This window comes from Corynebacterium sp. ACRPS (assembly GCF_022346005.1).
Lineage (GTDB): Bacteria > Actinomycetota > Actinomycetes > Mycobacteriales > Mycobacteriaceae > Corynebacterium.
The window spans coordinates 1-46,491 of the sequence record NZ_JAKRMY010000016.1 but is presented as its reverse complement, the minus strand read 5'-3'; the positions used below and the strand labels follow the sequence as shown (position 1 = coordinate 46,491).

The window sequence follows — 46,491 nt, the reverse complement described above, 5'->3', positions numbered from 1 at the left end:
AAGCGCTTGCACTCGTGGTGCGGCTATCGCTCGCCGAACGCCTTCGAAGCCGCCGGATCAGCTACACTTACTATCGCATCTTGATTAAATCCCCGTGTCCACTTTCCGGGGTTCGGGCCCAGCAATCGGGACGAGCGCGGACAACTCGTTGGCGGAGTCGTTCAACGCCACGCTGAAACGGGAAGTCCTCCAGGACGAGTCCGTTTTCCCAAGTCAGCTCGTATGTCGTCGGGACGTGTTCCGGTGGTGCACGCACTACAACACCAAGCGCTTGCACTCGTGGTGCGGCTATCGCTCGCCGAACGCCTTCGAAGCCGCCGGATCAGCTACACTTACTATCGCATCTTGATTAAATCCCCGTGTCCACTTTCCGGGGTTCGGGCCCTGTCGATGCAGGCCGCGTGCCAGGCAGTAGCTCCAAAGTTGGGGGTTTCATGGCACACAGCTCGTCAATGGACCCAACAGGCTCGCCGTGCAGGAAACACCCCAGAACCAGTGCCTGAAGACTTGGCCGCCGAAAACGCCAGGCTACGCCGCGAAAATCAAGAGCTTCGAGATACCAACGAGTTACTGAAGGCCGCGTCAGCTTTTTTCGCGTCGGAACTCGACCCCAAACGTCGGAAATGATCCGGTTCATCGATAAATACCGGGATTGTTTCTCTGTCGAGTTCATTTGCAAGACGTTGAAAAATAACCGGGCTGGTGGGTTCATCACCTCGCGTGGTTATCGCCAGTCCAAAGCCCGAGGGCTTAAGTGCTCGTCGCCTTCGTGATGCTGTTCTAGTTGAACGCATTAGTGCTGTTAATCGGGATAATTACGGTGTCTACGGCGTGCGGAAAATGTGGCATGCGCTTCACCGTGACGGAATAGATATCGGCCGTGAGCAAACCGCCCGGCTGATGCGCTTGGCCGGTGTTTCTGGCAAAGGCACAGGCGGATCACCTATCACAACCCGTACACCTCAACATGCCGGATCTGCGCCCGGATTTGGTCGAGCGTGAGTTCAAAGCCCAAGGCCTTAAACAAGCTGTGGGTGGCCGGCATTACCTACGTGCGCACGAAGAAAGGCTTTGTGTATGCCGCATTTGTCACTGACGTTTACTCCCGACGGATAGTGGATGGGCATTATCGGACTCGATGCGCACCGAGGCATTACCGCTGCAAGCACTCAACCAAGCGATTGTGAAGTGTCCCAGGATCTGTTCCGTTTAAGTAGAAGAGAACACCTTGGAAACCTCACCGCGCCAACATTAAATGTTGTCTAGTTCGCGAACCCCACAACTCAACAAATTCGGATATGCGGGCAAAACCCCGCTTCCTCCGTGGATATCTATCCGGAAGGAAGCGGGGTTGCAATGTGCCCCTGGTGAGACTCGAACTCACACTGGACGGGTTTTGAATCCGTTGCCTCTGCCAATTGGGCTACAGGGGCAATCAAAAGCGAGCGCCTTTGACTGTTGGAAATACTAGCGCAGGGGTTGGCGCAATTCCTAATTGGGGTCCCTTTCCGGTGAAAAGGCCTGCTCAAGACGGTGGGGTTGGGCGGGGTATCGCCGTGTCCATTGTGTTGCCTAATATGGGGCAGGTGACTTCCAATAAGACCCGCCTTTTGCTCATTGACGGCCATTCGATGGCATTTCGTGCCTTTTATGCCCTGCCGGTGGAAAACTTTTCTACCTCCGGCGGCCAGCACACCAACGCCGTGTATGGCTTTTTATCCATGCTGTCCAATATCGTCTCTGAGGAAAGGCCGGATGCTATCGCGGTGGCCTTTGACGTCGGCCGGAAGACTTTCCGTACGGAGATGTTCCCGGAATATAAGGCGCAGCGAGAGGCCGCGCCGGAAGAATTTAAGGGCCAAGTAGACATCATTCGCGATACCTTGGAGACCTTGGGCATTACGACGCTCTCGCGTGAAAATTACGAGGCCGACGATATTTTGGCCACCCTGGCAACCCAAGCGCAGGGCTACGAGACGCTGATTGTCACCGGTGACCGCGATTACCTGCAGTTGGTTACGGATTCGACCACGGTGCTCTATCCCATGAAGGGCGTATCCACGCTGCACCGGTTTACGCCGGAAGCCGTCGAGGATAAATACGGGCTGACCCCCGCACAGTATCCCGACTTTGCTGCCTTGCGCGGCGATCCTTCCGATAACCTTCCCGGCATTCCCAAGGTGGGAGAAAAGACCGCCACCAAGTGGATAGTCAAGTATGGAGACTTGGCTTCGCTGGTAGAGCACGCCGAGGAAATCAATGGCGTGGTGGGAAATAACTTCCGCGAACGCATCGAGCAGGTGCAGATGAACCGGAAGCTCACCCAGATGATTACAGATATGGACTTAGACGTCGGCCCAGACGATCTGGCATTCAGAGAAGCCAAGGTTGCCGATGTTGCCGCGAAGTTCGATGAGCTGGAGTTCGGCACCAACCTGCGCGATCGTGTCTTAGCGGCCATTCCCAACGATGGCGCAGAGGCTGCTGAGCAATCCGCGGATGCCCCAGATGTCGAGCTCACCATCGATGACGCCTCGCTGAGCGAATGGTTACCTGGTCGCGAGCACGTAGCCGTGTATGTGCAGGGCGCGGGCACCCCGGGTCAGGGTGATGCCTCTGCCATCGCTTTGGTGGACCGTGAGCACCACGGCCTGCAGGTGGAACTCGGGGACCTATCCGCCGATGAGGAAAAGGCCTTGGTCCAATGGCTAGAATCGCCGGCCCCCAAGTATTTCCACGCCGCGAAGGCCGCGTTCCACATGTTGGCAGGGCGCGGCATCGAGCTTAACGGGCTTGCACACGATACGGCCTTGGCGGCGTATATCCTGCGCCCAGGCCAGCGCACCTACGAGCTTTCCGATGTCTACCAGCGCCACCTTCAAAAGTCCCTCGGCGCCGCCTCGGATCAGATGTCGCTGCTGGATAACTCCTCTCTGGTAGATCAGGCAGCAGCGATCATGGAGCTGGCGGAAAAACTTACTACGGAACTGCAGGACATCGACTCTTTCGAGTTGTACACCGACCTGGAACTGCCGCTGGTGACCATCCTGGCGCGCATGGAGGCTACGGGTATCGCGGTCGATGTAGACATTTTGGAAACCCAAAAGGATGCCTTTGTGGAGCAGGTCGCGGAACAAGAACGCTCCGCGCGCGAGCTTGCTGGCGATGACAAGCTCAACTTGAATTCGCCCAAGCAGCTGCAGAACGTACTTTTTGAGACCTTCGATATGCCCAAGACGAAAAAGACGAAGACGGGCTACTCCACGGCCGCGAAGGAAATCGAGCAGCTGGCCATCAAGCACCCGCACCCGTTCTTGGATCACCTTTTGGCCCACCGCGAGTACCAAAAGATGAAGACCACGCTCGAGGGCCTCATCAAGACCGTTCAGCCGGATGGCCGCATCCACACCACTTTTAACCAGACGGTGACTTCGACGGGGCGTTTGTCCTCGACGGAGCCCAACCTGCAAAACATCCCGGTGCGCACGGAGGCCGGTCGCCAAATTCGCTCGGCGTTTATCGTGGGAGAGGGCTTTGAGCAGCTAATGACCGCGGACTACTCGCAGATTGAAATGCGCGTTATGGCGCACCTCTCTGCCGATCCCGGGTTGATTGAGGCCTACAAGGCCGGCGAGGACTTGCACAATTTCGTTGGTTCTAGGGTCTTCGATGTGCCCGTTGACCAGGTGACCCCTGAGCTGCGCCGCCGGGTAAAGGCCATGTCTTATGGCTTGGTCTACGGTCTGTCCGCATTTGGACTTTCGCAGCAGCTGGGAATCCCGGCGGGCGAAGCCAAGTCCATTATGGAAAGCTACTTCGAGCGCTTTGGCGGCGTGAAGAAATACCTGGATGATGTCGTGGAGCAAGCCCGCAAGGATGGTTATACGGCCACGCTCTTTGGTCGCCGCCGCTACCTGCCAGAGCTCAACTCCGATAACCGGCTGGCCCGCGAAAACGCGGAACGCGCTGCGCTCAATGCCCCAATCCAGGGAACGGCCGCAGATATCATTAAGGTCGCGATGATTCGCGTGGACCGCGCGTTGCGCGATATGAAATCCCGTGTATTGCTCCAGGTGCACGATGAATTGGTGGTGGAGGTCGCCCCCGGTGAGGCCGATCAAGTCCGCGAGATTCTTGAGCGCGAGATGGATTCTGCCATCGAGCTGAATGTGCCACTCGAGGTCTCTGCTGGTGCCGGCACGGATTGGGACGCCGCGGCCCACTAGTTCGATGATGATGCTTAACCGGCGTGAGCGCGCCCGCATGCGCTTGGCCGCCCAGGGGCTTACGGCCCTGCGCTGGCACACCGCCGCAGAGGCAGTGCGCGCCTTTGGCGTCATGCAGGGCCAGGACCTGCATTCGGTGCGCCGGTCCTTGGCACTGCGTGCACCGAATGAATCGGATAACTCCGAGATCGTGCGCGGCTATGCGATGCGCAATACGTTGTTCGCCGCCTCCGTCAAGGATATGGGCTGGATAACTGAACTGTGCGCAAAGCCTCGCAAGGGAGATGCCGCGGTACGGGAAGCCGTGCTGCAGCTTATCGATGCCCCATTAACGCGCGCAGAATTGAAATCACGCGCCGCCCAAGCCTTGCCCGAGTTGCCTTTCTGGCACGTAGTACGTATTAGCATGGAAAGCGGGCATGCGTGTTATGCGGGCGAAGAACAGCTCATTACTCCGGTCGAGCTAGACGGCATGGAGGCCCTTTTTAATGGCGACTCGGTGGCCGCCACGACGGAATTGATGACGCGCTATTTTCGCACCCATGGGCCGGCGACTGTGCAGGACTTTGCGTGGTGGTGCAAGCTGCCCCAAAGACTTATTCGTCCCGCAGCCGAGAAGTTGCCTGATGACCTTATCCGGATAGGAAGGGAAGGCGAGGAGCTGGTCTCTGCAGAGGTCCTAGAGCTACCAGAGGTGAAAAAGAAGAAATCGGTGCTGCTTTTAGGCGCCTTTGATGAGTATATCCTGGGCTACCAAGATCGGCTTTTTGCCATGTCAGCGGATATGCACCATGCTCTCGTTCCCGGGAACCAGGGCATTTTCCGCCGCGCCATCGTTATCGACGGCCAAGTGCGCGGCATGTGGAATAAACAGGGGATTGAGGACTGGGGGATTCCCGCTTACGCAGCAGGCCGCGTGGAACGCCAGTGGAAGGAGTGCTGAGAAGTGCGTGAGGCAGAAGAGGATTTTAAAGTAATTTCATGGAGTTTCTCGGAAAACGTATTACGTGGAAGTCTCACCCCTACACCTTGCGCTTTTTTGAGACTACGTGGGCAGCCATGGTCGCATACCTGGCGGGACAGATTGCTGAGAGCGGCTTAAAAGAAGCGGTAAGCAGCGATACATCCGACTTCATATTCTATGCGGTTATAACTTTTGGGTTTTTCCTTTCTGCTGGCAACGCCGCCAGGGAAGGCGAGAACCCGTGGCGCTACCGAATACAGGCGGCCGGTGTAATGATCGCGGTAACTGTCATTGCCGTGGCCTTCCCATATTCGTGGGTATTTGCGCTCATTACTATTGCTGCCGTGGTGTACTACCTCTCGCCGCGCATCGCGGTGGAATCTTGCTGAGGCCGCTTTTCCACTAGGCAGCCGGCCAAGAGGTCAAAGGGCGTTTGGCCGATGGCTAAAACCGAAAGGCCTAAAATTGCAAGGATAATGCCGTCGATGCCCCAGCCGGTAAGCGTCAGGGGCGTGAGCAGCAGCCACGAATTGCGCAGGCAGGCGGTGACAAACGGCGAGCGGGCCGGGATAATTTCTAACTGCATCGACCATTTGCCCAGCGAGGTAGACTTCTTCGTCTCCCACCCACACGCGGTAGATATAAAAGGCCACGGCGAGAGCGACCGCCTCGTAGATTTCTTCGGGGCGGCCGGATAAGGGGGTACTGGCAAGAGCATTAATCAGCCACCGCACCACGGTGACGATGGCGGCGACGAGAAAGGCGTCGATCCACCATGCCACAGCACGGCGCAGGGCAATTCCCAGTCTTTCGGCAATCATGTTGTCCACGTTAGCTGTAGGCGTGGCAGATGAAAATCATGCTGCCTGGGAAAATCTCCCCGCGTTGCGGGGACCACTGACCCCAGGTGGTTTCTAAGCCTTCGGGCCATTCCGGTTCTATGATGTCCTCGATGAGAAACGGGCCGCGACCTTGAAGCGCGCGGAACCAATCGCTGATGGTGCGGTGAAATTCGGCGTAGGTGAGCGTCCCGGTGGAATCGTGTTCCAGGTAGGCGCGGTCGAAGTAGCTGATCTCTGCGGTAAGGCTGGTGGGATCGTCGGGGAAGATCCAGCGCATTGGGTGGGTCACGGAGAAGACGAAGCGCCCGCCTGGGTGTACAACGCGGGCAACTTCCGCGAGCGCGGCATCAAGATCGGCGAGGAAGGGGAATGCACCGAAGGCGGAAAACGCCACGTCAAAGGAATCGGTGGCGTAGGGAAGTGCCAGTGCATCGGCTTGGGTGAGTGCCAGACCAGGTTCTGCGTGGGCGAGCATGCCGCGGGAAATATCGCAGCCGGTGACAAATCGGGCGCGGGTGCTGAGCCATTGGGTGCAGGCGGCAGACCCGCAGCCGATTTCGAGGACGGCGGCGGAGGAGACATCGCCAAGCAGCTGCGCATCGGCCTCGTGCAGCATTTCTGGGCACCAATAAAAAGAGGAAAGGTACTCGGGGTGCTCGGCATGGTAAGAGACCGCATCATCATCCCAGTGGGATTGATTGGCGTGAGAGGGTGAAGTCACTGGGGTGGGTTACCTTTCTGATTGGCGTGCAATATTTGCCGTATAAGCTGGACAGATGTAGGCTTTTACAAGCATGTCTATGCCACGGGTTGTTGCAGGCTATTGTAGGAAAGCTTGGGGCAATCACGCGGCGGGATCGAATGTGGCCTCTATCTCCTGTATTTGTGCAGCGCAGATGGGCTTTTAATTCGAGAGACACGCAGTTGTCCACGAACGATTTCCTACATTTATTCGGAGCATTTTTACAATATGCCATCTTCTACTACCCCTCAGGTTGCGATCAACGATATCGGAACCGCAGAGGACTTCCTCGCAGCTGTAGACGCCACCATCAAGTACTTCAACGATGGTGACATTGTCGGGGGTACCGTCGTCAAGGTTGACCACGACGAGGTACTGCTGGACATCGGATACAAGACCGAAGGCGTTATCCCTTCCCGCGAGCTGTCCATCAAGCACGACGTCAACCCCGACGAAGTTGTCGAGGTCGGCGATGAGGTTGACGCGCTTGTCCTGACCAAGGAGGACAAGGAAGGCCGCCTGATCCTGTCCAAGAAGCGCGCACAGTACGAACGTGCTTGGGGCGCCATCGAGGAGCTGCAGGCCAAGGAAGAGCCGGTTACCGGTACCGTCATCGAGGTTGTCAAGGGCGGCCTCATCCTGGACATCGGCCTGCGCGGCTTCCTGCCTGCTTCCCTCGTTGAGATGCGTCGCGTCCGCGACCTAGAACCCTACATTGGCCAGGAGCTGGAAGCTAAGATCATCGAGCTGGACAAGCAGCGCAATAACGTTGTCCTGTCCCGTCGCGCATACCTGGAGCAGACCCAGTCCGAGGTCCGTTCCGAGTTCCTGCACCAGCTGCAGAAGGGTCAGGTCCGCAAGGGCGTTGTCTCTTCCATCGTCAACTTCGGCGCCTTCGTCGATCTTGGCGGCGTCGACGGCCTGGTTCACGTTTCCGAGCTGTCCTGGAAGCACATCGACCACCCATCCGAGGTTGTCACCGTTGGTGACGAGGTAACCGTTGAGGTTCTGGACGTTGATCTGGACCGCGAGCGCGTTTCCCTGTCCCTGAAGGCAACCCAGGAAGACCCATGGCGCGTCTTCGCCCGCACCCACGCTGTGGGCCAGATTGTGCCGGGCAAGGTCACCAAGCTGGTTCCGTTCGGTGCGTTCGTTCGCGTCGAGGAAGGCATCGAGGGCCTGGTTCACATCTCCGAGCTGGCTCAGCGCCACGTCGAGGTTCCGGACCAGGTTGTCACCGTTGGCCAGGAAGTTATGGTCAAGGTCATCGACATCGACCTCGAGCGTCGTCGTATCTCCTTGTCCGTCAAGCAGGCTGACGAGGACTACTCCGAAGAGTTCGATCCGTCCAAGTACGGCATGGCTGACTCCTACGACGAGCAGGGCAACTACGTGTTCCCAGAAGGCTTCGACCCGGACACCAACGAGTGGAAGGAAGGCTTCGACGAGCAGCGTCAGGCTTGGGAAGCACGCTACGCAGAGTCCGAGCGCCGCTTCAACCTGCACACCGCTCAGATCGAACGCAACCGCGCTGCCGCCGCAGAGGCCGCGGAGTCCGCTGAAGCATCCTCCAACTACTCGTCTGACTCCTCCGATGCAGCTCCGGCATCGGAGACTCAGGCAGAGTCCGGTGGATCCTTGGCTTCTGACGAGCAGCTCGCTGCACTGCGCGACAAGCTCGCCGGCAACTAAGACGCCTTTGGAACTTGGGGTGATATAACCCCTAACTCCACGCAGCTGCACTAGCCGCGTCCTTCTCCTTTTGGGAGACAGGACGCGGCTTTGTGAGTTTTATGACAGTATATGCAAACGATTGCCCGTTATTTTTCGTTTGCGGGTTCTTGACCTGCGGAGAAGTGACTGGGCCTCCAGAAAAGACAACTACCCCCACTAAAGGCCACTGAATTGGGCTTTTGTTTGTGTTGTCTCTCACTTATAATCCGAGTGTGACGTAATAGCCAGTTGAGTACTGACTATTGTTTTGTCTTTATGCAAGGAGTTGAAGTGGCATCTGTTAAGGACACTTCCACACACATCATCGATAGCTTGGGCGGCGCCGATAACATCACGTCGCTGACGCACTGCGCGACGCGCCTGCGTTTTCAACTCGCTGATGTGGGGAAAGTAGATCAGGAAAAGCTAGAAAGCGATACGGCCGTTCTCGGTTCCGTCACGCAGGGTACGCATGGCTACCAAGTGGTCATGGGTGGCGGCGTGGCCAACTACTACGGCGAAATCATCAAGGACCCTGGGGTAAACCCGCCGGATGAGGAGGGCTCCTCATCCAAGAAGAACTACGATGGTGTGCGCGGTAAGTACGATTGGATCGACTACTGCTTCGAGTTTCTCTCTGATACCTTCCGCCCGATTCTGTGGGCGCTGCTTGGTGCCTCCCTCATCATCACGCTGCTGGTGCTGGCGGATACCATTGGCATCCAAGACTTCCGCGCGCCGTTGGAAGAACAGCCTGAGGGCTACCGCTTGGCCCACGCGATGTTCCAATCGGTCTTCTACTTCCTGCCGGTGATGGTGGGTGCCACCGCCGCGCAGAAGCTAGGTGCGAATATGTGGGTCTCGGCCGCAATTCCTGCCGCACTGCTGACACCGGAATTCATGTCCCTGGGTGAACAGGGCGATACCGTGAACGTCTTCGGCCTGCCGCTGGTGATTAACTCTTACGGCTCCCAGGTATTCCCCCCGATTTTGGCCGCTATCGGCCTGTTCTGGGTGGAAAAGGGTCTGAAGAAGGTCATCCCGAGCGCCGTACACATGGTCTTCGTGCCATTCTTCTCGCTGCTCATCATGATTCCGGCCACGGCCTTTTTGCTCGGCCCATTCGGCATCGGCGTGGGCAACGGCATCTCCTGGGTACTGTTCCAGATCAATGACTTCTCGCCGTTCATCTTGGCCATTGTCATTCCGCTGCTGTACCCATTCCTGGTGCCCATGGGCCTGCACTGGCCGCTCAACGTGATCATGATTCAAAACATCACGACCTACGGCTACGACTTTATCCAGGGCCCGATGGGTGCGTGGAACTTTGCCTGCTTCGGTGTCACCGGCGCCGTGATGGTCATCTCCATGAGGGAGAAGAACAACTCCATGCGCCAGGTTTCCGTCGGTGCATTCGCAGCCGGCATGCTCGGCGGTATTTCGGAGCCGTCCCTCTACGGTATCTTGCTCCGCTTCCGCCGCACCTACTACCGCCTGCTGCCGGGTTGTGCCATTGGTGGTGCAGTGATGGGGCTATTCGATGTCCGCGCTAACGCCTTCGTCTTCACCTCCATCTTGACCACCCCAGCCATGACCCCGCAGGTGGGCTACATCATCGGCATCGCCGTGGCATTCTTCACCTCCTTCTCCCTCACGCTGCTGTTTGGCTACCGCACCGCAGAGGAAAAGCAGGCCGACCTCGAGCGCATCGCCCGCGAAAATAACGAGACTGTGGAAGAGGTCGCTAGCCGCTCCGAGTCCCGCATCATCGGAGGATCCGATGATGAGTCGGACGGTTCTGACAATGCACAGGCTGCAGGGGTTGCGTCCGCCACCGGGATCGCCACCAAGGAAGCAGAACAGGCAACCATCAAGCTGGACTCTCCTCTGGAGGGTGAGGCCGTGGACCTGTCCGAGGTACCCGATCCCATCTTCGCCGGCGCGAAGCTTGGGCCAGGCGCTGCAGTGAAGCCAACCGGCAATACCGTCTACGCGCCTGCCGATGGCACCGTGCTCACCGTCCAAAAGTCCGGCCACGCGATCGGTCTGAACCTGGATAACGGCGTACAGCTGCTCATCCACGTTGGCCTGGATACCGTGGAACTCGGCGGCGAGGGCTTTGATGTCCACGTGGAAAAGAAACAGCGCGTTTCCGCTGGCGATAAGCTCATCAGCTTTGACGCAGACTTCATCAAGTCCAAGGACTACAACCTGATTACCCCGGTCGTTGTTACCAACGCCAAGAAATTTGGTTCCGTGAGCGGCACTACCGGCGCTGTCACCCCAAGCGATGAACTCTTGCAGATTCATCCAAAGCCGGAAGAAGAACTCGAGTCCTAATAGACACGCGTAAATTCCGTACCAAGGAGCCCAGGCAGTCGTGCCGGGCTCCTTTTCGCGTACCCTGGTACCTTATGAAGCTAATCGGATTAACCGGGGGAATTGGCAGCGGGAAATCTACGGTAGCGAAGCTGTGCGCCCGGCGCGGCTGGCGGGTGGTGGACGCAGATCGCATAGCGAGGGACATCGTCAAGCCTGGCCAACCGGCATTGGCCGAGCTAGCGGAGAAATTCGGCGAGGACATCCTGCAGGAAGACGGCAGCCTCGACCGCAAGGAACTCGCTCGCCGGGCCTTCGTGGACAAGGAGCATACCGAGCTCCTCAATTCGATTACGCACCCGCGCATCCAAGAAGAGACCCAGCGGCAATTTGCCGCCGCGCGCGAAGAGGGCGTTGATTTTACGGTCTATGACATGCCGCTGCTGGTGGATAATGGGCTCGACGGGGATATGGATTTTGTCATCGTCGTGGACGTGGACCCAGAAGAGCGGGTGCGGCGCCTCGTGGATTTCCGCGGACTCGATGAGGAAGACGCGCGCAAAAGGATTAACGCCCAGATTTCTGATGAGAAGCGGCTCGCGGCAGCAAGCCATGTCATAGACAATAACGGCACGCAGGAACAACTGGCCGAGCACGCAGCGGCGGTCTGCGATGAGATCGAGGCGGCGTCTTCTTAACCTTAACCTTTTTGGTAGGTAGCGTTAACGCATTTTCCTATTAATGTTTACTTTTGGCTCCTACACTACTTGAGCGTGGGAACTTGGGGCACTGGACCATTCGATAATCACGCGGCGCGAGACGTACTCGATAGCCTGCGGGATGGTTCTTTTGATCTCCGGCACTTTCAGCGATCGTGCGGCACGGGGGTGCTCGATTCCGATGAAGCCGAAGCGGTCATAGCATTAGGTGCACTGACGAAGCTGCCTGCCGATGGCCTGCCAGACGGCGTAGCCCCACGGGATCTTACGTCCCTGTACACCCCGCAATCTAAGGCATGGCTGCGCCGGCGCATCAACCAAGCGATGCGCTCTGAGTCCTCGTCGGTCTACGCGCTCTGGGAACCAACGGGGGAGCTGAACCAGTGGCTGCACACCGCCCAGGCCGCGCTGCCGTGAAATGGCTAGCAGGAGCGTCCAAGCAGTAGAATAGCGGGCATGGCTTTTGCTGCTGAACATCCCCTTATTCCAAACTCTGAACACCGCGTCGTCGGCGAGGTAGAACGCACCCCCGGCAAGTTTCAGGTCGTTTCTGATTATGAACCCGCAGGTGACCAGCCTGCGGCCATCAAGGAACTTGATGAGCGCCTCAACCGTGACGAGCGCGACGTTGTGCTCATGGGCGCAACCGGTACGGGTAAGTCCGCGACGGCCGCGTGGTTGATTGAAAAGCAGCAGCGACCCACGCTCGTCATGGCGCCCAATAAGACCTTGGCCGCGCAGCTGGCCAATGAGCTGCGCCAATTATTGCCCAATAACGCGGTGGAATATTTCGTCTCCTATTACGACTACTACCAGCCAGAAGCCTATATCGCGCAGACCGATACCTATATTGAAAAAGACTCCTCCATCAATGAGGACGTCGAGCGCCTGCGCCACTCGGCCACCTCTGGATTGCTCTCGCGGCGCGATGTCGTGGTGGTCTCCTCGGTCTCGTGCATCTACGGCCTGGGTACCCCGCAATCCTATTTGGATCGCTCGGTCATTATCGCCGTCGACGAGGAGCTCGATAGGGACCGTTTCCTCCGGCTTTTGGTGGATATCCAATATGAGCGCAACGATGTGGGCTTTACCCGCGGTACCTTCCGCGTCAAGGGCGATACGGTCGATATCATTCCGGCGTACGAGGAGCGCGCGGTGCGCATTGAGTTTTTCGGCGATGATATCGACTCGCTGTACTATATCCACCCGGTAACCGGTGACGTTATCGAACAGGTCGATGAAGTGCGCATTTTCCCCGCCACGCACTACGTGGCCGGCCCAGAGCGGATGGAAAAGGCCGTGGCCGATATCAAGGAAGAGTTGGCTGAGCGCCTCGAGGATCTAGAAAACCGCGGCAAGCTCCTAGAAGCACAGCGGCTGCGCATGCGCACGGAATATGACCTAGAGATGATCGAGCAGGTGGGGTTCTGTTCCGGCATTGAGAACTACTCCCGCCACGTGGATGGCCGCCCGGCGGGGTCCGCGCCAGCCACGCTCTTGGACTATTTCCCAGAGGATTTTCTTACCATCATCGATGAGTCCCACGTGACCGTGCCACAGATAGGCGGCATGTACGAAGGCGATATGTCGCGCAAGCGAAACCTGGTGGAATTTGGCTTCCGCCTGCCATCCGCGGTGGACAACCGGCCACTGACCTTCGATGAGTTTGAAGAGCGCGTTGGTCAAACCGTCTATATGTCCGCCACCCCTGGCGATTTCGAAATGACCTCCTCCGGCGGCGAGTTTGTCGAGCAGGTCATTCGCCCGACCGGCCTGGTCGATCCTAAGGTGACGGTGAAGCCCACAAAGGGCCAGATTGATGACCTTATTGATGAGATCCGCGGCCGCATCGCCTCTCAGGAGCGCGTATTGGTCACCACCTTGACCAAGCGCATGGCAGAAGACCTGACGGATTACCTCTTGGAGCAGGGGATTAAGGTCCGCTACCTGCACTCGGATATCGATACGCTGCAGCGCGTGGAGCTGCTGCGCCAATTGCGCCAGGGCGAATTCGACGTGCTCGTGGGCATCAACCTCTTGCGCGAGGGCTTGGACTTGCCCGAGGTCTCGCTCGTGGCCATCCTCGATGCGGATAAGGAAGGCTTCTTGCGCTCGACGACGTCGCTCATCCAGACCATTGGCCGCGCCGCGCGTAACGTATCGGGCGAGGTCATCATGTACGCGGATAAAATCACCGACTCGATGCAAGAAGCCATCGATGAAACGGAGCGCCGCCGCGAGAAGCAGATTGCCTATAACAAGGAACACGGTGTGGATCCGCAGCCGCTGCGCAAGAAGATCGCGGATATCTTGGACCAGGTCTATGAGAACAATGGGGAGGAGACCGCCGAGTCGGATCCTTCAGCGGTGGTGGAAAAGCGCGACGTGTCCAGCATGGCCACCGATGAGGTTGAGGCGCTCATCAATGACCTGCAGGCACAGATGGGCGCTGCCGCGCGCGAACTGAAATTCGAGTTGGCCGGCCGGCTGCGCGATGAGATTGCGGATTTGAAGAAAGAACTGCGCGGGCTGAAGGAAGCCGGAATCTAGCGGCGTGCGCGCCGTCCTGGTAACGCTCTCCCCCTAAAAGTGCGCACTACTGCAACGATCGGCTTATTGGTCCGGCGTCCTGACTATACTGGGGGCGACTAAAAGCCGGTTCAATGTGCCGACCTAGTACTTCACCAGCAAGGAGAATCATGCTTTCGTATCACACCATCGCCGTCGGTACCGATGGCTCTGAAACTTCCCTGCGCGCCGTGCGCTCGGCGGCATCCATGGCGCGGGCATACGATGCCAAGCTCATTATCGTCTCCGCAGCCTATAACCATTCTGGGTCCATGCTCGGCGCCCCCAGCGGTGAGGGCTCCAGGCTACCGGTGGTCAGCGAAGAAATGGCCGATACCTACCTCACGAACGCGCAGCGGATTGCTGAGTCCGAAGGGGCGGAAAACATTGAGGTGGTCACCACCCCCGGTGACCCCGTCAACGCCTTAATCGAGGTCACGGAGAAATACGACGTTGAGCTCCTAGTCGTGGGCAATCGCGGCGTTAATTCCATGCGCGGGCGCGTTTTTGGCTCGGTGCCAACGGAACTTACCCATAAATCCAAGGTGGATGTCGTGGTGGTTAACACGAGTGAAAAACGTTAATCACTTTTCATTGTTAGACTTGCAGTAACGCCAAGTTGGCACACTAGAATAGTTAGGGTACACACCCACAAAGAAAGGTCATCATGAGCGACTACAGCACGATTGTTGTCGGTACTGACGGTTCCAAGTCCTCCCTCCTCGCCGTGGAGCGAGCAGCCAAGATTGCCGCTGCATTCGATGCCACGCTGATCATCGGTTGTGCTTACTACGAGAATCAAGAGCAGGCTTCGAAGACCTTGCGTCAGGATTCCGTCACTATTCTTGGTGATGAGAAAGCCGAAGCCAACCTGCAGGCAGGCAAGGAAGAAGCGGAAAAGCACGGTGTTTCCAAGGTAGAAACCGCCGTCCGCCCTGGCACGCCGGTGCAAGCCCTGATGTCCATTGTCAATGACAATGATGCAGACCTGCTCATCGTTGGTAACCGCGGCATTAATTCCCTGACCGGCCGTCTGCTCGGCTCGGTGCCAGCGGATGTGGCGCGTCAGTCCGATTGTGACGTCATGATTGTTCACACCGTCAATTAATCTAGGCTTTCGCCTGACCGGCTTTCGCCTTACCCACCGCGGCGAGTCCACCTCTGGATTCGCGCGGTGGGTTTTGTGATCCCAGCGGGCTAAAGCACGCCGGCAGTATCTCCTACAAGGGTCAGCGTTTGCGTGGCCCGGGTGATGCAGACGTACAGATTCTGCAGCCCCTGCGGGGAGGCATCGACAATCTCGCGCGGGTGAAGCACGATAACGTGGTCGAATTCGAGGCCCTTAACTGCTTCGGCGTTCGTGGAATCAATGACCGCGGTCAGGCGGCCATCGTCCTCGGTGGTAATGCCGGGGGTGAAGTCGGCATCGGCAAGCCGGCGCACCGGCTCGCCATCGCGGATGGCAATGGCCGGGGTGGCATCCGGATCGATGGAGGCCAACAGGCCATTGGCAAGCTCGGTAATGGGCTCGGGCGTGCGGTAATTGACGGTAAGGAGGTGGTGGCGGAAGCGCTGGGCGATGAACGGTTCCAGGGCCTCGCCCCAGTCATCCACGCCGGCAGGGGAGCCCGTCTGCGAGGTATCGCCAACCAACGTCATCCACCGGGACGGGCAGCGGCGGAAGAGCATCCGCCATTCCATCGGGGTAAGCTCCTGCGCCTCGTCCACGATGATATGGCCAAAGGCCCACGTGTGATCCTCCCGGGCGCGCTGCGCGGTGGTGCGCGTATCCCGCACCTCCTGGCGCTGCGCCAGGGTTTCTGCGTCGATCACGTCGTGCGCCGAAAGAATTTCCGCCTCAAACATGTCATCGTCGTTATCGGTCGATTCGGAGGAGGACAGGATATCCAGCGCACCTTCTGCATCCGCGATTTGCTCGCGCCACTCGGCGTCCTTGGCCGCCTTCTTTTCCTCCGGATTGGGCAGCCCGATGAGGACGGCCAACTCATCCAAAAGGGCAGCATCGGAATCAGTCCAGGCGTAGCCATCAGCGCGGTACAAGGCGGCCTGGGTTTCCTCGTCGTAGCCGCGGGCAGCCGAGGCAATGCGTTCGCGGGAAGACAATAACGCGGCGAGTACCTCAGAGGGATCAAGCTCGGGCCAAAAATCATCGATGCAGCCCACCACGGACTCATCAATGGCAAGATCGTCGTGGAATTGGTCCACATCCGCGCGGCTTAAGAGGTTTTCCCCGCCCAGGGGATCCGTGCCCACCTTGGTGGCCATCTCCTGGGCCAGGTCCTCTACGAAGTGCTCGATGAACGCCTCGCGCGCCTGGTTATGCGGCTTGCGTGAGCGGCGGGCGCGGGTGCGCGCCCTCTTCACCATGGACGGCGTGATGGTCAGGGTCAGGCCATCCACGGTGATGTCCCGAGGCTCATTCGGCACCTGCTGATAATCCTTGACGGCGGCGCTCAGGATTTCCGCCATGGCCGCACTGCCCTTAATCTCGCGGCCCACAAGCCCCTCGGTATGGGTGGGAGTAATGCCGGGAAATAACCCACCGATGGTGGAGAGCACGACACCGGTTTCACCGAGTTCTGGCAGCACGCGGGAAATATAGTCCAAGAAATTGGTATTGGGCCCAACGATGAGTACACCGGTGGAAGATAGCAGTTCGCGGTGGGTATAGAGCAGGTAGGCAACGCGGTGCAGCGCGACGGCAGTCTTACCGGTGCCGGGGCCGCCTTCTACGACCATGACGCCGCGGGTATTATCCCGAATGATCTCGTCCTGCTCGCGCTGGATTGTTTCCACGATGGACGTCATGTGTCCCGTGCGGGCGCGTTGCATGGCAAAGTACAGGGCGGACTCGCTCGCCACGCCCGCCTCTTCCTCTCGCACGCCTGGGCCATCTAAGGCCTCATCATTGACATCAGTGACCGTGCGGCCGGACATGCGGATCTGGCGGCGCGTGTGTACGCCTTCAGGTTGTGCGGTGGTGGCGAGGTAAAAGGGGCGGGCCATGGGCGCGCGCCAATCCAGAAGGAGGGTGCGATAGTTTTCTTCGCGCGCATCCAAACCCATGCGGCCGATATAGCGGCGGTCCAGTCCTTCTTCAGTCGGGTTATCGCCGGGAGCATCGATATCGATACGGCCAAAGACGAGCCCCATCTGCGCGACGTTGAGGCGGTCCAATTTGGCCTGCAAGCCGTGGTATTCCGTTTCGCGGCGCACTAAGGCATCGGCATCGGGGGTCGCCGGATCGACCTCGGCCTGGACCTCATTCAGGCGCGCGTTTGCCGCGGCTACCTCGTCATCTAGGCGGTCAAAAAGGCCATCGACATAGTTCTGCTCGGCTTCGATGGCTGAAATTCCAGCGTTATCCGCGCGGCTGGATGAAGATGCGTCAGCGGGAGAATGAGTGGCTGGAGAATTCTTCGGTGCAGAGTTCACAAGACTCCTCAGAATGAAACACGAAAATATGGGGTGGGCGCGCATCCGCGTGCCGTGTAGGGGAGGTTCGAGTTTAGACCTTGCCGTGACAAAGAACAACGGCCCAGCGTAGGGGCTGGGCCGTGTGCGAGGGTTAAGGCGAATTACTTAGCGCGCTTTTCAATCTTCTTGATAGCGGCTTCGATCTTCTTATTAGCCTTTTTTTGCAGCTTATCTGCGTGCTTAGAAGCCTTCTTAGCAGCGCGCTTGGAGTCTGCCTTGTCGAGCTTCGATGCGGCGTCATCGGCACGCTTTTGTGCCTTGTTCGCGGCCTTGACGGCACCCTTGCGGGCGGTCTTAGCGTTGGACTCAGCGGACTTCAGCCAGTCCTGCTTGTTGTCGCCGACGTAGGACTTGGCGCTATCCACGGAGTCCTCGATGAAGGACTTCGCGTTGTCCAAGAAGCCGCGACCGGAATCCTGCCAGTCATCCTTGTTGTCATCGACGTAGTCCTTGGCGTCATCGACATAGGACTTGGCGGTATCCAGGAGGCCGCGACCGGTGGACTGCCAGTCATCCTTGTTGTCATCCACATAGGCCTGAGCCTTCTGGGAGGTCTCATTGAACCAGTCGCCGGCCTTGTTGGACAGCTCGTTGGCGCGAGCGGAAAGCTCCTCGCGCTTTTCCTGGGACTCAGACTTGGTAGGCAGCGCCTGCTGAATCTTCTTATTGGTGCGCTCACCGGCCTTTTGTGCGCGCCAGCGCAGGGAAGGCTTGCCCTCGGTGTCCTGGGTGGTGATAAAGAGCGCGCCGAGCAGGGCGGTGTTGGTAATGAAGCCGTTGCGACGGTCTTCCTTGTCCTTCTTGTTATCTGCGGCCCAGAAGTTATTTTTGCCCACTAAGTTAGGCAGGGTAGCGGCAGCCAGCACGGCTGCGGAGGTGCGGGGTGCCTTGCCCAGAGCCAAGGTGGTACCTGCACCGATCTTTGCGCCGCCGAGGGCGCGGGTAGCTAGTTCCGGATCATTGGGAATCAGGTTCTTGTAACCGGAGGGGACGAACTTGCGCAGGGTCTTGAGGAAGCCTTCGGTTTCCTTGGTGTGCTCCGAGGCATTGCGCAGGTCGTCTACACCTTCCCATACAAATACCGATGCCAGCATGGGGCGGGCAAACTTGCGAATCATAGTCCTTTAAGCTCCTTAGCTCGTTGTTCTAGACCAATCGTGTGATTGACCATTATACGCTGAAATAGCCGCCTAGATCACCAACGGCGCTCCCACCAATCACCCAACTTGGGGCGTTCTTCCCCCAAGGTGGTGGGCTTGCCATGCCCTGGGCGGATGATGGCGTTATCCGGGAACTCCTCGAAAACACGCTTGGTGACGTCCTTATATAGCCGCACGAAGTCGCCTTCAGAGGTCGTTCGACCCAATCCACCGGGGAATACGGAATCTCCCACAAACAGGTTGGTGACCCCGTCAACGGTGGCCACGAGTGCCACGCCGCCGGGGGTATGGCCGCGCAGGATGATGATGGGCAATTTCATGCCGGCAAACTCGATGGAATCGCCCTCGCGCAGCTCAACGTCTACGTCTTCCGGAATGGCCGGCGAATCAATGAAGGAGGCGTAGTGCTTTGCGTTGGTGGCCTCCAAAACCTCGTCGAGAGCCCGCACGTGATCCCAATGGCGGTGCGTGGTGAGAACGGCGGTGATGTCAACCCCTGCCTCGCGCGCCATGTTGAGGATGGCGGGGGCGTTATCGGCGGCATCGACAAGCAAGCCTTGATCGCCGGCGGTAAGCAGGTAGCAGTTATTGTCCATTTCCGAAACGGAGATTTGGTGAAGATGTAGCTCGTTAGTCATACGTCCCAGCCTACGGGTACATTCAAGGGGAGATTAAAATCTATGATGTGGAGGCTGGAGCGCAGTGGCAGAACGATTGATTGTGCGAGGCGCACGGGAACACAATCTCAAGGGCGTGGATATCGATATTCCGCGCGATAAAATGGTGGTTTTTACTGGGCTTTCGGGCTCTGGTAAGTCCTCGCTGGCCTTCGATACCATCTTCGCGGAGGGCCAACGCCGCTACGTGGAATCGTTGAGCTCTTATGCCCGGATGTTTTTGGGCCAGATGGATAAACCCAATGTGGAATACATCGGTGGCCTGTCGCCGGCGGTGTCCATCGATCAGAAGTCTACGAACCACAACCCGCGCTCTACCGTGGGCACGATTACGGAAATTTACGATTACCTCCGCTTGCTCTTCTCGCGCGCCGGCACCCCGCACTGCCCCAAGTGCGATGCCGTCATCGAGCGCCAGACGCCGCAGCAGATCGTTGATGCCGTCCTGGAGCAGGAAGAAAAGCTGAAGTTCCAGGTGCTTGCCCCGGTGGCCCGCAAGCGCAAGGGTGAGTTTGTCGACCTCTTCCAGGACCTTTCGGCGCAGGGCTACTCCCGCGTGCGCGTGGATGGTGAGACCCACCAATTAAGCGATCCGCCGAAGCTAAAGAAGCAGGTCAAACACACCATCGAGGTGGTGGTGGACCGGCTGCAGGTCAAGGCATCGCAGAAGCAGCGCCTCACCGATTCCGTGGAAACGGCTTTGCGGCTTGCCGATGGCCTCGTCACCATCGAGTTTGTTGATAAAGAGGAACTCACGCATACCTATTCCGAGAAGGCGGCCTGCCCCAACGGCCATACCCTCACCATCGAGGAGTACGAGCCACGCGCGTTTTCCTTTAACGCGCCCTTTGGCTCCTGCCCGGTCTGCGATGGCTTGGGCACGAAGCTCGAAGTGGATGTAGACCTGCTCATCCCGGATCCGGATGCCCCGGCTGTCGATGCCGTGCAGCCGTGGCATTCCAGCCCGAATTCCCGGTACTTCGTCAAACTCGTGGAAGGTTTGGGCAAGGCCCTGGGCTTTGACCCGCAGACCCCTGTCAGCGAGCTGACCAAGGAGCAGCGCGATGCGTTGATTTATGGCACCGAAACCGAGGTGCGGGTGCGCTATAAGAACCGCTATGGCCGCCAGCGCAATTGGACCGCGCCCTTTGAGGGTGCCGTCGGATTCCTGCACCGCAAATTGGATACCACGGATTCGCAGTCCCAAAAGGATCGGCTGCTGCAATACACCCGCCGGGTGCCGTGTAGCACGTGTAAGGGAACGCGCCTGAAGCCGGAAATCCTCGCCGTGCGCCTGGCGTCGACCACGCATGGCGAACAGTCCATCGCGGGGCTTAGCGCCCTGTCCATCGAGGATGCCTCGGAGTTTTTGGATTCGCTGGTCTTGGGTCACCGCGAGGAAATCATCGCTGGGGCGGTGTTGAAGGAGACCCAAGCCCGCCTGCGCTTCTTATTGGACGTGGGCCTTAACTACCTCACCCTGGACCGCGGCGCCTCGACCCTGTCTGGCGGGGAGGCCCAGCGCATCCGCCTGGCCACGCAGATTGGATCCGGGCTTGCCGGTGTGCTCTACGTGTTGGACGAGCCGTCCATCGGTTTGCACCAGCGCGATAATCACCGCCTGATTTCGACCTTGCAGCGTCTGCGCGATATCGGCAATACGCTCATCGTGGTCGAACACGATGAAGACACCATTCGCTCGTCCGATTGGCTCGTGGATGTGGGCCCGCGCGCCGGCGAATACGGCGGCGAAGTGGTCTACCAAGGCGAGCCCGCCGGCGTGGAGAAGGTAAAGGAGTCTCTAACGGGGCAGTACCTATCCGGTTCCAAGGTCCTGGCCGTTCCGGATCACCGCCGCGAGATCGATAAGGACCGCACCCTGAAGGTGGTTGGTGCCCGGGAAAATAACCTCAAGGGAATCAACGTTGAGATTCCGCTCGGCGTTCTGGTGTGCATTACCGGCGTATCCGGCTCCGGCAAGTCCACCGTGGTCAATGAAATCCTCGCCAAGACCTTGGCCAATAACTTGAACCGCGCCCGGCAGGTTCCTGGGCGCGCCAAGCGCGTGGAGGGCATTGAGCACCTGGATAAATTGGTGCAGGTGGATCAGAGCCCGATTGGCCGCACCCCGCGTTCCAACCCGGCGACCTACACCGGCGTCTTTGATAAGATTCGCAACCTTTTTGCGGAGACCCAAGAAGCAAAGGTGCGCGGTTACAAGGCCGGCCGCTTTTCCTTCAACGTCAAAGGCGGGCGCTGCGAGGCTTGCCAGGGCGATGGCACCATCAAGATTGAGATGAACTTCTTGCCGGATGTTTATGTCCCGTGTGAGGTCTGCGAGGGCGCGCGCTATAACCGCGAGACCCTGGAGGTCCACTACAAGGGCAAAAACATCGCGGAAGTGCTGGACATGCCGATTTCTGAAGCCGCGGACTTTTTCGAGCCCATTACCTCCATCCACCGCTACTTGGCCACGCTTGTCGATGTCGGCCTGGGCTACGTCCGCCTCGGCCAAGCCGCCACCACGTTGTCCGGCGGTGAGGCTCAGCGCGTGAAGCTCGCCTCGGAGCTGCAAAAGCGCACCAATGGCCGCACCATCTATATCTTGGATGAGCCGACGACCGGTCTGCACTTTGAGGATATTCGCCGGTTGATGCTGGTGATTCAAGGCTTGGTAGATAAGGGCAATTCCGTGCTCATCATTGAGCACAACCTCGATGTCATCAAGGCAGCGGACTGGATTGTGGATATGGGCCCTGAAGGCGGTGCCGGCGGCGGCACCGTGGTTGCGCAGGGTACGCCGGAAAAGGTTGCACAAGTGGAAGGCTCCTATACCGGCGGCTACCTCAAGGAACTGCTTCCTTAAAAACTAAAGTCGATAGTTTCTGTGAAAAATTGTCCCCTTTCTAAAAGATGGGCTAGTCTGTGAGGAATGAATCTGCGGCGGAGAATGGGAGCGATACTGGCGACGGTATCGCTTGCTGCCGTGGCGGCGTGCTCGTCGCCGGAACAGGCGCCGGATACGGCGGGGGAAGGGGCATCGGCAAGCGCTAGCGATAATGCCGATGCCGCAATCGCCAAAGATCTAGACCGCGCCATTGCGGCAGTGTCCAAGGACTATGACGCTAAGGTCGGCGTGGCCATCTCCGTCGGCGAAGAAAAAATTTCTGCGGGCGACAAAGGCGAAGGCCCAGCATGGTCCACCATCAAAGTGCCCATCGCGATTACGGCCCTGCAGGACGGCGCCGATCCATCCTTGGTGGATTTGGCCATCAAGGAATCCGATAATGATGCCGCCTACGCATTGTGGTCGCAAGTGCAGTGGGAAGAAGGTGTGGCCTCGGAGGCGGTGGAAAAGCTCTTGCGCGAGCACGGCTCGAATGCCTCCATTGAGGACGATGCTTTTGGGTACTCCATCTGGCCATTGCAGGAGCAAGCAAATTTCGGGGCGCAATTGCCCTGCATCAAAGAAGCCGAATATGTCCATGAGGTATTAAATGACATCGTGGAATGGCAAAACGTTGGCCTCTCCAAACACACAAGCACCCGGGCAAAAAGCGGGTGGGGGCTCGATGAAAATAGCGATGACTACACCTTCCGGCAATTCGGTGTCCATGAAAAGGACGGTAAAAGGGTAGGCGTGGCCTTGAGCGTCATCGTCGAGGGCGAGGATTATGAAAATGGCTCCGCCGCGATCGATGACCTTGCCGATGATGTCCTCAAGTCCATTGATAAAGCCATTGCGGATGAAAAACTAGAGCCCGATTCCACCTGCGAGGATGCCTAGTATTCTGCGGTTTGCCTTAAATGGTAGCGGCTGCTAGTGTCGTATCCACTACCGCCCAAGGTACCTTTTCTAGGAACCTGGGTCACAAGCGGAGATTCTCCCACCCGATGCCGCGAACTTCAGGTTCGTTGGATAACGGTAAAGGTAACCAGACATTTACGTCTGGCTCTGTGAGATCTCCCGGCTGCCTTTGGCAGACCGGGTTAGATTCGTTTGTGGTCCACGGTAGGTGAACTCATTACCCAAAACCCCTAATCGAGGAGAACCACAATCAGCGCTGAAGCTCGCATTAATGAGCGTATCCGAGTACCCGAGGTCCGTCTTGTCGGCCCCGGTGGTGAACAGGTGGGTATCGTCCGCACCGATGATGCCCGCAAGCTTGCCTATGAAGCTGACCTGGATTTGGTCGAGGTTGCTCCAAAGGCTAAGCCCCCAGTTGCCAAAATCATGGACTACGGCAAGTTCAAGTATGAGCAGGCCCAAAAGGCTCGCGAATCTCGTAAGAACCAGCAGCAGACCGTGGTGAAGGAACAGAAGTTCCGTCCGAAGATCGACGATCACGATTATGAGACCAAGAAGAGTAACGTAGTTCGCTTCCTGGAAAAGGGATCCAAGGTTAAGGTGACCATCATGTTCCGCGGCCGCGAGCAATCGCGACCGGAGCTAGGTTTCCGGCTTTTGGAGCGGTTGGCCGATGACGTCGCTGAGGTTGGCGTAGTTGAGTCCCGCCCCAAGCAGGATGGTCGCAACATGACCATGGTTTTGGGTCCGGTTCGTAAGGGCAAAAAGTAAACCATATTCCACGTAGGATTTAAGGACTTATACTCATGAAGCAGAAGACCCACAAGGGCACCGCAAAGCGCATCAAGGTGACCGGTTCCGGCAAGCTGCGCCGCGAGCAGGCAAACCGCCGCCACTTGCTGGAGGGCAAGCCTTCCAAGCGTACCCGTCGCCTCAAGGGCACCGAGTCCGTCTCCCAGCCAGACACCAAGCGCGTCAAGCGCCTGCTCGGTCGCGCTTAATAGCGCCCAATCAACCCACATCCACCATCTCAACCAGAATTTAAGGAAGTATTACTGTGGCACGAGTAAAGCGCTCAGTTAACGCAAAGAAGAAGCGTCGCGCGATCCTGAAGTCCGCCAAGGGTTACCGCGGTCAGCGTTCCCGCCTGTACCGTAAGGCTAAGGAGCAGTGGCTGCACTCTATGACTTACGCTTACCGCGACCGCCGCGCGCGTAAGTCCGAGTTCCGCAAGCTGTGGATCCAGCGCATCAACGCTGCTGCCCGCATGAATGACATCACCTACAACCGCCTCATCCACGGGCTGCGCTTGGCCGAGATCGAGGTAGACCGCAAGATCCTCGCCGAGCTTGCCGTCAACGACTTCGAGGCTTTCTCCGCACTGTGCGAGACCGCTAAGGCCGCCCTGCCTGAGGACGTCAACGCACCAAAGGCTGCGTAAGCCTTTCCAGCTACATAGCTGCTCGCCCACTCCACGCCGCTCGACGCGGTGAGGGGTGGGTTTTGTTCTATCTCACTGTCTCAAGCCTGCTAATAATCTGTTCGCTGTATGTGCTAAATTGATGAGTCGATAAAACCAGCATTTGCAAGAAGACCGGCGCGGCATGACGAGCCCATATAACTGCGAGCAACCAGAAGGCAACCCTGGTTCAAGTCAATTTTCCGGCCAGGATCGGCCGTATTACTCCCAGGAATTCCACTCTGGTGGCTATCCGCAGCAGGGCTATCCTCAGCAACAATATGCGGCGACTGGTAACCAAAAGTCCTGGGTAGCTGCGTTGTTTCTGTGCTTCTTCTTGGGCAGTGTTGGAGCGCATAACTTCTACACTGGCCGTACAACTTATGCCATCGTGCAGTTGTCGCTGAATATCCTCGGCTGGTTTACCTTCTGGTTCCTGTTGGGCTTCCTTTTCTGGACCGTTCTAGGAATCTGGGTGTTTATTGAGTTCTTCATGATTCTCCTTGGCGTGGGCGATTACGACAAAGACGCACGCGGAGTTCCGCTAAAGAAATAATACTTTTCCCATGGCCTGCCGGATTTCTGGCAGGGCTTTGTTATACCTAAGGTTCGGAACGTGCGCAAACGTGCCCAAGGTAGGGTAGGGCCTATGAATTTAGACTTTGACTCGGCCTTTACTGAACGCACTCCGCGCATCGTCAACGCGGCGAAATTGCACCGGGCTGCTAGCCGTAAGAAGGCGAAACAGTTCATCATCGAGGGCGAAAATGCTGTCGACGCCGCAGTATCCACGGGGGCGGCGACGGATGTATTCGTGACGGAAAAGGCTGCAGAGCGCTTCGCGGACATCGTTACGGCTTGCGGGTATATGGACGTTTATGTTCACCCCATTACAGATAAGGCCGCGAAGCACTTGGCCGATACCGCGACGACGACGGGAATTTTTGCCTTGTGCAGTTCTTCCGTCTTGTGGTCTGCGGGAAAGATTCTTAATGGGAAGCCGAAGTTGATTTCGGTGCCGGTGCTTACCTCTGAGCCCGGAAACGCGGGTACGTTGATTAGGACTTCGGATGCGATGGGCGCCGATGGCGTGATCTTTGCAGGCGAGACCGTGGATCCCTTAGGCAGCAAGGTTGTCCGCGCTTCAGCCGGCTCCTTATTCCACGTCCCTGTCGCGCGCGATCCAAATATCAAGGACGTATTGGGTCAGCTGCGCAAGTCTGGCATGCAAATCGTTGCCACAGCCGCGGATGGGGAAGTAGAGCTTGCTGATGCCGACCTCTCCCAACCCACCGCCTGGCTCTTCGGCAATGAGGCTCACGGGCTGGGCGAGCTGCTTGAAGAGGCCGATATGCGGGTACGCATCCCACTGCGGGGGAGCGCGGAGTCACTCAACCTTGCCACCGCGGCCAGCATCTGCTTGTACGAATCCGCCAAGGCGCAGGACCAGAACTAGGCCGCAATCGCGTTGCTCCGCGGTAGCGAATGAAAAGGGGGTCCCTGGGGCTGTCCGTGTCCTAGTGACAGAGTAAGATTGCACGCGTTAGTTTTCGCGCGAGAAGAAGGTACGAAGTACGTGTCCGATACACCGCAGATCGAATTGACCGAACAGGCCCTCGGGGCCGCGGCCGATAAGGCTATCGCAGCCTTCGAAGCAGCAGAGACCCTAGAGGATCTCGCCGCTGCCCGCCGCGAGCACTTAGGCGATAACGGGTATATCCCGCAAGCCCGCCAATCCCTCGGCCAAATACCTAAGGATCAACGCAAAGCCGCCGGTAAGGCCGTCAACATGGCCCGCGGCAAGATGGAAAAGCGGTTTGCGCAGGTCAAGGAGGAATTGGAGCAGCAGGCCCGCGAGGCCCAGCTCAAGGCCGAAACCGTCGATGTGACCATTCCTACGACCCGAGCGCAAACGGGTGCGCTGCACCCCATTACGTCCTTATCGGAGCGCATTGCCGATATTTTCGTTGGCATGGGATGGGAAATCGCCGATGGCCCAGAGATTGAGGCCGAGTACTTTAACTTCGATGCCCTGAACTTTAAGCCGGATCACCCAGCGCGCACCCTGCAGGATACGTTCCACGTGGGCAAGGAAGGCTCCAAGCAGGTCCTGCGCACGCACACCTCGCCTGTGCAGGTGCGCACGATGCTCGAGCGCGATGTGCCCTTGTACATCGCCTGCCCAGGGCGCGTTTTCCGTACGGACGAACTGGACGCCACCCACACCCCGGTCTTCCACCAGATGGAGGGCCTTGCCGTGGATAAGGGACTTACCATGGCTCACCTGCGCGGAACGCTCGAGCACCTAGCCAAGGTGCTCTTCGGTTCCGAAACCACGACGCGCATGCGCGTGAATTACTTCCCGTTCACGGAGCCTTCCGCCGAGGTGGACGTCTGGTTCCCCAATAAAAAGGGCGGCGCCGGCTGGATTGAATGGGGCGGTTGCGGAATGGTCAACCCCAACGTGCTGCGCGCGGTAGGCGTTGACCCGGAAGAGTACACGGGCTTCGCGTTCGGCATGGGCCTTGAGCGCACCCTGCAATTCCGCAATGGACTAACCGATATGCGCGACATGGTTGAAGGCGATGTCCGCTTCACCCTGCCCTTTGGCGTACAGGCTTAAAACCCAGAAAGGATAGATACATCATGCTTATTTCCCAAGACTGGGTTACCCGTATCCTTGGCGCCTCCAATCCGAATTGGAGCGTGTCCGCTGCAGATATGGACTCCGGTTTCGTCCGCGTGGGCTTTGAAACCGAAGGATATGAGCCGATCCCCGAGACTACTGGCCCATTGGTTATTGGCCAGGTCGTAGAAATCGAAGAGCTCACGCAGTTCAAAAAGCCCATCCGGTACTGCCAGGTCAACGTTGGCCAGGCAAATGGCACCGGTGAATTGCAGGGCATTATCTGCGGTGCGCGTAACTTCCGCTTGCACGATTACGTCGTAGTCTCCCTGCCCGGCGCAGAGCTGCCTGGTGGGTTCAAAATCGCGGCGCGCGAAACCTACGATCACATCTCCAATGGCATGATGTGCTCCGCTGCTGAGCTGGGCCTTGGCACGCAGGCAAACGGCATCATCGTCCTGGGTGAGGAAGTCGCGGATATGGTTGGCGAAGATGCTCGCCCAGCTATCGGCCTGTCCGATACCGACTTTGACGTCAACATCACCCCAGACCGCGGATACGCGCTATCCGCCCGTGGTCTCAGCCGCGAAATCGCCTCTTCCTTCGATCTGCAGTTTAAGGACGTCGCCGATGATCCAGCGGTGGCCGGAATCGATACCTCTGCGGTGCCAGAGGCAGAAGGCTCGCTTATCAACATCGATCTACGCGAGGAGACAAAGGCGCAGCGATTTGGCGTGCGCAAGGTAAGCGGCATCGATCCGCAGGCGCGCACGCCATTTTGGATGGAGCGCGAACTCATGCTGTGCGGCCAACGCAGCGTCAATGTGGCAACGGACGTGACCAACTACGTCATGTTGCTTTTGGGCACCCCGATGCATGCCTTTGATGCCAATGAAATCGCGGGCGATCTCACGGTGCGCAATGCACAAGAGGGCGAGAAGTTTGAGACCCTCGATCACGTCACGCGCGAGCTCTCTGGTGAAGACGTGGTCATCTGTGATGACAACGGCATCCAATCGTTAGCCGGTGTTATGGGCGGCACGCACTCAGAGATTTCTGATCAGACCACGGATGTCTACTTCGAATCCGCTATCTGGGATCCCATTACCGTGGCCCGTACCTCTCGCCGCCACAAGCTGTCCTCTGAGGCATCCCGCCGATTTGAGCGCGGCGTCGATCCTGCCCTCGTTGAGGTGGCCCTTGATATTGCGTGCGCGCTATTGCACTCCATTGCGGGCGGAACGGTCGAAAAGGGGCGTACCCTCGTCGGAGAGATAGCCGAGCCCCAAGCCATTCGCTTGCGTGCCGAAAAACCGAGCGAATACGCCGGCGTCGAATACTCCCGCGAGACCGTTATCTCCCGCCTTAAAGAGGTGGGCTGCACGGTCGAGGAAGGATCGGATTCGGTTCTGCAGGTTACGCCCGCGACGTGGCGTACCGATATTTCCATGGACGTTGACCTCATTGAGGAGGTCCTGCGCCTGGAAGGCCTAGAGGATATCCCCACCGTTCTGCCCACGCCGGCTGGCGGTCGCGGTTTGACCCCAACGCAAAAGCGCCGCCGCGCCATTGGCCACGGTTTGGCTTATGCGGGCTATGCAGAGGTTTTGCCCACGCCGTTTATCGCAAACGACACCTTTGATTTGTGGGGCCTTGCGGCTGACGATGCTCGCCGCAATACCGTCGCCGTGCAGAACCCCTTGGAATCTGACAAGGCCATCTTGGCCACGACCTTGCTCCCCGCAACGCTTGAGGCTTTGGGTCGCAACGTAGCTCGCGGACGCAAGGATCTAGCCCTCTATGGCCTGCAGCAAGTAGCCTTCAAGCGCGCAGAATCTTCGCCCATGCCGTCTGTTGCGCAGCGTCCTGGCGATGAAGTGGTAGAAGAACTCCTGCGCACGCTTCCTGAACAGCCCTTGCACGTGGCAACCGTTGCAACCGGCAAGATGGAGCACGAGGGGCCGTGGGGCGAAGGCCGCGATTACACTTATGCGGATGCCATCGAATCCGCACGTCTGGTTGCCCGCGCCGCGGGCCTTGATATCGAGGTCGAAGCCGCGCAACACCTGCCGTGGCACCCAGGTCGCTGCGCCGCCATCAGGGTGCCAGGAACAGATGACATCGTGGGCTACGCCGGTGAATTGCACCCCCAGATTCTTGAGGCGCTCAACTTGCCGCCGCGCACGTGTGCGATGGAGCTTAATATCACGGCGCTGCCGTTGACGGAGCGCTTCCCAGCGCCGGTGCTGTCTGCATTCCCAGCTTTGCACCAAGACATCGCGCTGGTGGTGGATGAAAATATCCCAGCGGAAAAGGTGCGCGCCACGGTAGAAGAGGGAGCAGGCGACCTCATCGAGTCGGTCGGCCTCTTCGATATTTTCCGCGGTGAGCAATTGGGCGAGGGCAAAAAATCCTTAGCTTTCCAGCTGCAATTCCGCGCTGCAGACCGTACCTTGACCGATGAGGAGGTCAACGAGCACCGCACTACAGCCGCCGAATTGGCCAAGCAGCGCTTCGGCGCAGAAATGCGAGCATAGGGCAGACCCAGTAGTCCAGCCCTTTGCATTAAACGGCGAAGAACCAGACTTTGGTGGCACATAAGCCACTCGGGTCTTGGGTCTTCGCCGTTATGCTATTTCATGCAGATGTTTATTATTTTCACTCCTTATGAGCTGCGAAAAGTAATCCAATTCACTGAATAACATACAGTGGAGCGTATTTCTTGCTATAGTTCCGGGTATGACGATTTCAGTAGCAGTGGCAGGGGCCACAGGATACGCCGGCGGAGAGATACTGCGCTTGCTGCTATCCCACCCTGCCTATCACTCCGGTGACCTGCGCATTGGTTCCTTGACGGGAAATTCCCAAGTGGGCCAGCGCGTCGCAGAAATTATGCCGCACCTGCCGCAACTGGCAGAGCGCGTTATCGCCGAAACGACACCCGAGGAACTTGCAGGACATGACGTCGTATTCTTGGGCTTGCCGCATGGACACTCGGCGCGGATCGCGGAGCAATTGGGCGATGAGGTAACCATCATCGATTGCGCCGCCGACTTTCGGCTCCGTAAGGAAAGCGATTGGAAAGCCTATTACGGCGGGAACTATGCGGGGCAGTGGCCGTACGGTATCCCGGAAATCCCGGAAAACAGGTCAAACCTTAAAGGCACAAACCGGGTAGCCGTGCCCGGATGTTTCCCCACGGCCATTACCTTGGGGGCACTGCCCGCTATTGCGCGAGGGCTAGTGGAATCCACCCTTTCCGTGATTGCCATCACCGGCGTCTCCGGCGCGGGAAAGAAGGCGTCGGTCGCGCAATTGGGCGCGGAGACCATGGGAAACGTGAAGGCGTATAAACCGGGCGGCACTCACCGGCATACCCCAGAAATCGTGCAGAACCTACAACCATTTTCCCACGATGAGGTGTCTGTGAGTTTCACCCCGGTGCTTGCGCCCATGCCCCGTGGGATTCTGGCGACGATTACGGCGGAGCTGAAAGGGGGCATCGGCAAGCAGCAGGTGCGCACCGCATTTGAGGAATTCTATGCCGAAGAGCCCTTCTGCCTCGTGCTGCCAGAAGGCCAACAACCGGAAACCCAGAACGTGGTGGGCACGAACATGGTGCATATCCAAGCCCACGTCGATGAAAATTCCCACCGCCTCATCATTATCGCGGCGCTAGACAATTTATGCAAGGGTACCGCCGGTGCCGCCGTGCAATGTATGAACCTTGCGCTGGGATGGACAGAAACTTTGGGATTGCCCCAAGCCGCAGTCGCCCCTTAGGGCTGCGCACAATACAGAGGAGGAAATGATGACTACACCAGGAATCACAGGACCCGCCGGATTCAGTGCCGGCGCGGTAAAGGCCGGAATCAAGCCTTCCGGAAAATCGGATTTAGCTTTGATCGTCAATGAGGGCCCGCGCTCGGATGCGGCGGCGGTGTTTACGCGCAACCGCGTGGTGGCTTCCCCAGTAAAGGTCTCCCGCGAGGCGGTAGCGGATGGCCAGTTGCGCGCCGTAGTCATCAACTCCGGCAATGCCAATGCGTGCAATGGCGCGCAAGGCGATGCCGATGCGCGCGCAATGGTGGACGCCGTATCTCATCGCACGGATATCGCCGTGCAGGATATTGCCATCTGTTCTACCGGGCTTATCGGCGAGCCGTTGCCCATGGAGAATGCGCTTGCGGGCATCGCTGACGTCGTGCACCACGTGGGTACGATTCCACAGCACGGCAATGATGCCGCCACAGCCATTATGACCACGGATACCGTCCCCAAGGAATCCGCTTTTGCAGGCGATGGATGGTCCGTGGGCGCTATGGGCAAGGGCGTTGGCATGATGGCGCCGTCGCTAGCCACGATGTTGGTCTGCATTACTACCGATGCCGTCGCTGACGCGGCGGTCCTCCAAAGCTCGCTGGAAAAGGCTTGCGCACAGACTTTTAATACCTTGGACGTGGACGGTTCAACCTCTACCAATGACACCGTGATTGTCATGTCCTCCGGGGCCTCCGGCGTACAGCCCAGCGAAGAAGAGTTGTACCAAGCAATCCTAGAGGTCTGCGCGGATATTGCGGATCAGCTCCAAGCCGATGCTGAGGGAGTGACAAAGCGCGTAAAGATCACCGTTGAAGGCACGGGCTCCGATGAGCAGGCGCTCAATGCCGCTCGCACCCTGGGCCGGGATAACTTATTCAAGTGCGCCATGTTCGGCTCCGATCCCAACTGGGGCAGGGTACTGGCCGCCGTCGGCATGGCGGATGCAGACATGGACCCAGACAACATCTCCGTCTATTTCAATGACCAGCCGGTATGCGAGCACTCGACGGGCGCGCCCGGGGCCCGCGATGTGGACTTGAGCGGGGCAGATATCGATGTCCGCGTGGATCTCGGCACCGGCGGTGAAGGTACGGCCTTTGTCCGCACGACGGACCTGTCCTACTCCTACGTTGAGATCAACTCGGCGTATAGCTCCTAGGAGGAGAAATGTTTCCCGGACTGAATAATCAAGAACGCGCTACGGTGCTGGCTGAAGCCCTGCCGTGGTTGCAACACTTCCGCGATAAAATCGTCGTCGTCAAGTATGGCGGCAACGCCATGGTGGATGAGGAACTCAAGGAAGCCTTTGCGGCGGATATGGTGTTTCTGCGCACCATCGGCGCAAAGCCCGTTGTCGTCCACGGCGGCGGCCCGCAGATCAATTCCATGCTGGATAAGCTCGGCATCGAAGGCGAGTTTAAGGGCGGTTTCCGCGTCACCTCGCCCGAAATCATGGATGTGGTGCGCATGGTCCTTTTTGGCCAAGTCGGCCGTGGACTAGTAAACCTCATCAACTCGCACGGGCCCTACGCCGTGGGCACAAGTGGCGAAGACGCTGGACTTTTCCGCGCCACCAAGCGGTTTGTGGAAGTAGAAGGAGAGGCGACCGATATCGGGATGGTGGGCGATATCGTGGAGGTCAACCCGGCAGCCGTCAATGACATCATCGAAGCCGGCCGCATCCCGGTGGTCTCAACCATCGCGCCAGGAGCCGATGGCGAGGTATATAACATCAACGCCGACAGCGCCGCGGGTGCGCTAGCGAGCGCATTGGGAGCAGAACGCCTTGTCATCTTGACCAACGTGGAAGGCCTTTATACCGACTGGCCGAATAAAGACTCCCTAGTCTCCAAAATCGAAAGCGATGAGCTTACTGGGCTGCTTCCCGGCCTGAGCTCCGGCATGATTCCCAAAATGGAGTCCTGCCTCAATGCCGTGCAGAGCGGGGTATCCGCCGCGCACGTCATCGACGGCCGAATAGGCCATTCCGTACTCCTTGAGCTTTTAACCCCAGGCGGCATTGGAACGATGGTCCTGCCCGATGATTACGAAAAGCACGATTATCCCGAAGGCACAGTGTTCAGGAAGGACGATATCGCATGAGCGCACAAGAAAAATTAACCGGCCGATGGTCAGAAACGCTGGCCAATACCTACGGTGAGCCGCCACTCGGCTTGGTGTCCGGGGAGGGGGCTACCGTTACCGATGAGAACGGGAAAACCTACATTGACCTGCTGGCCGGCATCGCCGTGAATTCCTTGGGCTATGGCAATGCGGAGGTAGCAGATGCCGTTGCCAAGCAAAGCCGCACCCTTGTGCATACCTCCAATCTTTTTGCCACCCAACCTGTGCTCGACGCTGGGGCAAAGCTCATTGAGCGGGTAGGCGATAGCGACGCGCGCGTGTTTTTCTGCAACTCCGGCTCAGAGGCAAACGAAGCGGCATTCAAGCTCGCGCGGCTCACCGGTAGGCGGCGCATCCTCGCCGCGCACCATGGTTTTCACGGGCGCACAATGGGCTCTTTGGCCATGACTGGGCAGCCCGATAAGCAAAAGGCATTCCGCCCACTGCCAAGTGGCGTGGAATTTTATCCTTACGGCGATATCGACTACCTGCGCCAATTAGTGGAGCAAGACGCCGCGGATACCGCCGCCATCATTTTCGAGCCGATTCAGGGTGAGACCGGAATTATCCCCGCTCCCGCCGGTTTTATGCGGGCCGTTGCTGATTTATGCGATGAACACGGTATTTTGCTCATCGTCGATGAGGTCCAGGCCGGGGCAGGGCGCACGGGGCAATTCTTTGCGCACGAGTTTGAGGGAATTTCCCCCGATGCCGTCACCATGGCCAAGGGCCTCGGCGCCGGATTGCCTATCGGCGCCACTATCACCCGCGGTCGCGCCAAGGATTTATTTCAGCCGGGTTCCCACGGGACCACCTTTGGCGGAAACCCCGTGGCGTGCGCTGCGGCCAATGTAGTACTCGATGCACTTGATGAGAAGTTCTTGAATGAGGTCTCCGCGAAGGGCGAGCACGTAGCGCAGCAAGTAGAAAAGATTTCCGGGGTCAGCGAGGTGCGCGGCCGCGGTCTTATGCTAGGTGTTGTATTAAATGCGCCGGTGGCTCGCGAGGCCGTCAAGCGTGGATTTGAGCAAGGGATAATCCTCAATGCCCCGAGCGAGAACGTTTTGCGCCTTACTCCGCCATTGGTCATTTCCCAGCAGGAAATTGATACTGCCCTAGAAAAGCTACGCACCGTTGTGGAGGAATTAGTATGAGCTTGCGCCATTTCTTAGCCGATGATGACCTCAGCCCGGAGGAACAAAAAGAAGTCCTCGATCTCGCGGTTAAGCTCAAGGCCGATCCGTTCGCGCGGCGCCCTCTGGAGGGACCAAAGACGGTAGCCGTCCTCTTTGATAAGACGTCCACGCGCACTCGCTTTTCTTTTGAAACCGGAATTGCGCATATGGGTGGCAGCGCCATTACCGTTGATTCTTCGGGCACGCAGATGGGCAAGGGCGAGTCCTACCAGGATACGGGCGCGGTCTTGTCCCGCTACGTGGAGGCCATCGTCTGGCGCACCTATGCCCACGACAACTTGGAACAGATGGCGGAGACATCCACGGTTCCGTTGGTCAATGCTCTTTCTGATGACCTGCATCCCTGCCAAATCTTGGCCGATCTTCTGACCTGCCGGGAAAACTTTGGCGATCTTGCTGGCCGCAAGGCGGTCTATCTTGGGGACGGCAATAATAATATGGCTAATTCTTATATGATTGGCTTTGCTACCGCTGGCATGGATATTTCCATCATTTCGCCGGAGGGGTTCCAGCCTCGTCCCGAATTTGTCGAGCGCGCACGGCAGCGCGGTAACGTTACGGTTACCGATGACGTTGCGGAAGTAGCCGGCGCCGATGTAGTCATAACGGATACTTGGGTGTCTATGGGCCAGGAAAACGATGGGCAGGACAGGCGCACGCCGTTTTTGCCTTATCAGGTCTCCGAAGACGTGATGGCAAAGGCGAAGGACGACGCTATTTTCTTGCACTGCCTGCCGGCCTATCGTGGCAACGAGGTGGCAGCAGAGGTCATCGACGGGCCGCAGTCCCGAGTATTCGATGAAGCGGAAAATCGCCTGCATGCCCAAAAGGCACTGCTGGTGTGGCTGCTCGATATTAATAAGGAGAACCGCTAGCGATGAGCACCCCGAGCACTCGAAATGCCCGGCAGGCAAAGATCTTGGAAATCTTGGATCGCAACCGCGTCACGAGCCAGGTGCAATTATCGGAGCTCTTATTGGCAGAAGGCATCGATATCACGCAGGCCACGCTGTCGCGGGATCTTGATGAGCTGGGCGCTAAGAAGGTCAAGCGAGACGGTGGGCGTTCGTACTATATGGTTGCAGGCGAGCTGGAACAATTCGAAGACCAAGTAGGCGGACCGCGCGAAAAGCTGCGACGCATGTTGGATGAATTGGTGGTCTCCCACGATTCCTCGATGAATATCGCGATGTTGCGCACGCCAGCGGGCGCGGCGCAATATCTCGCCAGCTTTATCGATCGCGTGGGCCTGCACGATGTAGTGGGGTGCATCGCTGGTGATGACACCATCTTTGTGCTGGCACGCGAGGGGGTTACCGGTGCGGAATTGGCGGAAAGGCTGAAGGCGCAGAAGATTTAAAGAATAGTGGCATTCTCGCAACCGCTCGTATATTATTTAACTAACCGAATTTTTTTCAATTAACGAAGGAGTCTTAGCATGTCTGCACGCGTAGTCTTGGCCTATTCCGGTGGCCTCGATACCTCGGTAGCCATTCCATACCTGGCAAAGATGACCGGCGGCGACGTTGTCGCCGTCTCCCTTGACTTGGGTCAGGGCGGCGAGGATATGGAGTCCGTACGCCAGCGCGCGCTCGATTGCGGTGCGGTGGAGTCCATCGTTATCGATGCCAAAGATGAGTTTGCGGAGCAATACTGCGTGCCCACCATTAAGGCGAATGGCATGTACATGAAGCAGTACCCGCTGGTATCTGCCATTTCCCGCCCGCTGATTACCAAGCACCTGGTAAAAGCCGCCCAGGAGCACGGCGGAACGCACGTTTCCCACGGTTGTACCGGTAAGGGCAATGACCAGGTGCGCTTTGAGGTGTCCTTCCGCGCCCAGGATCCATCGCTAGAGATCGTCGCCCCAGCGCGCGATTATGCATGGACCCGCGATAAGGCCATCGATTTTGCAGAAGAGATTAACCTGCCCATTGAGCAATCGGCGGCCTCGCCATTTTCCATCGACCAGAACCTGTGGGGCCGTGCGGTAGAAACCGGCTTCCTGGAGGATTTGTGGAACCCGCCGACAAAGGATCTCTACGCATATACGGAAGACCCGGGCCTGGGCAATGCTCCAGATGAGATTATCATTTCCTTTGAGAAGGGTGTTCCAGTTGCGGTCGATGGCAAGAAGCTGACCCCGCTGCAGGTCATCGAAGAGGTCAATCGCCGCGCTGGTGCCCAGGGAATCGGCCGCCTGGACATGGTAGAGGACCGGTTGGTGGGCATTAAGTCCCGCGAGGTCTACGAGGCACCGGGTGCCATGGTGCTCATTCAGGCCCACGAGGCGCTGGAGGATGTCACCGTGGAGCGCGAGCTGGCACGCTACAAGCGCCTGACGGATGCACGGTGGTCCGAGGAGGTTTACGACGGCCTGTGGCACTCGCCGCTCAAGCGTTCTCTGGATGCCTTCATCGAGGAGTCCCAGGAGAACGTCACTGGCGATATCCGCCTGAGCCTGCACGCAGGTACCGCGACCGTCACCGGCCGCCGCTCCGGACAGTCGCTGTACTCCTTCGATTTGGCTACCTACGACACCGGCGATACCTTCGACCAGACCGCTGCAAAGGGCTTTGTCCAGTTGCACGGCTTGTCCACCCAGATTTCCAACCAGCGTGACCGCGAGGGTGGTTTCCCCACCAGCGCAGAAAAATAGGCACCGATGGAACCACACAAGACTAACGAAGGCGCGCTCTGGGGCGGCCGGTTCTCCGGCGGCCCTTCCGAAGCGATGTTCGCCCTCTCGGTTTCCACCCATTTTGACTGGGTGCTTGCCCCTTACGACGTACTCGCCTCGAAGGCGCATGCCAAGGTGCTGCACAAGGCAGGGCTGCTTTCCGATGCCAACCTCGACACCATGCTTTCCGGACTCACCGAGCTCGGGGAAAAGGTAGCTTCGGGCGAATTTGTGCCAGCACCCACCGACGAAGATGTGCACGGCGCCATGGAGCGCGGCCTCATCGACATCGTTGGGCCCGAGGTAGGCGGCCGCCTGCGCGCGGGACGTTCCCGCAATGACCAAGTTGCCACGCTCTTTCGCATGTGGGTGCGCGATGCCATCCGCGATACGACCCTGCAAGTCTCCGAGCTTGTCGATGCCCTAGCGGATCAAGCCGCCGCGCATCCCGAGGCCATCATGCCGGGCAAAACGCACTCCCAGGCCGCACAGCCCATCTTGCTTGCGCACGAATTATTGGGTCACGCCCAACCGCTGCTGCGCGATATTCAGCGCCTGCAGGACTTGGATAAGCGGCTAGCCGTATCCCCGTATGGCTCGGGTGCACTCGCAGGTTCCTCCCTGCAGCTTGATCCAGAGGCCATCGCCGCGGAACTCGGCTTCGATTCCGCAGCGGAAAACTCCCTGGATGGCACCGCGTCTCGCGATTTCGCCTCGGAAACGGCCTTTGTGCTGGCGCAGATCGCAGTGGACATGTCCCGGCTGGCAGAAGAGATCATCTACTGGTGTACCCCGGAGTACGGCTACGTTACCTTGGATGATGCGTGGTCTACGGGCTCATCCATCATGCCGCAAAAGAAGAACCCGGATATCCCGGAACTTACCCGCGGCAAGACTGGTCGCCTAATTGGCAACCTCACTGGGTTGCTATCCACGCTCAAGGCACAGCCGCTGGCTTATAACCGCGACCTGCAAGAAGACAAAGAACCCATTGTGGACTCGGTGGCGCAGCTGAACCTATTGCTGCCGTCTATGACCGGGCTCGTGTCCACCTTGTCCTTTAATGAGGACAGGATGCGCGAGTTGGCGCCACGCGGATTCACCTTGGCCACCGACCTAGCAGAGTGGATGGTTCGCCAAGGCGTGCCCTTCCGCGAAGCACACGAAGCTTCCGGCGCGTGCGTACGCATCGCCGAAGAGCGGGGAGTGGACCTGGTGGATCTCACTGATGAGGAACTCAAGGGCGTTGACAAGCGGCTGACCCCAGAGGTGCGCGAGGTCCTCACCATCGACGGTGCGGTTGCCTCCCGCAAAACAAAAGGCGGAACCGCCGGGGTCCGCGTTGCTGAACAGCGCGAAACCGTCCGCGAACATGCCGCCGCAGCGCGCAAGTGGGCTACCGAACCGGTGCGCACGCAGAACTAGAAGCGCGACCGACAGGGGTCCTTTGGCTCATCTGGAAGATAAAAATGCCCTCATCAATGAGAGGAAGGAATTCCATGAGACGTTGCGGGCTGGCTCTTTATGCCACCTGCAACGTTGTGCATCTTAATGCCTCGCTGTTCGGCTTCCTCGGCGAAAGCCGAGATGAAGCTGGCCGATCGCTTGCCGGAGGCGCAGTACACCCACGCCTCGTGGAACTCCTCGGACTGCAGGGAATTGAGTAGGGAGCGCGCTATCCCTGGATCTTTCTGCCACTCGGACGTTGGTAAGCGGTAGTGCTTCGCGGTGGCGTCAAAAAAGAAATCATCAATGGCGGCTTCCCCGGCTTCGCGTACGTCGATAGCCACGGCGCCTTCGCGCAGATCGTCGAACATCGCGGCGGCATCTTCGGCTCCCGGCACGGCACAGGCAGCGCCACCGTAGTCTTGTTGCAGCTGTGTGGTTAGCTCACGTGCTGGGTCGTGGGGCACGCGGAAGTGAGTGATGGAGGAAGTCAGGGCCTCGTAGATGCTCAACAGACCTACCCGGTCGCGGTTCATGCCGGTGGCGAACTGGATCAGCTCGGTGGACATCAGGCCCGCGACCACGCTGGTGGTCACGCCCAGCACGCCGGCGGTGGCGCAATCCGGCACGGAATCGAAATCGGGTTGCAGGGGATAGAGATCGCGCATGCCCACGCCCGATTCGGCACCTGGTCCAGACCACCACACTGCGCAGTCACCGCGAAAACGCAGCACCGAACCCCATACCAGCGGGGTACCTGTGAGCTCCGCAGCATCGGCTGCGAGGAACTTGGTGGCAAACGTATCGGAACCATCCACCAGGATGTCCACTCCACGGAGATAATCCACGGCGTTGTCGGCGGTAAGGCGGTCGCGAATCGCATGCACCACGATGCCGGGCTGCAGCTGTCCGAGCTTTTCGGCGGCGACCTCCACCTTGGATCTACCCACATCCTGGGCGCCGAACAAGATCTGGCGGTGGATATTGGTGAGATCCACCGTGTCGTCGTCGATCACAGAAATCTCGCCCACACCGGCGGCAGCCAGTTGCTGCATCAGGGGGCAACCCAATCCGCCAGCACCGATGACGAATACGTGGGTGCCGTGCAGCGCTTCCTGCTGGGCGATGCCAAAACCGGGCAACAGAGTCTGGCGGGCCACTCTGTGCAGCTCTTCGCGGGGCAGTTGGCTCATTACAGGACCTTATCTTCCCAGCTCGCCAACCCTTCAAACGATGATGACGCCACGGCGTGCTGTCTTTTCGGAATGCGCCCAGCTTGGCGGGCCAACCGGCCGCCTTCCACGGCGTATTTCATTGCATAGGCCATCGCCAGGGGATCCTGGCAGCGGTTGATGGCACTGGCTAAAAGCACGCCATCGCAGCCCAGCTCCATGGCCAGTGCAGCATCGGAGGCCGTGCCCACACCGGCATCCAGCAGCACGGGAACCTGGGTACGCGAACAGATCAGCTCGATATTGTGCGGGTTCAGGATGCCTAGACCCGTACCAATCGGCGAGCCCAAAGGCATCACCGCATCCACGCCCACGTCTTCTAGCCGCTTGGCGATGACCGGATCGTCGCTCGTGTATGCCAGCACCACGAATCCTTCAGCAACCAGCATCTCGCAAGCATCCACGAGCTCTACAACGTCGGGCAAAAGCGTACGATCATCCGCGATCACCTCTACCTTCACCCAATTGGTGCCCAGCGCCTCGCGGGCTAACTTGGCGGTGGTCACGGCATCGCGGGCGGTGCGGCACCCCGCAGTATTGGGCAGTACGTCAATGCTTAACCGCTGTAAGAGCTCGAAGATGGACTCGTCACCGGGGCTCTTAGCGCTGTGCCGACGCATGGCGACGGTGGTGAGCTGCGTACCGCTGGCCACCAGGGATTTCTCCAGCATGTCCTGGCTGCTGGCCCCGCCGGTTCCCATTACTAGGTGCGAATCGAATTGTTTATTTGCAATAGTAAGCATAGGAGATTCCTACCCGCCCTGTACGGCGATGAGGATATCCAATTGGTCGCCGTCGGTAACCTCGTGAGACCAGTTGCTGGCGGGGATTACGTCGCCATTGATGGCCACTGCCACGCCCTTTGGCGAGGCATCGCCAGTCTCTGCTTCTACGATGGTGCCCACGGTGATCGGCCCATCGCTATTGCGGGGCTCGCCATTAAGTGTGTAGTCCATGGTGCTTATTCCTTTCTTGTGTGGCTATCGGGCGTGGCGTAGCGGATGGCAGGCCGAGATATCCATCCCCGGGGACGTGCCCAATCCCAACTGGGCACCCACCTTAGCCCCCAGGGCGGACAGGAGGATTCCGTGGCGGAAGTAGCCGGTGGAAACCACTAGCCCGTCGCGAACCTTGCCCAGGTAGGGCAAATCATCGGTGGTGCCAGGCCGGGCTCCAACGATAGCCTCGATGAACTCGCAATCCTCCAGTCCTGGAACCACGCGGATGGCATCGCGAAGGAGCGTGTGCACACCGTCCACAGATGGGCCCTTGCGGTTGTCCTCGCGGCTGGTGGCACCGATAGCGATGGTGCCGTCGGTGCGGGGGATGACATACACCGGCCGATCCTCCACGAATGCGCGCACGACCCGGGTGATTGGCGCTAGCTCTTCTGGTACCCGCAGCCTTAGCATGTCACCCAACACCGGCCGTAGCGCTAGGGGATTGGCGCCCTCGAACCAGCCATCGACCTCCTTGGCGCCAAGCCCGTTGCAGAGGTAGATCATGTCGGCGGTGACCAGCTGGGCATCGGCAAGCAGCACAGTGTGCCCGTCGATGCGCGTTGCTGCCGTAGCTACGAAGCGAACCCCAGCGTGCTGCAGGAATTCCAACAGGCACGCGCTAAACATGCGCGGGTTGATCTGATGATCGCCCGGGATTTCCACTGCGGCGGCCAGCTGGGGGCTGAGCCCAGGCTCTAGCTTTCGGGCCTGCCGAAGTGGCAGCGCGTGGGCATCCATGCCGTGTTTCTGCTGTAGCGCCAACAATTCGCGGATGTGCATGCCATCGGCGCGGTCGGCGCCCACCACCAAGGTGGATTCGCTGCGATGCCCGGTTGGTGCGGTGGTTTTCGCCGCCAACCTGGCCAGCAGGTCAGGGAACATATCGCCCGAAGCAACCATCAGCGGGTACAGCGGCTCTTGCCGGTATTGCACCTCCGCCACCGGAGCCAGCATTCCGCCGGCCGCGAACGTGGCACCGCTAATGGGGCGGGGATCGATCACCACGATTTCTCGTGGGTCGACACCCGCATCCACCAGCTCGAATGCGGTGGTAAGCCCGATGATTCCCGCGCCAATGATGGCGTGCTCTGCATTATGCATGAGAACCTGTGGCTGCATTCGCACGGTCGAAAGCTCGGACAACCGTGGTCGCCAGCGCGGCCGGCTCGTCGCAATCCATAAAGGCGCGCACGATCGCAACACCAGCCACACCGGTTTTAGCCAGCGCTTCGGCATCGGCGGCCTGCACGTCTCCAATCGCCACCACCGGAACGGCCGAAGCCGCCACGAGCGGGGGATAGCCTTCCAACCCCAGCGGGGCTCGACCAGAGGATTTCGTGGGCGTAGGGCGGAACGGCCCGGCACCGATGTAGTCGATCACATCGGCGTACTCGTGAGCACCCTGCACGAGCTCGAGGGTGCCGGTAGTCAACCCGATGATCGCATCCTCGCCAAGAACCTGCCGTGCCAGGCGCGGATCCAGGTCGTCTTGGCCGATGTGTACGCCGTGAATGTTGTGCTTACCCATCAGCGCGGCGGCCACGTCGACTCGGTCATCGATAAGCACCCGCGTTGCTGGATTGGCTTCCTCGACCGCCGCCGCCACGTCGATAGCAAGCGCGGTCAGATCGCGCACGCTAATGGGCTTGCTGCGAACTTGAATCACGCCCGCGCCACCGGCTGCTGCCGCTGCGGCAACCTGCACGACCTTCTCCTGCGGTGCGCCCGTCACGTGGTAGCACCGCAGGTCTAGCTGGTTAGCGCTCACTGTACGCCGCTGCTTCCTTCTGCAGGTCCGCGGAAACTTCCTTGGCCTCGTCCCGGTTTAGGTAGAGCTTGGATCCCGCACGACGGAACTCCTCGGCCATTTCTTCTTCGCCTTCGGCATTAGTGAAGTGCTCTTCCTCCACGCTCTGGCGGCCGAAGCCAGGCAAGCCGAGGTCCTTGACTAGCGATTGCTCTTGGTCGGTGGCCAGCGCCTCGTCGATCTTCTCGCCGAATGCGTCGCGGATATCCTGGCTGATGCGCATGGAGCAGAATTTTGGCCCGCACATCGAGCAGAAGTGGGCGGTCTTCGCCGGCTCCGCGGGCAGGGTTTCGTCGTGGTAGGACTGGGCGGTATCCGGGTCCAGGGACAGGGCGAACTGGTCGTGCCAACGGAATTCGAAGCGAGCCTTGCTCATCGCATCGTCCCATTCGTGGGCGCCAGGGTGGCCCTTGGCGACGTCCGCCGCGTGCGCGGAGACCTTGTAGGTAATCACGCCGGTCTTCACATCGTCCTTATTCGGTAGGCCCAGGTGCTCCTTCGGGGTGACGTAGCACAGCATTGCAGTACCACCCATGGCGATATTGGCCGCACCGATGGCGGAAGTGATGTGGTCGTAACCGGGAGCAATGTCGGTAACCAGCGGTCCCAGGGTGTAGAACGGAGCGCCGCCGCACCATTCCTGCTCCTTTTCGTTGTTGACCTGCACCATGTTCAGTGGCACGTGGCCTGGGCCTTCGACCATGACCTGTACGTCGTACTCCCAGGCGCGGTGGGTCAGCTCACCGATGGTCTTTAGCTCTGCGAACTGGGCTGCGTCGTTGGCATCGGCGATGGAGCCGGGGCGCAGGCCATCGCCAAGCGAGAACGCGACGTCGTACTTGGCGAAGATCTCGCACAGCTCGTCGAAATTCTCGTACAGGAAGGATTCCTTGTGGTGGGCCAGGCACCAGCCGGCCATGATGGAACCGCCGCGGGAGACAATGCCGGTCACACGCTTGGTGGTCAGCGGCACGAAGGGCAGGCGCACGCCGGCGTGGAGCGTCATGTAGTCCACGCCCTGCTCGCATTGCTCGATCACGGTATCGCGGAAGATTTCCCAGGTCAGATCCTCGGCCACGCCGTCGACCTTCTCGAGTGCCTGGTAGATCGGCACGGTACCGATCGGCACCGGAGAGTTGCGCATGATCCACTCGCGGGTGGTGTGAATGTCGTTGCCCGTGGACAGATCCATCACGGTATCTGCGCCCCAGCGCGTAGCCCAGCGCAGCTTGTCTACCTCTTCGCGGATGGAGGAGGTCACGGCGGAGTTGCCGATATTGGCGTTGATCTTCGTGTTGAAGGCATTGCCGATGATCATCGGCTCGGACTCCGGGTGGTTGATGTTATTCGGGATGATCGCCTTGCCGGAAGCAACCTGCTCGCGCACCTTTTCTACATCGCAGTGCTCGCGCAGTGCGACGTATTCCATCTCCGGGGTGATAACGCCCTGGCGGGCGTAGTGCATCTGGGTTACGCGCTTGCCCTCCTTGGCTCGCAGCGTCTCGCGGCTTATACCCTTCCACTCGTCGCTGGCCTCGCCACGCTTGAGGGCGCGGTTACCGTCGTCCAACAGGTTGCGTCGACGCCCCTCGTAGGCCTCCACATCGCCGCGAGCTTCGATCCACTCGCTGCGCAGAGCTTCTAGCCCCTCGGTCGGCTCTGCCCACGGGCCGCGTGTGCGGTAGAGCTTCTGCGGTGCGTTCGGCCCGGTCGGGGAATCGTCCAGCTGAACCTCGGTCTCCGGCACCTGCAGGGTGAAAGTCTTGCCGAAGGACTCCACCTGCTTTTCGATGGGGGCGAAGCTGTGCTTCGGGTGGATTTCCGCACCGTACTCGTCGTTCGGGATGGTGGTACGGGTGTGCTGGGTAGACGTATCCGTCATAGTTGACTCTCCTCATTCTTCCTTCGCTGGTTCTAACCAGGCAGGTTCTAGCGGTACTCACGCAGGGATACAGCGCGATCTCAGCTCGATACCTCGAGCGCCCGTGTTCGGTTGCGTCTTCCACTGTAACGCACACCACGCGAGGGTGAACTTCGGGGCAGTCGGTTGCCTGAGGGGAGCATCGGTAAGCAACATCAGGGAGTCACTAAATAGCTTGTCTGGGGTACGGGTTAGACTAAGCAGCATGATCGATCAGAAGCTCCTAGAGATCCTCGTGTGCCCCATCGACAAGCAGCCGCTGGAGGATCACGGCGACTATTTGGTGAACCCAAGGCTGAACAAGGCCTATCCGGTGCAGGATGGTATTCCGGTCATGCTGGTCGACGAAGCCAAGGACTGGCCCGGCGAGTACTGCCCACTAGCTCCGAACGAGTAGAGCCCCGCGCTCTGCAAAGACAACACGTAATAGGCAACAAGGGAACACCTACGTATGAGCAACACCACGAACATTATCGACGAACTGCAATGGCGCGGGCTGATCAACCAGTCCACAGACCTGGAGGCATTGAAGGAAGCCGCAGAGAGCCCGATCAGCTTGTACTGCGGTTTCGACCCGACGGGAAGCTCGCTGCACGCTGGCCACCTCGTGCCGCTGATTATGCTGAAGCGCTTCCAACAATTCGGTCACCGTCCTATCGCGCTGGCCGGTGGCGCGACGGGAATGATCGGTGACCCGCGCGATGTCGGAGAGCGATCCATGCTCTCGGAAGAGCAGATCGCAGAGAATATGCAGGCAATCAAGGACCAACTTGAGGCCTTCGTTGACTTCACTGAGGCGGGCGAGTCCGCAATCCCAGCAGTGATGGTGAACAACGCGGACTGGACTAGCCAGATCAACGTCATTGAATACCTGCGCGACATCGGCAAGAACTTTTCGCTGAATACCATGCTGGACCGCGATACGGTCAAGCGCCGCCTGGAATCCGACGGCATTTCCTACACCGAGTTTTCCTACATGCTGCTGCAGGCAAACGACTTTGTGCACCTACACAAAGAGTACGACTGTGTGCTGCAGATTGGCGGTGGCGACCAGTGGGGAAACATCGTTTCCGGCGTCGACCTGAACCGTCGCGTGAATGGTGCGAAGGTCCACGGCCTGACGGTGCCGTTGGTGACAGATGCCGAGGGCAATAAGTTTGGCAAGTCCACCGGCGGCGGCAAACTGTGGCTGGATCCTCAGCTGACCAGCCCGTACTCCTGGTACCAGTACTTCATCAATGCTGGCGACGCGGTGGTTATCGATTACCTGCGTTGGTTTACCTTCCTCACCCAGGAGGAGATCGCAGAGCTGGCGCGCAAGGTAGAGGAGGAACCCCACAAGCGCGAGGCGCAACGCGTATTGGCGCGGGAGATGACCACCCTGGTGCACGGCGAGCAGGCCACCGAAGCAGTGGAGCTGGCTTCCCAGGCGTTGTTTGGTAAGGCAGAGCTGCAGGATTTGGACGAGGCCACGTTGTCTTCCGCATTGCAGGAAACTGAGATTGCCGAGGTCGGCCCAGCGGCCACGATTCTGGATCTGTTGGTTGAGGCGGGACTGGAAAAATCAAAGGGTGCTGCGCGCCGCACCGTGGGCGAGGGTGGCGCCTACGTGAATAACCAGCGCATCGAGGACATCGAGTGGTCGCCGAATTCCAACGATCTGCTGCACGGTTCGTGGCTGGTGCTGCGTAAGGGCAAGAAGCGCTTCGCCGGGGCACGGGTCGTGGATCCTTCCTAAGAGCGTCACCTTAGCTGTTAACTGATCCCTTGGTAATCGCGTTTTGCGTGTTTACCAGGGGATTTGTGTGTTTTTCGGGGTTGGGTGTAACTTTATCGAAGTCGCCGAGGGGTAGCCGGTTGGTTACTTGTGAGTGACTTTTTGTACTGGCTTGGTTCGAGGATTTGACTTGGTTCAGGTTGTTGGGTAAGTTGGTACGAGCC

Annotated in this window: 42 protein-coding genes, 1 tRNA gene and 2 pseudogenes; 32 read left to right on the top strand and 13 right to left on the bottom strand. The window is 58.8% G+C overall.

The features are described 5' to 3' along the window. Positions 1-121: 121 nt before the first annotated feature. From MHX65_RS09665 to MHX65_RS11680, 3 genes and pseudogenes are all read left to right on the top strand, one after another. A pseudogene (locus MHX65_RS09665) lies at positions 122-349 on the top strand (integrase core domain-containing protein); the annotation flags it as partial. Between the two features lie 41 nt (positions 350-390). After that, positions 391-627: a transposase gene (locus MHX65_RS09660; protein ID WP_239269882.1), complete on the top strand. Its 237-nt coding sequence runs from the start codon at positions 391-393 to the stop codon at positions 625-627. A 165-nt stretch (positions 628-792) separates the two neighbouring features. Next, positions 793-1,201, top strand: a pseudogene (locus MHX65_RS11680) (transposase); the annotation flags it as partial. 158 nt (positions 1,202-1,359) lie between these two features. On the opposite strand, the gene MHX65_RS09655 reads toward MHX65_RS11680, so the two are convergent. Then, positions 1,360-1,433 (bottom strand) — tRNA-Leu (locus tag MHX65_RS09655). Positions 1,434-1,577: 144 nt separating this feature from the next. Between MHX65_RS09655 and polA the strand changes: the two genes are divergently transcribed. Genes polA through MHX65_RS09640 form a run of 3 tightly spaced genes read left to right on the top strand, consistent with a single transcriptional unit; the run spans position 1,578 to position 5,579 of the window. Continuing rightward, complete coding sequence (polA, locus tag MHX65_RS09650) at positions 1,578-4,226, top strand: DNA polymerase I (protein WP_239269881.1); 2,649 nt, start codon at positions 1,578-1,580, stop codon at positions 4,224-4,226. 10 nt (positions 4,227-4,236) lie between these two features. Next, entirely contained in the window at positions 4,237-5,169 is a 933-nt protein-coding gene (locus MHX65_RS09645; protein ID WP_239269880.1) for a DNA glycosylase AlkZ-like family protein, read from the top strand. Between the two features lie 38 nt (positions 5,170-5,207). Beyond that, a complete protein-coding gene (locus MHX65_RS09640; RefSeq protein ID WP_239269879.1) occupies positions 5,208-5,579 on the top strand; it encodes a hypothetical protein in 372 nt (123 codons plus the stop codon). 33 nt (positions 5,580-5,612) lie between these two features. Here MHX65_RS09640 and MHX65_RS09635 read toward each other — a convergent pair whose 3' ends face one another. Together MHX65_RS09635 and MHX65_RS09630 are read right to left on the bottom strand one after the other, a co-directional pair. After that, positions 5,613-6,011 carry a hypothetical protein gene (locus MHX65_RS09635; RefSeq protein ID WP_239269878.1) on the bottom strand — a complete coding sequence of 133 codons (399 nt, stop codon included), beginning with the start codon at positions 6,009-6,011 and terminating at the stop codon, positions 5,613-5,615. Positions 6,012-6,021: 10 nt separating this feature from the next. Beyond that, positions 6,022-6,753 (bottom strand): class I SAM-dependent methyltransferase, encoded by a 732-nt coding sequence (locus MHX65_RS09630; protein WP_239269877.1) that lies wholly within the window; start codon positions 6,751-6,753, stop codon positions 6,022-6,024. A 249-nt stretch (positions 6,754-7,002) separates the two neighbouring features. On the opposite strand from MHX65_RS09630, the gene rpsA reads away from it, so the two are divergent. The 7 genes from rpsA (at position 7,003) to MHX65_RS09595 (ending at position 15,201) form a co-directional block, all read left to right on the top strand. After that, positions 7,003-8,466, top strand: coding sequence for a 30S ribosomal protein S1 (gene rpsA, locus MHX65_RS09625; protein WP_239269876.1), 1,464 nt, complete (start codon positions 7,003-7,005; stop codon positions 8,464-8,466). Positions 8,467-8,763: 297 nt separating this feature from the next. Further along, a complete protein-coding gene (locus tag MHX65_RS09620; protein ID WP_239269875.1) occupies positions 8,764-10,827 on the top strand; it encodes a glucose PTS transporter subunit IIA in 2,064 nt (687 codons plus the stop codon). Between the two features lie 74 nt (positions 10,828-10,901). Further along, positions 10,902-11,504, top strand: a complete 603-nt coding sequence (coaE, locus tag MHX65_RS09615) for a dephospho-CoA kinase (protein ID WP_239269874.1) — start codon at positions 10,902-10,904, stop codon at positions 11,502-11,504. 75 nt (positions 11,505-11,579) lie between these two features. Next, positions 11,580-11,942, top strand: coding sequence for a DUF4259 domain-containing protein (locus MHX65_RS09610; protein WP_239269873.1), 363 nt, complete (start codon positions 11,580-11,582; stop codon positions 11,940-11,942). 39 nt (positions 11,943-11,981) lie between these two features. Next, complete coding sequence (uvrB, locus tag MHX65_RS09605; RefSeq protein WP_239269872.1) at positions 11,982-14,075, top strand: excinuclease ABC subunit UvrB; 2,094 nt, start codon at positions 11,982-11,984, stop codon at positions 14,073-14,075. A 149-nt stretch (positions 14,076-14,224) separates the two neighbouring features. Further along, on the top strand, positions 14,225-14,677 hold the full coding sequence (locus tag MHX65_RS09600) for a universal stress protein (protein WP_239269871.1): 453 nt from the start codon (positions 14,225-14,227) through the stop codon (positions 14,675-14,677). Between the two features lie 83 nt (positions 14,678-14,760). After that, positions 14,761-15,201: a universal stress protein gene (locus MHX65_RS09595; protein WP_005282685.1), complete on the top strand. Its 441-nt coding sequence runs from the start codon at positions 14,761-14,763 to the stop codon at positions 15,199-15,201. Between the two features lie 89 nt (positions 15,202-15,290). Here MHX65_RS09595 and MHX65_RS09590 read toward each other — a convergent pair whose 3' ends face one another. The 3 genes from MHX65_RS09590 to MHX65_RS09580 form a co-directional block, all read right to left on the bottom strand. Then, positions 15,291-17,594: a HelD family protein gene (locus tag MHX65_RS09590; protein WP_255716992.1), complete on the bottom strand. Its 2,304-nt coding sequence runs from the start codon at positions 17,592-17,594 to the stop codon at positions 15,291-15,293. A gap of 98 nt (positions 17,595-17,692) precedes the next feature. Next, on the bottom strand, positions 17,693-18,709 hold the full coding sequence (locus MHX65_RS09585) for a DoxX family protein (RefSeq protein WP_239269869.1): 1,017 nt from the start codon (positions 18,707-18,709) through the stop codon (positions 17,693-17,695). Positions 18,710-18,786: 77 nt separating this feature from the next. Further along, complete coding sequence (locus MHX65_RS09580) at positions 18,787-19,389, bottom strand: MBL fold metallo-hydrolase (RefSeq protein WP_239269868.1); 603 nt, start codon at positions 19,387-19,389, stop codon at positions 18,787-18,789. 64 nt (positions 19,390-19,453) lie between these two features. Between MHX65_RS09580 and uvrA the strand changes: the two genes are divergently transcribed. The 17 genes from uvrA (at position 19,454) to argH (ending at position 38,568) form a co-directional block, all read left to right on the top strand. Continuing rightward, the gene (gene uvrA, locus MHX65_RS09575) at positions 19,454-22,294 is read left to right on the top strand and encodes an excinuclease ABC subunit UvrA (RefSeq protein WP_239269867.1); all 2,841 of its coding nucleotides are present in this window, start codon (positions 19,454-19,456) and stop codon (positions 22,292-22,294) included. A gap of 84 nt (positions 22,295-22,378) precedes the next feature. Further along, positions 22,379-23,215 carry a hypothetical protein gene (locus tag MHX65_RS09570; protein ID WP_239269866.1) on the top strand — a complete coding sequence of 279 codons (837 nt, stop codon included), beginning with the start codon at positions 22,379-22,381 and terminating at the stop codon, positions 23,213-23,215. Positions 23,216-23,485: 270 nt separating this feature from the next. Then, positions 23,486-24,007, top strand: coding sequence for a translation initiation factor IF-3 (gene infC, locus MHX65_RS09565; RefSeq protein ID WP_081443661.1), 522 nt, complete (start codon positions 23,486-23,488; stop codon positions 24,005-24,007). 35 nt (positions 24,008-24,042) lie between these two features. Then, positions 24,043-24,237, top strand: coding sequence for a 50S ribosomal protein L35 (gene rpmI / locus MHX65_RS09560; protein WP_239269865.1), 195 nt, complete (start codon positions 24,043-24,045; stop codon positions 24,235-24,237). Positions 24,238-24,293: 56 nt separating this feature from the next. Continuing rightward, on the top strand, positions 24,294-24,677 hold the full coding sequence (gene rplT / locus MHX65_RS09555; RefSeq protein ID WP_023017886.1) for a 50S ribosomal protein L20: 384 nt from the start codon (positions 24,294-24,296) through the stop codon (positions 24,675-24,677). Between the two features lie 163 nt (positions 24,678-24,840). Then, positions 24,841-25,251 carry a TM2 domain-containing protein gene (locus tag MHX65_RS09550; protein WP_239269864.1) on the top strand — a complete coding sequence of 137 codons (411 nt, stop codon included), beginning with the start codon at positions 24,841-24,843 and terminating at the stop codon, positions 25,249-25,251. A 93-nt stretch (positions 25,252-25,344) separates the two neighbouring features. After that, positions 25,345-26,151 carry a TrmH family RNA methyltransferase gene (locus MHX65_RS09545; protein ID WP_239269863.1) on the top strand — a complete coding sequence of 269 codons (807 nt, stop codon included), beginning with the start codon at positions 25,345-25,347 and terminating at the stop codon, positions 26,149-26,151. Between the two features lie 120 nt (positions 26,152-26,271). After that, on the top strand, positions 26,272-27,318 hold the full coding sequence (gene pheS, locus MHX65_RS09540) for a phenylalanine--tRNA ligase subunit alpha (RefSeq protein WP_239269862.1): 1,047 nt from the start codon (positions 26,272-26,274) through the stop codon (positions 27,316-27,318). A 23-nt stretch (positions 27,319-27,341) separates the two neighbouring features. Further along, complete coding sequence (pheT, locus tag MHX65_RS09535) at positions 27,342-29,858, top strand: phenylalanine--tRNA ligase subunit beta (RefSeq protein ID WP_239269861.1); 2,517 nt, start codon at positions 27,342-27,344, stop codon at positions 29,856-29,858. Between the two features lie 202 nt (positions 29,859-30,060). Further along, positions 30,061-31,104, top strand: a complete 1,044-nt coding sequence (argC, locus tag MHX65_RS09530) for an N-acetyl-gamma-glutamyl-phosphate reductase (protein WP_239269860.1) — start codon at positions 30,061-30,063, stop codon at positions 31,102-31,104. A 28-nt stretch (positions 31,105-31,132) separates the two neighbouring features. Further along, the gene (gene argJ / locus MHX65_RS09525) at positions 31,133-32,302 is read left to right on the top strand and encodes a bifunctional glutamate N-acetyltransferase/amino-acid acetyltransferase ArgJ (protein WP_239269859.1); all 1,170 of its coding nucleotides are present in this window, start codon (positions 31,133-31,135) and stop codon (positions 32,300-32,302) included. A gap of 8 nt (positions 32,303-32,310) precedes the next feature. After that, on the top strand, positions 32,311-33,246 hold the full coding sequence (gene argB, locus MHX65_RS09520) for an acetylglutamate kinase (RefSeq protein WP_023026555.1): 936 nt from the start codon (positions 32,311-32,313) through the stop codon (positions 33,244-33,246). Beyond that, the gene (locus MHX65_RS09515) at positions 33,243-34,421 is read left to right on the top strand and encodes an acetylornithine transaminase (protein WP_239269858.1); all 1,179 of its coding nucleotides are present in this window, start codon (positions 33,243-33,245) and stop codon (positions 34,419-34,421) included. The genes argB and MHX65_RS09515 overlap by 4 nt, the downstream gene beginning before the upstream one ends. Continuing rightward, complete coding sequence (argF, locus tag MHX65_RS09510; protein WP_239269857.1) at positions 34,418-35,338, top strand: ornithine carbamoyltransferase; 921 nt, start codon at positions 34,418-34,420, stop codon at positions 35,336-35,338. The genes MHX65_RS09515 and argF overlap by 4 nt, the downstream gene beginning before the upstream one ends. 2 nt (positions 35,339-35,340) lie before the next feature. Then, entirely contained in the window at positions 35,341-35,823 is a 483-nt protein-coding gene (locus MHX65_RS09505; RefSeq protein ID WP_023026561.1) for an arginine repressor, read from the top strand. Between the two features lie 78 nt (positions 35,824-35,901). Next, positions 35,902-37,122, top strand: coding sequence for an argininosuccinate synthase (locus tag MHX65_RS09500; RefSeq protein WP_023017895.1), 1,221 nt, complete (start codon positions 35,902-35,904; stop codon positions 37,120-37,122). Positions 37,123-37,128: 6 nt separating this feature from the next. After that, the gene (gene argH, locus MHX65_RS09495; RefSeq protein ID WP_239269856.1) at positions 37,129-38,568 is read left to right on the top strand and encodes an argininosuccinate lyase; all 1,440 of its coding nucleotides are present in this window, start codon (positions 37,129-37,131) and stop codon (positions 38,566-38,568) included. A 53-nt stretch (positions 38,569-38,621) separates the two neighbouring features. On the opposite strand, the gene MHX65_RS09490 is transcribed toward argH, so the two are convergent. Genes MHX65_RS09490 through thiC form a run of 6 tightly spaced genes read right to left on the bottom strand, consistent with a single transcriptional unit; the run spans position 38,622 to position 44,511 of the window. Further along, positions 38,622-39,782 (bottom strand): ThiF family adenylyltransferase, encoded by a 1,161-nt coding sequence (locus MHX65_RS09490; protein WP_239269855.1) that lies wholly within the window; start codon positions 39,780-39,782, stop codon positions 38,622-38,624. After that, a complete protein-coding gene (locus MHX65_RS09485) occupies positions 39,782-40,564 on the bottom strand; it encodes a thiazole synthase (protein WP_239269854.1) in 783 nt (260 codons plus the stop codon). Before MHX65_RS09485 ends, MHX65_RS09490 begins: the two co-directional genes overlap by 1 nt. A 9-nt stretch (positions 40,565-40,573) precedes the next feature. Continuing rightward, entirely contained in the window at positions 40,574-40,777 is a 204-nt protein-coding gene (thiS, locus tag MHX65_RS09480; RefSeq protein WP_239269853.1) for a sulfur carrier protein ThiS, read from the bottom strand. 24 nt (positions 40,778-40,801) lie between these two features. Further along, positions 40,802-41,923 carry a glycine oxidase ThiO gene (thiO, locus tag MHX65_RS09475; RefSeq protein WP_239269852.1) on the bottom strand — a complete coding sequence of 374 codons (1,122 nt, stop codon included), beginning with the start codon at positions 41,921-41,923 and terminating at the stop codon, positions 40,802-40,804. Beyond that, a complete protein-coding gene (locus tag MHX65_RS09470; protein ID WP_239269851.1) occupies positions 41,916-42,590 on the bottom strand; it encodes a thiamine phosphate synthase in 675 nt (224 codons plus the stop codon). Before MHX65_RS09470 ends, thiO begins: the two co-directional genes overlap by 8 nt. Continuing rightward, positions 42,580-44,511: a phosphomethylpyrimidine synthase ThiC gene (thiC, locus tag MHX65_RS09465; protein ID WP_239269850.1), complete on the bottom strand. Its 1,932-nt coding sequence runs from the start codon at positions 44,509-44,511 to the stop codon at positions 42,580-42,582. Before thiC ends, MHX65_RS09470 begins: the two co-directional genes overlap by 11 nt. A gap of 244 nt (positions 44,512-44,755) precedes the next feature. Here thiC and MHX65_RS09460 point away from each other — a divergent pair, with 244 nt between their 5' ends. Further along, a complete protein-coding gene (locus MHX65_RS09460) occupies positions 44,756-44,947 on the top strand; it encodes a Trm112 family protein (protein WP_239269849.1) in 192 nt (63 codons plus the stop codon). A gap of 54 nt (positions 44,948-45,001) precedes the next feature. After that, the gene (gene tyrS, locus MHX65_RS09455; protein WP_239269848.1) at positions 45,002-46,288 is read left to right on the top strand and encodes a tyrosine--tRNA ligase; all 1,287 of its coding nucleotides are present in this window, start codon (positions 45,002-45,004) and stop codon (positions 46,286-46,288) included. A 10-nt stretch (positions 46,289-46,298) separates the two neighbouring features. Here tyrS and MHX65_RS09450 read toward each other — a convergent pair. Continuing rightward, positions 46,299-46,491: hypothetical protein (locus MHX65_RS09450; protein ID WP_239269847.1), on the bottom strand; the 193-nt coding region annotated here is incomplete at its 5' end.

Coding starts and splice junctions, on each gene's coding strand:
- MHX65_RS09660 (WP_239269882.1), top strand. CDS start 391: ATGCAGGCCGCGTGCCAGGCAGTAGCTCCAAAGTTGGGGGTTTCATGG.
- polA (WP_239269881.1), top strand. CDS start 1,578: ATGGGGCAGGTGACTTCCAATAAGACCCGCCTTTTGCTCATTGACGGC.
- MHX65_RS09645 (WP_239269880.1), top strand. CDS start 4,237: ATGCTTAACCGGCGTGAGCGCGCCCGCATGCGCTTGGCCGCCCAGGGG.
- MHX65_RS09640 (WP_239269879.1), top strand. CDS start 5,208: ATGGAGTTTCTCGGAAAACGTATTACGTGGAAGTCTCACCCCTACACC.
- MHX65_RS09635 (WP_239269878.1), bottom strand. CDS start 6,011: ATGATTGCCGAAAGACTGGGAATTGCCCTGCGCCGTGCTGTGGCATGG.
- rpsA (WP_239269876.1), top strand. CDS start 7,003: ATGCCATCTTCTACTACCCCTCAGGTTGCGATCAACGATATCGGAACC.
- MHX65_RS09620 (WP_239269875.1), top strand. CDS start 8,764: ATGCAAGGAGTTGAAGTGGCATCTGTTAAGGACACTTCCACACACATC.
- coaE (WP_239269874.1), top strand. CDS start 10,902: ATGAAGCTAATCGGATTAACCGGGGGAATTGGCAGCGGGAAATCTACG.
- uvrB (WP_239269872.1), top strand. CDS start 11,982: ATGGCTTTTGCTGCTGAACATCCCCTTATTCCAAACTCTGAACACCGC.
- MHX65_RS09600 (WP_239269871.1), top strand. CDS start 14,225: ATGCTTTCGTATCACACCATCGCCGTCGGTACCGATGGCTCTGAAACT.
- MHX65_RS09595 (WP_005282685.1), top strand. CDS start 14,761: ATGAGCGACTACAGCACGATTGTTGTCGGTACTGACGGTTCCAAGTCC.
- MHX65_RS09590 (WP_255716992.1), bottom strand. CDS start 17,594: ATGCGCGCCCACCCCATATTTTCGTGTTTCATTCTGAGGAGTCTTGTG.
- MHX65_RS09585 (WP_239269869.1), bottom strand. CDS start 18,709: ATGATTCGCAAGTTTGCCCGCCCCATGCTGGCATCGGTATTTGTATGG.
- MHX65_RS09580 (WP_239269868.1), bottom strand. CDS start 19,389: ATGACTAACGAGCTACATCTTCACCAAATCTCCGTTTCGGAAATGGAC.
- MHX65_RS09570 (WP_239269866.1), top strand. CDS start 22,379: ATGGGAGCGATACTGGCGACGGTATCGCTTGCTGCCGTGGCGGCGTGC.
- rpmI (WP_239269865.1), top strand. CDS start 24,043: ATGAAGCAGAAGACCCACAAGGGCACCGCAAAGCGCATCAAGGTGACC.
- MHX65_RS09550 (WP_239269864.1), top strand. CDS start 24,841: ATGACGAGCCCATATAACTGCGAGCAACCAGAAGGCAACCCTGGTTCA.
- MHX65_RS09545 (WP_239269863.1), top strand. CDS start 25,345: ATGAATTTAGACTTTGACTCGGCCTTTACTGAACGCACTCCGCGCATC.
- pheT (WP_239269861.1), top strand. CDS start 27,342: ATGCTTATTTCCCAAGACTGGGTTACCCGTATCCTTGGCGCCTCCAAT.
- argC (WP_239269860.1), top strand. CDS start 30,061: ATGACGATTTCAGTAGCAGTGGCAGGGGCCACAGGATACGCCGGCGGA.
- argJ (WP_239269859.1), top strand. CDS start 31,133: ATGACTACACCAGGAATCACAGGACCCGCCGGATTCAGTGCCGGCGCG.
- argB (WP_023026555.1), top strand. CDS start 32,311: ATGTTTCCCGGACTGAATAATCAAGAACGCGCTACGGTGCTGGCTGAA.
- MHX65_RS09515 (WP_239269858.1), top strand. CDS start 33,243: ATGAGCGCACAAGAAAAATTAACCGGCCGATGGTCAGAAACGCTGGCC.
- argF (WP_239269857.1), top strand. CDS start 34,418: ATGAGCTTGCGCCATTTCTTAGCCGATGATGACCTCAGCCCGGAGGAA.
- MHX65_RS09505 (WP_023026561.1), top strand. CDS start 35,341: ATGAGCACCCCGAGCACTCGAAATGCCCGGCAGGCAAAGATCTTGGAA.
- MHX65_RS09500 (WP_023017895.1), top strand. CDS start 35,902: ATGTCTGCACGCGTAGTCTTGGCCTATTCCGGTGGCCTCGATACCTCG.
- argH (WP_239269856.1), top strand. CDS start 37,129: ATGGAACCACACAAGACTAACGAAGGCGCGCTCTGGGGCGGCCGGTTC.
- MHX65_RS09490 (WP_239269855.1), bottom strand. CDS start 39,782: ATGAGCCAACTGCCCCGCGAAGAGCTGCACAGAGTGGCCCGCCAGACT.
- MHX65_RS09485 (WP_239269854.1), bottom strand. CDS start 40,564: ATGCTTACTATTGCAAATAAACAATTCGATTCGCACCTAGTAATGGGA.
- thiS (WP_239269853.1), bottom strand. CDS start 40,777: ATGGACTACACACTTAATGGCGAGCCCCGCAATAGCGATGGGCCGATC.
- thiO (WP_239269852.1), bottom strand. CDS start 41,923: ATGCATAATGCAGAGCACGCCATCATTGGCGCGGGAATCATCGGGCTT.
- thiC (WP_239269850.1), bottom strand. CDS start 44,511: ATGACGGATACGTCTACCCAGCACACCCGTACCACCATCCCGAACGAC.
- MHX65_RS09460 (WP_239269849.1), top strand. CDS start 44,756: ATGATCGATCAGAAGCTCCTAGAGATCCTCGTGTGCCCCATCGACAAG.
- tyrS (WP_239269848.1), top strand. CDS start 45,002: ATGAGCAACACCACGAACATTATCGACGAACTGCAATGGCGCGGGCTG.